Origin of the sequence: Zhongshania guokunii (genome assembly GCF_040892635.1) — a bacterium.
GTDB lineage: Bacteria > Pseudomonadota > Gammaproteobacteria > Pseudomonadales > Spongiibacteraceae > Spongiibacter > Spongiibacter guokunii.
The window spans coordinates 1-57186 of the sequence record NZ_JBFRYA010000022.1 but is presented as its reverse complement, the minus strand read 5'-3'; the positions used below and the strand labels follow the sequence as shown (position 1 = coordinate 57186).

The 57186-nt window shown below is 50.1% G+C and carries 64 protein-coding genes and 4 tRNA genes (1 of these 68 only partly in view); 23 read left to right on the top strand and 45 right to left on the bottom strand.

What is annotated here, in order from left to right:
- The 11 genes from rne to AB4876_RS17980 form a co-directional block, all read left to right on the top strand.
- A protein-coding gene (gene rne, locus AB4876_RS18030; RefSeq protein WP_368383116.1) for a ribonuclease E crosses the window boundary here: on the top strand, positions 1-624 show its 3' portion. It extends 2316 nt beyond the left edge of the window; 624 of the gene's 2940 nt are visible here — the last part of the coding sequence; its start codon lies off the left edge, out of view; it ends in the stop codon at positions 622-624.
- A 176-nt stretch (positions 625-800) separates the two neighbouring features.
- Positions 801-890 (top strand) — tRNA-Ser (locus AB4876_RS18025).
- 316 nt (positions 891-1206) lie between these two features.
- The gene (locus tag AB4876_RS18020) at positions 1207-2433 is read left to right on the top strand and encodes an EAL and HDOD domain-containing protein (RefSeq protein WP_368383115.1); all 1227 of its coding nucleotides are present in this window, start codon (positions 1207-1209) and stop codon (positions 2431-2433) included.
- Between the two features lie 98 nt (positions 2434-2531).
- Positions 2532-3203: a Bax inhibitor-1/YccA family protein gene (locus tag AB4876_RS18015; RefSeq protein WP_368383114.1), complete on the top strand. Its 672-nt coding sequence runs from the start codon at positions 2532-2534 to the stop codon at positions 3201-3203.
- Positions 3204-3245: 42 nt separating this feature from the next.
- Positions 3246-3653, top strand: a complete 408-nt coding sequence (gene tusD, locus AB4876_RS18010; RefSeq protein ID WP_368383113.1) for a sulfurtransferase complex subunit TusD — start codon at positions 3246-3248, stop codon at positions 3651-3653.
- On the top strand, positions 3650-4003 hold the full coding sequence (locus AB4876_RS18005; protein ID WP_301027420.1) for a DsrE family protein: 354 nt from the start codon (positions 3650-3652) through the stop codon (positions 4001-4003). Before tusD ends, AB4876_RS18005 begins: the two co-directional genes overlap by 4 nt.
- A complete protein-coding gene (tusB, locus tag AB4876_RS18000; protein ID WP_301027419.1) occupies positions 4004-4267 on the top strand; it encodes a sulfurtransferase complex subunit TusB in 264 nt (87 codons plus the stop codon).
- Positions 4267-4602 carry a TusE/DsrC/DsvC family sulfur relay protein gene (locus tag AB4876_RS17995; protein WP_368383112.1) on the top strand — a complete coding sequence of 112 codons (336 nt, stop codon included), beginning with the start codon at positions 4267-4269 and terminating at the stop codon, positions 4600-4602. Before tusB ends, AB4876_RS17995 begins: the two co-directional genes overlap by 1 nt.
- 19 nt (positions 4603-4621) lie before the next feature.
- Entirely contained in the window at positions 4622-5629 is a 1008-nt protein-coding gene (locus AB4876_RS17990; RefSeq protein WP_368383111.1) for a glycosyl transferase family protein, read from the top strand.
- The gene (gene trmA / locus AB4876_RS17985) at positions 5626-6720 is read left to right on the top strand and encodes a tRNA (uridine(54)-C5)-methyltransferase TrmA (protein ID WP_368383110.1); all 1095 of its coding nucleotides are present in this window, start codon (positions 5626-5628) and stop codon (positions 6718-6720) included. Before AB4876_RS17990 ends, trmA begins: the two co-directional genes overlap by 4 nt.
- A gap of 11 nt (positions 6721-6731) precedes the next feature.
- On the top strand, positions 6732-7019 hold the full coding sequence (locus tag AB4876_RS17980) for a 4a-hydroxytetrahydrobiopterin dehydratase (protein WP_368383109.1): 288 nt from the start codon (positions 6732-6734) through the stop codon (positions 7017-7019).
- Here the strand turns inward: AB4876_RS17980 and AB4876_RS17975 are convergent.
- The 4 genes from AB4876_RS17975 to AB4876_RS17960 all read right to left on the bottom strand — a co-directional run bounded on the left by AB4876_RS17975 (position 7016) and on the right by AB4876_RS17960 (position 9170).
- Positions 7016-7882 (bottom strand): hypothetical protein, encoded by an 867-nt coding sequence (locus AB4876_RS17975; RefSeq protein ID WP_368383108.1) that lies wholly within the window; start codon positions 7880-7882, stop codon positions 7016-7018. The genes AB4876_RS17980 and AB4876_RS17975 overlap by 4 nt on opposite strands.
- Before the next feature lie 11 nt (positions 7883-7893).
- A complete protein-coding gene (locus AB4876_RS17970) occupies positions 7894-8490 on the bottom strand; it encodes a dUTP diphosphatase (protein WP_368383122.1) in 597 nt (198 codons plus the stop codon).
- A 103-nt stretch (positions 8491-8593) separates the two neighbouring features.
- Positions 8594-8740 carry a hypothetical protein gene (locus AB4876_RS17965; protein ID WP_368383107.1) on the bottom strand — a complete coding sequence of 49 codons (147 nt, stop codon included), beginning with the start codon at positions 8738-8740 and terminating at the stop codon, positions 8594-8596.
- A gap of 103 nt (positions 8741-8843) precedes the next feature.
- Complete coding sequence (locus AB4876_RS17960) at positions 8844-9170, bottom strand: hypothetical protein (protein WP_368383106.1); 327 nt, start codon at positions 9168-9170, stop codon at positions 8844-8846.
- A gap of 195 nt (positions 9171-9365) precedes the next feature.
- Here AB4876_RS17960 and AB4876_RS17955 point away from each other — a divergent pair, with 195 nt between their 5' ends.
- Complete coding sequence (locus tag AB4876_RS17955; RefSeq protein WP_368383105.1) at positions 9366-9773, top strand: response regulator; 408 nt, start codon at positions 9366-9368, stop codon at positions 9771-9773.
- Positions 9774-9783: 10 nt separating this feature from the next.
- Here AB4876_RS17955 and queF read toward each other — a convergent pair whose 3' ends face one another.
- The 3 genes from queF to AB4876_RS17940 all read right to left on the bottom strand — a co-directional run bounded on the left by queF (position 9784) and on the right by AB4876_RS17940 (position 12406).
- A complete protein-coding gene (gene queF / locus AB4876_RS17950; protein ID WP_368383104.1) occupies positions 9784-10614 on the bottom strand; it encodes an NADPH-dependent 7-cyano-7-deazaguanine reductase QueF in 831 nt (276 codons plus the stop codon).
- A 34-nt stretch (positions 10615-10648) separates the two neighbouring features.
- On the bottom strand, positions 10649-11422 hold the full coding sequence (locus AB4876_RS17945; RefSeq protein ID WP_368383103.1) for an ABC transporter permease: 774 nt from the start codon (positions 11420-11422) through the stop codon (positions 10649-10651).
- A gap of 69 nt (positions 11423-11491) precedes the next feature.
- A complete protein-coding gene (locus AB4876_RS17940; protein ID WP_368383102.1) occupies positions 11492-12406 on the bottom strand; it encodes an ABC transporter ATP-binding protein in 915 nt (304 codons plus the stop codon).
- Between the two features lie 128 nt (positions 12407-12534).
- On the opposite strand from AB4876_RS17940, the gene AB4876_RS17935 reads away from it, so the two are divergent.
- Complete coding sequence (locus tag AB4876_RS17935) at positions 12535-12927, top strand: PA2817 family protein (protein ID WP_368383101.1); 393 nt, start codon at positions 12535-12537, stop codon at positions 12925-12927.
- A 126-nt stretch (positions 12928-13053) separates the two neighbouring features.
- Here AB4876_RS17935 and AB4876_RS17930 read toward each other — a convergent pair.
- The 4 genes from AB4876_RS17930 to msrB all read right to left on the bottom strand — a co-directional run bounded on the left by AB4876_RS17930 (position 13054) and on the right by msrB (position 14198).
- Positions 13054-13129, bottom strand: a tRNA-Gly gene (locus AB4876_RS17930).
- A 185-nt stretch (positions 13130-13314) separates the two neighbouring features.
- Positions 13315-13390, bottom strand: a tRNA-Glu gene (locus AB4876_RS17925).
- A gap of 174 nt (positions 13391-13564) precedes the next feature.
- Positions 13565-13640 (bottom strand) — tRNA-Glu (locus tag AB4876_RS17920).
- A gap of 156 nt (positions 13641-13796) precedes the next feature.
- The gene (msrB, locus tag AB4876_RS17915) at positions 13797-14198 is read right to left on the bottom strand and encodes a peptide-methionine (R)-S-oxide reductase MsrB (RefSeq protein ID WP_368383100.1); all 402 of its coding nucleotides are present in this window, start codon (positions 14196-14198) and stop codon (positions 13797-13799) included.
- Between the two features lie 198 nt (positions 14199-14396).
- Between msrB and AB4876_RS17910 the strand changes: the two genes are divergently transcribed.
- Positions 14397-15629 carry a pyridoxal phosphate-dependent aminotransferase gene (locus tag AB4876_RS17910; RefSeq protein WP_368383099.1) on the top strand — a complete coding sequence of 411 codons (1233 nt, stop codon included), beginning with the start codon at positions 14397-14399 and terminating at the stop codon, positions 15627-15629.
- 23 nt (positions 15630-15652) lie between these two features.
- Here AB4876_RS17910 and AB4876_RS17905 read toward each other — a convergent pair whose 3' ends face one another.
- Together AB4876_RS17905 and AB4876_RS17900 are read right to left on the bottom strand one after the other, a co-directional pair.
- Entirely contained in the window at positions 15653-16618 is a 966-nt protein-coding gene (locus tag AB4876_RS17905; RefSeq protein ID WP_368383098.1) for a class I SAM-dependent methyltransferase, read from the bottom strand.
- A complete protein-coding gene (locus AB4876_RS17900; protein ID WP_368383097.1) occupies positions 16611-17744 on the bottom strand; it encodes an ATP-NAD kinase family protein in 1134 nt (377 codons plus the stop codon). Before AB4876_RS17900 ends, AB4876_RS17905 begins: the two co-directional genes overlap by 8 nt.
- Before the next feature lie 178 nt (positions 17745-17922).
- On the opposite strand from AB4876_RS17900, the gene AB4876_RS17895 reads away from it, so the two are divergent.
- On the top strand, positions 17923-18108 hold the full coding sequence (locus tag AB4876_RS17895) for a PA1571 family protein (protein ID WP_368383096.1): 186 nt from the start codon (positions 17923-17925) through the stop codon (positions 18106-18108).
- Here AB4876_RS17895 and AB4876_RS17890 read toward each other — a convergent pair.
- The 3 genes from AB4876_RS17890 to AB4876_RS17880 all read right to left on the bottom strand — a co-directional run bounded on the left by AB4876_RS17890 (position 18074) and on the right by AB4876_RS17880 (position 20313).
- Positions 18074-19180 carry a 4-phosphoerythronate dehydrogenase gene (locus tag AB4876_RS17890; RefSeq protein ID WP_368383121.1) on the bottom strand — a complete coding sequence of 369 codons (1107 nt, stop codon included), beginning with the start codon at positions 19178-19180 and terminating at the stop codon, positions 18074-18076. The genes AB4876_RS17895 and AB4876_RS17890 overlap by 35 nt on opposite strands.
- Before the next feature lie 67 nt (positions 19181-19247).
- Positions 19248-19826, bottom strand: a complete 579-nt coding sequence (locus AB4876_RS17885) for an elongation factor P hydroxylase (RefSeq protein ID WP_368383095.1) — start codon at positions 19824-19826, stop codon at positions 19248-19250.
- Positions 19819-20313 carry a gamma-glutamylcyclotransferase family protein gene (locus AB4876_RS17880; protein WP_301027395.1) on the bottom strand — a complete coding sequence of 165 codons (495 nt, stop codon included), beginning with the start codon at positions 20311-20313 and terminating at the stop codon, positions 19819-19821. The genes AB4876_RS17885 and AB4876_RS17880 overlap by 8 nt, the downstream gene beginning before the upstream one ends.
- Before the next feature lie 166 nt (positions 20314-20479).
- On the opposite strand from AB4876_RS17880, the gene AB4876_RS17875 reads away from it, so the two are divergent.
- A complete protein-coding gene (locus AB4876_RS17875) occupies positions 20480-21160 on the top strand; it encodes a hypothetical protein (protein WP_368383094.1) in 681 nt (226 codons plus the stop codon).
- Positions 21161-21190: 30 nt separating this feature from the next.
- On the opposite strand, the gene tusA is transcribed toward AB4876_RS17875, so the two are convergent.
- The 4 genes from tusA to AB4876_RS17855 all read right to left on the bottom strand — a co-directional run bounded on the left by tusA (position 21191) and on the right by AB4876_RS17855 (position 22906).
- The gene (tusA, locus tag AB4876_RS17870) at positions 21191-21424 is read right to left on the bottom strand and encodes a sulfurtransferase TusA (RefSeq protein WP_368383093.1); all 234 of its coding nucleotides are present in this window, start codon (positions 21422-21424) and stop codon (positions 21191-21193) included.
- Between the two features lie 76 nt (positions 21425-21500).
- A complete protein-coding gene (locus AB4876_RS17865; protein ID WP_301027392.1) occupies positions 21501-21725 on the bottom strand; it encodes a YheU family protein in 225 nt (74 codons plus the stop codon).
- Entirely contained in the window at positions 21718-22569 is an 852-nt protein-coding gene (locus AB4876_RS17860; RefSeq protein WP_368383092.1) for a class I SAM-dependent methyltransferase, read from the bottom strand. The genes AB4876_RS17865 and AB4876_RS17860 overlap by 8 nt, the downstream gene beginning before the upstream one ends.
- A gap of 31 nt (positions 22570-22600) precedes the next feature.
- On the bottom strand, positions 22601-22906 hold the full coding sequence (locus AB4876_RS17855) for an MTH1187 family thiamine-binding protein (RefSeq protein ID WP_368383091.1): 306 nt from the start codon (positions 22904-22906) through the stop codon (positions 22601-22603).
- Positions 22907-22982: 76 nt separating this feature from the next.
- Here AB4876_RS17855 and AB4876_RS17850 point away from each other — a divergent pair, with 76 nt between their 5' ends.
- The gene (locus AB4876_RS17850; RefSeq protein WP_368383090.1) at positions 22983-23501 is read left to right on the top strand and encodes a glycine cleavage system transcriptional repressor; all 519 of its coding nucleotides are present in this window, start codon (positions 22983-22985) and stop codon (positions 23499-23501) included.
- Between the two features lie 9 nt (positions 23502-23510).
- Here the strand turns inward: AB4876_RS17850 and AB4876_RS17845 are convergent, their stop codons facing one another.
- From AB4876_RS17845 to prmB, 5 genes are all read right to left on the bottom strand, one after another.
- Complete coding sequence (locus AB4876_RS17845; protein ID WP_368383089.1) at positions 23511-23735, bottom strand: hypothetical protein; 225 nt, start codon at positions 23733-23735, stop codon at positions 23511-23513.
- 45 nt (positions 23736-23780) lie between these two features.
- Positions 23781-24212 carry a hypothetical protein gene (locus tag AB4876_RS17840; protein ID WP_368383088.1) on the bottom strand — a complete coding sequence of 144 codons (432 nt, stop codon included), beginning with the start codon at positions 24210-24212 and terminating at the stop codon, positions 23781-23783.
- Positions 24213-24275: 63 nt separating this feature from the next.
- Positions 24276-25436 carry an MFS transporter gene (locus AB4876_RS17835; protein WP_368383087.1) on the bottom strand — a complete coding sequence of 387 codons (1161 nt, stop codon included), beginning with the start codon at positions 25434-25436 and terminating at the stop codon, positions 24276-24278.
- 7 nt (positions 25437-25443) lie between these two features.
- Positions 25444-26544 (bottom strand): chorismate synthase, encoded by a 1101-nt coding sequence (aroC, locus tag AB4876_RS17830; RefSeq protein WP_368383086.1) that lies wholly within the window; start codon positions 26542-26544, stop codon positions 25444-25446.
- A 104-nt stretch (positions 26545-26648) separates the two neighbouring features.
- Positions 26649-27566 (bottom strand): 50S ribosomal protein L3 N(5)-glutamine methyltransferase, encoded by a 918-nt coding sequence (prmB, locus tag AB4876_RS17825; protein WP_368383085.1) that lies wholly within the window; start codon positions 27564-27566, stop codon positions 26649-26651.
- 147 nt (positions 27567-27713) lie between these two features.
- Here prmB and folE point away from each other — a divergent pair, with 147 nt between their 5' ends.
- Entirely contained in the window at positions 27714-28262 is a 549-nt protein-coding gene (gene folE, locus AB4876_RS17820; protein ID WP_368383084.1) for a GTP cyclohydrolase I FolE, read from the top strand.
- Positions 28263-28361: 99 nt separating this feature from the next.
- Here folE and AB4876_RS17815 read toward each other — a convergent pair whose 3' ends face one another.
- From AB4876_RS17815 to sdhC, 15 genes are all read right to left on the bottom strand, one after another.
- Positions 28362-29222, bottom strand: coding sequence for an alpha/beta fold hydrolase (locus AB4876_RS17815; protein ID WP_368383083.1), 861 nt, complete (start codon positions 29220-29222; stop codon positions 28362-28364).
- 32 nt (positions 29223-29254) lie between these two features.
- A complete protein-coding gene (locus AB4876_RS17810) occupies positions 29255-29734 on the bottom strand; it encodes a SixA phosphatase family protein (RefSeq protein ID WP_368383082.1) in 480 nt (159 codons plus the stop codon).
- 56 nt (positions 29735-29790) lie between these two features.
- Positions 29791-30807 (bottom strand): NAD(P)H-dependent glycerol-3-phosphate dehydrogenase, encoded by a 1017-nt coding sequence (locus AB4876_RS17805; protein ID WP_368383081.1) that lies wholly within the window; start codon positions 30805-30807, stop codon positions 29791-29793.
- Positions 30808-30896: 89 nt separating this feature from the next.
- A complete protein-coding gene (gene htpG, locus AB4876_RS17800; RefSeq protein WP_368383080.1) occupies positions 30897-32801 on the bottom strand; it encodes a molecular chaperone HtpG in 1905 nt (634 codons plus the stop codon).
- 102 nt (positions 32802-32903) lie between these two features.
- On the bottom strand, positions 32904-34583 hold the full coding sequence (locus AB4876_RS17795) for an acyl-CoA dehydrogenase family protein (protein ID WP_368383079.1): 1680 nt from the start codon (positions 34581-34583) through the stop codon (positions 32904-32906).
- 19 nt (positions 34584-34602) lie between these two features.
- On the bottom strand, positions 34603-35202 hold the full coding sequence (locus AB4876_RS17790; RefSeq protein ID WP_368383078.1) for a TetR/AcrR family transcriptional regulator: 600 nt from the start codon (positions 35200-35202) through the stop codon (positions 34603-34605).
- Positions 35203-35353: 151 nt separating this feature from the next.
- Positions 35354-36226: a succinate--CoA ligase subunit alpha gene (gene sucD, locus AB4876_RS17785; RefSeq protein WP_368383077.1), complete on the bottom strand. Its 873-nt coding sequence runs from the start codon at positions 36224-36226 to the stop codon at positions 35354-35356.
- Positions 36226-37392, bottom strand: coding sequence for an ADP-forming succinate--CoA ligase subunit beta (sucC, locus tag AB4876_RS17780; RefSeq protein WP_008249944.1), 1167 nt, complete (start codon positions 37390-37392; stop codon positions 36226-36228). Before sucC ends, sucD begins: the two co-directional genes overlap by 1 nt.
- A 140-nt stretch (positions 37393-37532) precedes the next feature.
- Positions 37533-38969, bottom strand: a complete 1437-nt coding sequence (gene lpdA / locus AB4876_RS17775) for a dihydrolipoyl dehydrogenase (protein WP_368383076.1) — start codon at positions 38967-38969, stop codon at positions 37533-37535.
- 157 nt (positions 38970-39126) lie between these two features.
- Positions 39127-40320: a 2-oxoglutarate dehydrogenase complex dihydrolipoyllysine-residue succinyltransferase gene (gene odhB, locus AB4876_RS17770; RefSeq protein WP_368383075.1), complete on the bottom strand. Its 1194-nt coding sequence runs from the start codon at positions 40318-40320 to the stop codon at positions 39127-39129.
- A gap of 57 nt (positions 40321-40377) precedes the next feature.
- Positions 40378-43212 (bottom strand): 2-oxoglutarate dehydrogenase E1 component, encoded by a 2835-nt coding sequence (locus AB4876_RS17765; protein WP_368383074.1) that lies wholly within the window; start codon positions 43210-43212, stop codon positions 40378-40380.
- Between the two features lie 269 nt (positions 43213-43481).
- Entirely contained in the window at positions 43482-44198 is a 717-nt protein-coding gene (locus AB4876_RS17760; protein WP_008249937.1) for a succinate dehydrogenase iron-sulfur subunit, read from the bottom strand.
- Between the two features lie 17 nt (positions 44199-44215).
- Complete coding sequence (gene sdhA, locus AB4876_RS17755; protein ID WP_368383073.1) at positions 44216-45988, bottom strand: succinate dehydrogenase flavoprotein subunit; 1773 nt, start codon at positions 45986-45988, stop codon at positions 44216-44218.
- Positions 45989-45991: 3 nt separating this feature from the next.
- Positions 45992-46360, bottom strand: a complete 369-nt coding sequence (gene sdhD, locus AB4876_RS17750) for a succinate dehydrogenase, hydrophobic membrane anchor protein (protein WP_008249933.1) — start codon at positions 46358-46360, stop codon at positions 45992-45994.
- Positions 46354-46728, bottom strand: a complete 375-nt coding sequence (gene sdhC / locus AB4876_RS17745; RefSeq protein WP_368383072.1) for a succinate dehydrogenase, cytochrome b556 subunit — start codon at positions 46726-46728, stop codon at positions 46354-46356. The genes sdhD and sdhC overlap by 7 nt, the downstream gene beginning before the upstream one ends.
- Before the next feature lie 519 nt (positions 46729-47247).
- On the opposite strand from sdhC, the gene gltA reads away from it, so the two are divergent.
- Positions 47248-48531 carry a citrate synthase gene (gltA, locus tag AB4876_RS17740; protein WP_368383071.1) on the top strand — a complete coding sequence of 428 codons (1284 nt, stop codon included), beginning with the start codon at positions 47248-47250 and terminating at the stop codon, positions 48529-48531.
- Positions 48532-48620: 89 nt separating this feature from the next.
- Here the strand turns inward: gltA and AB4876_RS17735 are convergent, their stop codons facing one another.
- Positions 48621-49028 (bottom strand): hypothetical protein, encoded by a 408-nt coding sequence (locus AB4876_RS17735; RefSeq protein ID WP_368383070.1) that lies wholly within the window; start codon positions 49026-49028, stop codon positions 48621-48623.
- A 232-nt stretch (positions 49029-49260) separates the two neighbouring features.
- Here AB4876_RS17735 and AB4876_RS17730 point away from each other — a divergent pair, with 232 nt between their 5' ends.
- The gene (locus AB4876_RS17730) at positions 49261-49494 is read left to right on the top strand and encodes a DUF2789 domain-containing protein (RefSeq protein WP_301027364.1); all 234 of its coding nucleotides are present in this window, start codon (positions 49261-49263) and stop codon (positions 49492-49494) included.
- Positions 49495-49528: 34 nt separating this feature from the next.
- Here AB4876_RS17730 and AB4876_RS17725 read toward each other — a convergent pair whose 3' ends face one another.
- Together AB4876_RS17725 and AB4876_RS17720 are read right to left on the bottom strand one after the other, a co-directional pair.
- On the bottom strand, positions 49529-49738 hold the full coding sequence (locus tag AB4876_RS17725; RefSeq protein ID WP_368383069.1) for a type II citrate synthase: 210 nt from the start codon (positions 49736-49738) through the stop codon (positions 49529-49531).
- A 20-nt stretch (positions 49739-49758) separates the two neighbouring features.
- Positions 49759-50154: a hypothetical protein gene (locus AB4876_RS17720; protein WP_368383068.1), complete on the bottom strand. Its 396-nt coding sequence runs from the start codon at positions 50152-50154 to the stop codon at positions 49759-49761.
- 142 nt (positions 50155-50296) lie between these two features.
- Between AB4876_RS17720 and AB4876_RS17715 the strand changes: the two genes are divergently transcribed.
- The 3 genes from AB4876_RS17715 (at position 50297) to AB4876_RS17705 (ending at position 54459) form a co-directional block, all read left to right on the top strand.
- On the top strand, positions 50297-51565 hold the full coding sequence (locus AB4876_RS17715) for a CinA family nicotinamide mononucleotide deamidase-related protein (RefSeq protein WP_368383067.1): 1269 nt from the start codon (positions 50297-50299) through the stop codon (positions 51563-51565).
- A gap of 201 nt (positions 51566-51766) precedes the next feature.
- Positions 51767-53689 carry a B12-binding domain-containing radical SAM protein gene (locus tag AB4876_RS17710; RefSeq protein WP_368383066.1) on the top strand — a complete coding sequence of 641 codons (1923 nt, stop codon included), beginning with the start codon at positions 51767-51769 and terminating at the stop codon, positions 53687-53689.
- A gap of 452 nt (positions 53690-54141) precedes the next feature.
- Positions 54142-54459, top strand: a complete 318-nt coding sequence (locus AB4876_RS17705) for a hypothetical protein (RefSeq protein ID WP_368383065.1) — start codon at positions 54142-54144, stop codon at positions 54457-54459.
- 169 nt (positions 54460-54628) lie between these two features.
- On the opposite strand, the gene AB4876_RS17700 is transcribed toward AB4876_RS17705, so the two are convergent.
- A complete protein-coding gene (locus AB4876_RS17700) occupies positions 54629-55528 on the bottom strand; it encodes an OmpA family protein (RefSeq protein ID WP_368383064.1) in 900 nt (299 codons plus the stop codon).
- Positions 55525-57186 (bottom strand): YadA family autotransporter adhesin (locus tag AB4876_RS17695; protein ID WP_368383063.1); only part of this gene is annotated, 1662 nt, incomplete at its 5' end. The genes AB4876_RS17695 and AB4876_RS17700, both read right to left, overlap by 4 nt.

Sequence of the window (57186 nt, the reverse complement as noted above, 5' to 3'; positions counted from 1 at the left end):
GAGACCACTCCTGCTACCCCAAATGCAAACAGCGCAGCAGAGATTGCAGCACCAGCTGAAGCACCAGCAGCCAATCCAGCGACCAGCACAAACACTGAGACAACAGCTGAGGGCCAAGCAGAAAGCTCTGCGACTACCAATACCAGCACAGCACCAGTAGACGCGCCAGCGAATATTGCCAGCGCCCCTGCACAAGCGGAAAGCAACAACGCTGCGAATGTTTCTGCTGAAGCTACCGCTAGCGAAGAGCCTAAGCCTGAACCGACGGTCGCTGGAAAAAATATCTCAACAGCCAGCGCAGCCGCAACTGAACGTCCTGCCGACAGCGACAAAGCAGCTACTGCCCCTGCTATCGACAGCCCTGCGCCAGTTAAAGCAAAAACTGGGGCCAAAGCACCACCAAAGCCTGCTGCCAAAGCCGCTGCCACAACAGCTCCCTCCGCCGTCAAGCCACGCCCAGTAGGGAGGGCTAGCAACGACCCAAGGATCGCGCCTAAGCCGGTACAAGAACTAAACATCATTACTGCACAGCCTAAGCCACCGGCGCTGGATACGAGCATTATTGCTCAGCCCAGCCCCGATCGCCCAAGCTTGCCACGCGCAGCAAATGATCCACGCAACTAAGCGTAAAACTAAGCTCGCAATGCCATAAGCGTGTACAAAAAAAGAGCCCAGCCCAGTGCTGGGCTTTTTATTGCTTAAATTTCATCCAATTTCAAACTCATCAAGCTGATTTATAAGTCTTTTTCTTAATACTGCTTGTTTCGCCTAACAAGCTATGTATAATTCGCAACTGCTGCGGAGGGGTGGCAGAGTGGTCGATTGCACCGGTCTTGAAAACCGGCGTTGGTTTATCCCAACCCAGGGTTCAAATCCCTGCCCCTCCGCCACTTTTACCCATACTCCACGGCGTTCAGCCTAGAATAGCAAAATACCCACCACCTATTTTGTACCGATCTAACATCGACTGATCCCTGACCTACCCTGTTTAGTCCGCCCCAATATAGCCTGCCTCTCAAAACCTAATACCATCTCTTTCCGCATCTAGATCCAATTAGCATCTTATTTATTTTAGGCCGATCCTCGCTAAGTCCCCCTTTAAAGCTAATATCTATTAAATAAAGCACGCTTGGCGCTTTGTAGCTAATGACATTCACAACTATTACGTCGCACCTAAAAGTGAAAACAGCTGTACGAGGATCATTAATGATCAATTCCAATACCCCACTGATGGCCCGCCAACCAATACTGAATAAAAATGGAAAAACCGTCGCCTACGAATTACTCTGCCGCACTGTAGACGTCGCCTCCTTAGAATCGCAAACCGACAATGGCAATATGGCCACTGGCGAGGTTCTCATCGGTGCCTTTCATGACTTAGGCATAGAAAATATAACCAACGGCCTGCCCGCTTTCGTAAACCTCACCGAGTCTTGGCTGCATACTCCACCTGCTGTTCAATCAAAAAAATTAGTAGCCGAAGTGCTTGAATACATTTCACCCACGGCCGCCAACATAGAAGCCGTTATAAATCTTCGCTCACTCGGCTTTAAAGTCGCACTTGACGACTACATAGGTGATGACGAGCAAACCAAATGGTTACCCTATATTGATATCGTTAAAGTTGATATCAGCGATATTTTACCCGGACATAGCAGCGCATCGCTTTACACCCAACACCAGCGTGACAACCTGATTTGGTTGGCCGAGAAAGTGGAGACGCTTGAAGAATTTGAGCGCTGCAAGGCAGAGGGCTACCAACTCTTCCAAGGGTTTTTCTTCAGCCAGCCCGCACCGCTCTTTGGCACGCGTCATAACGACAGCCAATTTGCGGTAATGCGACTGCTAAAAACATTAAATAATGAAGACAACACCATGGAGGATATAAGCAACGCTATTCAGAGCGACCCCCAACTAAGCTACCGCATACTGCAATTTATGAACTCGGCTAGTGTTGCCAAGGTTGCCGAGATTACTTCTGTGCATCACGCTACCACCATGGCCGGCGTAAACCGAATTAAAAGCTGGGCAAATATGCTGGCGCTAGGTCGCCTAGACCACAAACCCCGCGCCCTACTGGAGCAAGCGCTATCTCGCGCCTACTTATGCCAAATGATCGCCCTTCAACAAAATGGCGTAGATCAGCACACCGCCTATACCACAGGCATGTTCTCGTTACTCGATGCTTTTATTGACATCCCCCTCGCCGAGGTCTGCACAAAACTCGAGCTATCGCCCAGCATGACTGATGCCCTGCTGAATCATGAGGGCAAATACGGTCAAATCTTGCAACTTGCTGTCGCCATCAGCAAAGGCAGCTGGGCAGAAATTACCGCACTCCCAAAGGGAATCACCCTTGCCGACCTTGCCGACATCCAAACCCATGCCTTTGCTGAGGTTAGCGACCAATTAAGCCTATCGGGGTTAAGCTAATTAGGTTCTGCAAAGCCACCATCGCGCTTGCAGTCGCAATACCCACCAACGTATCATTAGCTTAGCTAGAACCTACCTTTTTCACTACGGAGTCATCCATGCAAGACAAATCGGTCTTTCAGACAGGCGCGCACGCCCAGCCCGTTCTCGAAACCAACAAGGTGCTGCGCAATACCTATATGTTGTTAGGCATGACCCTTGTCACTAGCGCCCTCTGCGCTGGATTGGCAATGGCACTCAACATCGGCCATGGCACTGGCCTAGTTTTGTCCATACTCGGCTTTGTCATGCTGTTTGTCGTCCATAAAACTGCAGATTCAAGTAAAGGTATTGTTGCCATATTTGTATTCACCGGTCTATTGGGTGCTGCCCTAGGACCAATGCTCAAAATGTACCTCGCCCTACCTAATGGCGGAGAATTGGTAATGCAGGCGCTCGGCGGCACCGCACTGGTGTTCTTTGGCCTTTCTGCCTACGTGCTTACTACCCGCAAAGATTTCTCCTTTCTGGGCGGATTCTTAATGATCGGCCTGTTGGTGATGGTCGTGGCCAGCATCGCGAATATGTTTTTTCAAGTACCCGCCGCATCGCTAGCAATCTCTGCAGCAGCGGTATTTATCATGTCTGGACTGATCCTGTTTGATACCAGCAGAATCATCCACGGCGGCGAAACCAACTATATTCGTGCCACCGTTGCGCTTTACCTCGATATTTACAATTTGTTTGTTCATCTGCTGCATTTGCTCGGCATTTTCGGCAGCGATGATTAATCACCCCCGTATTACTCGGCAAACCAATCTACTGAGGCTCAAATGAGCCTCAGTTTCGCTCTACTCGTCAGCGGCCAACCCTGTACCGACCAAGCCAGCTTAAGTGCCCTGCGTTTTTGTAAAGCAGCGCTAGACAGTGGTCATAGCGTTTATCGCGTGTTTTTCTTTAACGACGGCGTGCACTGCGCCAATCGTTTCATCACCCCACCCCAAGACGAAATTAGCGTGCCCAAGCAATGGCAGGCACTACAGCAAGAATTTGCCATAGACTTGGTGGTATGTGTATCTAGCGCCCTGCGTCGCGGCATCGTTGATGCTAAAGAAGCCGAACGCTACGAACTTGGCGGCCATAACATGGCCGACGGCTTTACTATAGGCGGCCTTGGTCAGTGGGTTGACGCCTGCATACAGGCAGACCGCGTAGTAAGATTTGGCAGTAACACCCAGTGAAATTCCTCTATATTTTTACACGTTCCGCCTATGGCAACAGCATTGCCCGGGAAGCTCTCGACATGGCCCTAGCTAGCGCCGCCTTCGATCAAGAAGTGAGCCTAGTGTTTGCGCAAGAGGCTATTTATCAATTAGTGATGCAACAAAATAGCGCGAACACTGAGAAAAAACCGCACCTCGGCGTAATTAATGCCCTGCCACTCTATGACATTGACGATATATATTATCTCGCCGAAGACAGCAGCACGTATAATCTCCCGCCAGCGGCACTGGTCCCGCAGGCAAAAGCCCTGTCAGCAGAGCAATTTTCCAGCTTAATGTCCTCAGCCGACCGCATTCAGAGTTTTTAGGTGAGCTTACATATATTAAATAGCACGAGTAGTTTAAGCCGCTGCCAATTCAGTTTGACGGATGGCGATGCCGTCATTTTAATCGAAGATGCGGTATTGCTAGCAGCCAGCAACATTGAGATAACGAGTGGCGATGCTTCAATCTACGCCCTCAGCGATGATATTGATCGCCGCGGCGTTAACCCCGTCGGCGCCGTAACACTGGTAGATTACAGTGGATTTGTCGAGCTCTGCGCGCAACACCGCCACTGTTTGAGTTGGTAATGAGTGCGCTAGTGGTTAATGGCGCGAGCATCGCCACCGATCCCGACGGTTTCCTTAAAGACCTCACTGATTGGTCGCCGGCTGTCGCTGAACAACTCGCCACCAGCTCCGGCATCACCCTGAGCGAAAGCCACTGGCAGCTAATTGAACTGGTGCAGCGTTATTACCAGCAGTTTGGCCTGTCCCCAGCGATGCGGCCCCTGATAAAATACGCCAAATTAGAACTTGGCGCCGACAAGGGCACCAGCCTGTATTTTCTGAAACACTTTCCCGATAGCCCAGCAAAGTCGCTCAGTAAAATTGCTGGTCTGCCCCGCCCAGACAACTGCCTATAAACCCACTCCGAGTGTATCTATGATAGCCGAACACCCTTTCGCACAATATGTTCGTATTCTTGGCAAGGGCAAAACTGGGTCGCGCTCACTTAACGCCGACGAAGCCTATGCCGCGATGGGCATGATTATGCGCAGCGAAGTAGAGGACGTGCAGCTCGGCGCCTTTCTTATGCTGCTGCGGGTCAAGGAAGAAAGCTTTGAAGAGCTTGCCGGCTTTGTTCGCGCGGTGCGTGAAACCCTCCGGGCACCAAGTATTGCCGTTGACCTAGACTGGGCGAGCTACGCCGGTAAGCGCCGGCAGCAGCCATGGTATCTACTTGCCGCCCTAGCGCTGGCAGACAGTGGTTTACGCGTGTTTATGCACGGTGCTGCCGGACACACCGCCGAACGTATCTACAGCGAGCACGTGCTGGCAGAACTCGGCGAAGCCACCGCCCGCGACTGGCAAGATGTCAGTAGTAAACTAGAGCAAGGTAATTTCGCATACCTGCCACTTGCGCAATTTTCACCGCCACTGCAGCGCATGATTGATCTACGCGCTCAATTTGGCCTGCGCTCGCCGGTACACACCCTGTCGCGGCTACTCAACCCACTTGCCGCAGACTATTCTATACAGAGTATTTTCCACCCTGCTTATGCCGACAATCATCAGCAGGCGGCCGCGTTATTGGGCCAAGCTCACGCCGTGGTATTTAAAGGTGAAGCAGGCGAAGCGGAACGCAAACCTGAAGCCGACTGTCGCGTTAAAAGCGTCCACAACGGCCACTTAAGCGAGGCCGAATGGCCCCGCATGCTCGACGGCAGGCAAGAAAAGCTTAGCGAACTACCCACCACCGAGTTACTCAACGCGTGGCGTGACGAACACATAAGTGAATACGGCCGACTCGCCATTCAAGGTACCATTGCGATTGCCCTACAGTTGCGAAGCCCCGAACTTAATCAAGAAGAATGCCTCGCTCAGGCCAGCGCAATCTGGAACCAGCGCAATCGCCAACGACTCAGCGCCACAGCTACGGAAAACCTATGAGTTTCAAACCCCTAAATACCGCAGAATACCCGCAACTTCTCGCTGAGAAAGTGAACACCGTTGTTGCGAGCTTCGCTGATCTCGCACTACCAACGGCCGAAATCTACCCCTCAGCACCAGAGCACTATCGCCTGCGCGCCGAGTTTCGTATTTGGCACGAAGATGGCAGCTTTTTCTACGCGATGTTCGATCCCAGAGACCCTAAAGCACCGATCAGGATTGATCATTTCCCTACCGCCTCAGAAACCATTTGCACATTAATGACGCCACTGCGGCTGGCGCTTGGCGAACACTCGGCGTTAAATAAGCGCTTATTTCAAATTGAGTTTTTGAGCACCCTCAGTGGCGACATGCTGGTCACGTTGATATACCACCGTCGGCTCGACGACGAGTGGCAGCTAGCCGCCCAAGCCATCGCCGAGCAATTCAATATTCAAATTATTGGCCGCAGTAAAAAACAAAAAATCGTACTCGATCGAGACTATGTGCTAGAGCAATTACCCGTAGACGGCAAGCACTACGCGTACCACCAGTATGAGGGTGGATTTACCCAGCCCAACGGCAAAGTAAATGCCAAAATGGTAAGCTGGGCCAAGGCGCGCTGTGGCCAGAATCCCGATACCGATTTGCTGGAGCTATATTGTGGTAACGGCAATTTCACCATACCACTGGCAACCCATTTTCGCCGTGTACTCGCCACCGAAATTTCGAAAACCTCGGTTAAAGCCGCCCACGAAAATTTTGCCATGAATACGGTCAGCAATGCACTGGTACTGCGGATGTCTAGCGAGGAACTGACCTCAGCGCTAAATAAAGAGCGCAGCTTCCGTCGCCTACACGGCGTCGACCTCGACAGCTACGCCATAAGCACGGTATTAGTAGACCCACCCAGAGCCGGCTTAGACGCCGCCAGCCGTGAGTTTATTGCAGGCTTTAATAATATTATTTACATTTCATGCAACCCAGAAACCCTGCGCCGCGATTTGGAAATATTAACAAAATCTCACCACGTCAATGACTTCGCCCTCTTCGACCAGTTCCCGTACACTCACCATATGGAGTGCGGCGTATTTTTGACAAAACAAGGCTAAAAGGAAATCTAATGACCGTAAAATTAACTGAGCAAGAAGTTAGCGATGCGCTGAAAAACTTGAAAGGCTGGGAGTTGCGTGAAGGTAAGCTGTGTACCAAGCTGGAGTTCGAAAACTTTATCAGCGCATTTGGATTTATGGCCCGCGTTGCGATGCGTGCTGAAAAAATAGACCATCATCCAGAGTGGAGCAATGTTTATAAAACGGTCAACATCGCCCTCACTACCCACGACTCGGGAGGCTTAACGGCCAAAGACTTAGCCTTGGCTGAAGCCATTAAGCAAGAACTGGAACACTAGTAAAAATCCACGCCAAGAGTTTGCAGATGCCGACTGAGGTAGTCATCTAAATTAGGCAAATCATCTGGATGAACATCAAGAACAGTAAAACCTAATTTCTTGCACAACTCAGCGCGCCGCATACGCGCTGAGATGGCGTCGGAGTGATCATCGCCTCCCCAGTACTCAATATAGACGCCAGCCTGAGGCAAATAAAAATCGCCAACTAAATTCTCCGCCACCGGTAAACTTCGGTAGACAGCATAGCGCAGGCCAGCTAAATACAGCCATTGAGCTATAGCCCAGTGGGCGTGATTTTTACAGACCACACCATCAAGACTACGCCATTCTCGATCTGGCGATTGACTGGCCGCAAATAAATCATCAACTTCAGGCTCTGGTTTTCGGCACTGCTGTAAAATTCGCTTTAACGCCGGCCGATGACGGACATCTTCCGGCCACAATACGTAGCTAAGACTGCTTTGCTGATTTTCAAAAAGCTGTCCGCCCTCAGCAATACCTAGCTCCGTTAGCTCCCAACCACGAGAGCTAGGACGCAACCAGGCGATTTCAACTAGCATGCGATTAATTTCCCGCCCGCTAAACCCTTCGATACGCCCCAATGCCGCCGCAGACAACAATTTATTGCTTTCTAACGCCTGAAAAAGCGGGTGCTCTAATAAGGAATTTGGCCACACAATATAGCGACCGTAGCGTTTGCTGGTGATATAGCTACCGCCTTCAAATTCGCCCTTGCCCGTCAGCGCCCAGCCGTCATCCGTTTTACGGATCCAACCGTAATCCTTCAGCACCGAAAACAGCTGCTGAACAGGAATTTCACCAAGTTTGGCCAGAGCCGAGGTAGAGACCTTATCCGAAGACATTAGCAACGCCCCTAGGCCGACGGATAACGAGCCACAAGGCTCTTGTAAACGTCATCGGCAAATTGTGGTGAGCGCATATCCGCGCTAGCGAGTATCTCGACAAGATGGACATTATCCTCGCTGCCCTGCCAAATCTTAATATAACTGCCGTCTTTATAACCGTGATCTTGACGGAAAAAATTGAGCACATTCTTGCCAACATACTGCTTATAAAGCTGGTCGAAACTAAGCCCCGACGCGGCCATCAGATCCCAAAACAAGCTCACCGAAAAGCTTTTCTCGGTCAGGCAGTGCCCCGCCAGTGCTTCCGTCGCTGCTAATACGCCCTTGCCCGAGGCCTGATAGCTTGCCAATTCGTTCACAATAGCATCAGCCAGCTTCTCGATATCCGCGCCGGGCGTAAACATCGCACTCAAACCGAAATGCCAGATATCGACCACTTCCAGCTGTACTTGCTCAATATCGGCTTGTTGCTTTTTCCACCACTTATAGCCGAAGTGGTCCATCAGCTCAGCGCATTCTATCCACGCAGCGCGATACCAAGCAAAACCCTGGCTCATCCAGTCTGGATGAACTTTGGCATTCATGCGGTTTTGCAAATCCAGCATCGTAACAAACGCGTGGCGATGATTTAATTCAGACACAATGACCCCTAAAATCGATATTCAAGAGGCCATGATAAACAAGCTTGCTAGCTAGCGCAGCGGAAATTTACGCTTTGGGGGATTTAGACAGTCGCTCAGCCAATTTTACAAAGTAATTCAAGGTATCGGCATCAGGAGATAGACGTTGATCTGATTGAATTCGGCCGTCAATGGTTTGCGGTATTTTTGCAGCAAAATTCGCTGCATAGCTCATCCGCTGTGTCGACGGGCACAAACTAATCGTAGATTGAGGACCGTGCATTGAATAATATTTAGCTTCAAGAGCGCTGGTCTTGCTCCTACGCCAATAACTCATATTAAGCACAACGCTGCTGATAGGGCTGAAATTGACAATCCAAACGCACAACTCTGCCGTAGGCAAAATCAACAATTTGTAGCGGCAAGCCAGCAAGGATATGATTCACCACCGCCGAAGGAATAGCGGGCAGACAGATAATGTTGCGGGGCTCTTCTGCATCGGCAAATTGCAAAACCAGATCAATGATCTCGGCACCTCTCGCCGACTCACGGGGATAGAGCGTGTACTCCATCGTCAGAGTTGATTCAGGTATAACATTGTCAACGGCTAAATGGCGGACGCTGCCATCTCCGTCGCAGCCTAGCAAGTAGCTTGCAATTAGCATATTAAACTCCCAAACCTCTCGTATATGGCAGCAATTATGCCGCTAGGCCGGAGTTCGGGATATCCGTTGATTTACTTACTGATGTTGATATCGGCGGCAATAACGCTAGCTTAATCAGAACAAATACCTACAGAACAACAGACCGCGACCCCCTACCCTAACATCTATTAAAACTACCGGATTATAAATGGCAAGATGACTGCAAGCAGAAGCCCGACATTTTGGATTGTCGATGACTCTATGGCTGACAGAATTATTTTTAAAGAAAGCCTCACCAGGCTGGGCGAAAAACCGCAACTTAAAGAGATTGAAGGCGGCGAGCTACTACTCGCAGAACTCGACGCTCAATACAGTAATGAACTTCCTGATATTATTTTTCTCGATATTAATATGCGGCGAATGGATGGCAAAACAGCACTTGAATTTATTCGCAAAAATAAACGCTACGATCATATTTATATTGTAATGCACACTGGAACGTACCGAGAACAAAGCGAATGCAAAGCGCTCGGCGCAGATGCATTTATCAGTAAGTCTACTGATTTTAATGCCTGCCTCGCCAAATTGGCGCAGACATTATCCACATGGCAAACAGCGGCCTAACAGTACTTTATCACTGTCGCGAACCGCGGCTGTTGTACGCTTTATCATTAACAACATTACTGCGCCAAGGATTAATATCTAGACCACCGCGCCGTAAATATCGAGCGTAAACCCGCAAGCTAGTCGGCTGGCAATAGCGATTAATATCACTAAAAATTTGCTCAACACACTGCTCGTGAAAATCGTCGTGCTCGCGAAATGAAATCAGGTACGCTAACAGCCCCTCCCGATCAATACGTGCACCGCTATAAGCAATTTCGATACTCGCCCAGTCGGGCTGAGAGGTCACTGGGCAGCGCGAACGCAATAAATGACTATACAGCTCTTCTGTTACCGACTCTCCCTCACTCGCTTTCAATAGCATGCTATTTGGCTGGTAGCTGTCGGGACTAATATCCAAGCTATCAAGACACTCGCCAGCAGGATTCTGAATAACGTAGTTCAGCCCCCAGTCATCAGGGCAAGCTATTTCTACCTGAACTGGCGCTCCCGCCGCCGCGCTCAAATCTTTAGTGAGTACAGCACTTAGCTCAGCAATACCGCCCAACCGAGTTTGATTAAAGGAATTAAGATAGAGCTTAAAGGATTTCGATTCGATAATATTTTCCGAGTCGGCGGGGACCCGAAACTCCGCACAAGCCACCATCGGTTTACCATTTAGATTTAGCCACGACAATTCATAGGCATTCCAAATATCGACCCCAACAAAAGGCAAGTCCGCCGCAATACCCAAAGCTGCGCGCCCTGCGGCGCGAGGTATTGGGTATAAACAACTCGCGTCGTACTGAGCCGGATAATCAACCTTCGCGCCTAAAGGGCCGTGACCGTGGTGCTCACTCATTTTAGATAACTCTCGCTCATTCCAAACCAAGCATTCACTGGCGCAGCCTGGTTCCACTGCGCAATAAATACATACAGTAGGCATAGGCTGCCAAGGTAAACACACCGACCATAATAAAGGCGGTTACCACATTGACGTCTGAGGTACCTAGCACCCCATAGCGAAACGCATTAACGATGTAGAGCATGGGGTTTAAGCGCGACACTCCAGCCCAAAACTCCGGCAATAAGTCGATTGAGTAAAAGACACCACCCAAATAGGTCAGCGGCGTTAGTACAAACACCGGCACAATCGAAACATCGTCAAAATTATTGGCAAATACCGCGTTGATAAACCCCGCCAGCGAGAACATTATCGAGGTCATCAGTACGATCGCTATGGTTATGCCGATGTGCTGAATATGCAGCGTGGTAAAAAACAGCGACAACATGGTTACGATTAAGCCAACCAATAAGCCACGCGCTACGCCGCCAATCACAAACCCCCACAACACCGTGTTATTCGACATTGGCGACACCAATATCTCCTCCACAAAGCGCTGAAACTTAGCACCAAAAAAAGACGACACCACATTAGAATAGGCGTTGGTGATTACCGACATCATAATCAAACCCGGCACCACAAACTCCATATAAGAAAAGCCACCCATCTGCCCTATCCGCGAGCCGATCAAGGCGCCAAAAATAACAAAATACAGCGACATGGTAATCGCCGGCGGCAATAAGGTTTGCATCCAGATCCGCATAAAGCGACGAATCTCTTTACGGACAATGGTGTAAAACGCAATCCACTGCTCTGCTGCTGTCATTAACAATTCCACCTTTTAAATCTAAGAACCAGGATTTCCCAATAACACCTGAATACACGAATATTCGCTTTATTTTGGGTTCAGTAGCGACACAAATAATTCTTCGAGGCGATTAGCCTTATTGCGCATACTGCTAACCACCAGTTCACTACTATTCAGCGCGGCAAACACCTCATTGAGAGAGGTGCCCTTTTTAAGCACCAACTCCAAGGTGTGTTCATCCACAAAGCGGGTGTCAAAACCTGGAATACTAATATCAGCACTCAAGCTGTCCCGTACATCGAGGATAAACACCTCTTTTTGCAACTGGCGCAGCAAGGCTTTCATACTGGTGTTTTCAACGATATTGCCCGCGTCGATAATCGCAATATTACGGCACAGGCTCTCTGCTTCTTCGAGGTAGTGAGTGGTGAGAATAATCGTTGTGCCACTGCGATTAATTTCAGTGAGAAACTCCCACATTGAGCGGCGCAGCTCGATATCCACACCAGCGGTAGGCTCATCTAAAATCAATAGGCGCGGTTCATGCACAAGCGCCCGAGCAATCATCAAGCGGCGCTTCATCCCCCCCGACAGCATCCGCGAGGCGCCGTGGCGCTTGTCCCACAAACCCAGCTTCTTCAGGTATTTCTCAGCTCGTTCAGCGGCAATCCCACGACTCAGGCCATAATAGCCCGCCTGATTCACTACAATATCCCAAACCGACTCAAAATTAGAAAAGTTGAACTCTTGGGGCACTAAGCCAATTTGACGCTTGGCCGCCGCGATATCACTGTCGAGGGAATGGCCAAAAATTCGCACCTCGCCAGCGGTTTTCTTCACTAGCGACGACACAATGCCAATGGTAGTGGATTTACCTGCACCATTCGGACCGAGCAAAGCGAAAAAATCACCCTGCTTAACCTCGAGATCGATGCCCTTCAGGGCCTCAAAACCATTGCCATAAACCTTGCGTAATCCCTTAATTTCTAGGGCAAGCGCCATAATAATTACCTAAATCGATTACATCATTTTGTAAGCCGCGTATTTTGCCACGCTAGCGCGATGGAATACACTAGAGCCAATTAGCCCCAGCTCAGAAACAATCTGCAAAAATGCGCAATGGAGAATACGTGACGACACGAATTGAATACTACCTACAACTCTGCACAGAGCTTCACACGCACTGCGCAGTGGTACTGCCACAGCACCCGGCACACAGCGAAGAGAGCAATGCCGAGTTATTAGCGATGCTTGCGCAACTAAAAGAAGAATTCGCTACCAATGAGGCTTACGTCGCACTTGGTCAGCGTATCATAACCCACATCATTGGCCATTACCCTGACATCACCCCACAGGTGCACCGCGACCTACTGTGGTTTTTTGGTGGCGACTGCATGCACTATCTTGGCGACGATGAAATGGAGCGCTACCAAAAAGTTGAAGAACAATACTACGAACAGTGCAACAGCAAACCTGACACCTGCTACAGAAATCTCCGCGCCCAAGTATTTGGTATGCACTAGCGTGAATTAAAACAATAGCGTCACCCCGCACTTGCGCAAGGTGGCGCGACTAACCAAGAAAAACATTTTTCGGATAAAAGTACAGGCAAAAAAAAAGCGAAGCAGTCGCTTCGCTTTTTTAGAATTTGGAGCGGGAAAGGAGGCTCGAACTCCCGACCTCAACCTTGGCAAGGTTGCGCTCTACCAACTGAGCTATTCCCGCAAATCACGACATTAGATTTAGAAGCCATTCTAAATCAATTTCACATATGCCGTACAGCCTTGATTAAACTGACTTTTTTGTTCACCAGCAATTAACGGTGCGCATACTAAGTCGTTTTCATCAATGTGTCAACAAACTGCCTAAGCAAGTTACTGACAAATTTACGTGCTGTGACGCAAATTAATTGGCGTCCCCTAGGGGACTCGAACCCCTGTTACTGCCGTGAAAGGGCAGTGTCCTAGGCCACTAGACGAAGGGGACGCCGCGAGCTCTTTCAGAACAAAGCTGCTGTCCTTGAAAGAGCGCGCATTCTAGAGCGCCAAACCCTGCCCGTCAAGGATATTTTCATGCCAATATTAAATTTTTTGCAAAAAAAAAGAGAAGCATTTCTGCTTCTCTTTTTCGCCCTGCCGACGCATCAGCACGACTGAATAATGGCGTCCCCTAGGGGACTCGAACCCCTGTTACTGCCGTGAAAGGGCAGTGTCCTAGGCCACTAGACGAAGGGGACGCCGCAAACCTTCCAGACTCCGAGTCACTTGTTGTCTGAAAGTGGCGCGAATTCTAGAAACCTTAGCGCCCGCCGTCAAGTCGCTTTTGCCATTAAAGTGAAATAAATCAAATTAAAGGGCAATACTGTTTGTTTAATAAACAATCTGGCTAGTAATTACTCATCACCATCGGTGTCGAGCTTAAGCGACAGCGAATTAATACAATAGCGCAAACCGGTCGGCGCAGGGCCGTCTGGAAAAACATGGCCTAAATGTGCCTCACAGCGAGCACATACCACCTCCTCCCTAACCATGCCATGACTCACATCTCTATTTATAGCAACAACCTCTTCTTCGCTGGGTTGATAAAAGCTCGGCCATCCCGAGCCGGAGTCATATTTTGTCTCCGAGCTAAACAAGGGCTGCCCACAGCAGCGGCAGCGGTAAATGCCATCGGCCTTTTCAGCGTTATACTCACCAGTAAATGCGCGCTCAGTCCCCTTTTGGCGACACACCTGAAACTCCTCTTCAGAGAGAAGTTCCCGCCATTCACTCTCAGATTTCACTATTTTTTCCACGAAAAGCTCTCCACCTTGGGGCCATCAACGCCGTATAATCACACCAAGTAATTCTTGGCGCAGGGCATACTAAGACAATAGCGATGCCGCTCACACAAATTTAGCACCCCGATTTACCCACTACCAGCGCAGCTGATCAGTCAGCCAAGCCACTACAGACTAACACTCTGAACTTACTACGGATTAAGAAGGCAGAACATGGGCCCCTATTACAAGTCAAAAAAACTGAGCAATGTTTGCTACGAAATCCGTGGCCCAGTGCTGCAGCGCGCCAATGAGCTTGAAGAAGAAGGCTACCGCATACTCAAGCTGAATATCGGCAACCCCGCCCCCTTCGGTTTTAACGCCCCTGATGAGATCATTCAAGATGTCATCCGCATGCTGCCCGACAGCGAAGGCTACAGCGACTCCAAAGGCCTATACAGCGCCCGCAAAGCGGTTATGCAAGAGTGCCAAAAAATCGGCATACCTGGCGTTGAAGTTGGCGACATCTATTTGGGCAATGGCGCCAGCGAATTAATTAGCATGGCCACTCAGGCCTTACTAAACCAAGGTGACGAGGTTCTTATACCTGCCCCCGACTACCCGCTATGGACCGCCGTGGTGTCTCTGTCTGGCGCCACGCCAGTACATTACCTATGCGAAGAAGATAATGGCTGGCAGCCGTCAATAGACGACATTATCAGCAAGATCACCGCCAATACCAAGGCGATTGTTATTATCAATCCCAACAACCCGACTGGCGCCGTATACAGCCGTGAAATGTTGGAGCAGTTGGTCGCGATTGCCGAAGAGCACAATCTTGTGGTGTTTGCCGACGAAATTTACAGCAAAATTCTTTATGACGATGCCGTGCACATTCCGATTGGCAGCTTAAAGGCCGACATTTTGTGCCTGACCTTTAACGGCCTGTCAAAAGCCTATCGTCTTGCTGGCTTCCGCAGCGGCTGGCTAATTGTGTCTGGCGCCAAAGACCGCGCTAGCGATTACATTGAAGGCCTAAATATATTGTCGTCGATGCGGCTATGCGCCAATGTGCCCGCTCAGCACGCCATCCAAACGGCACTTGGCGGCTATCAGAGCATCAATGAACTTATCCTGCCCGGCGGCCGCCTGCTCGAGCAGCGTGATTTAGCCCACAAGATGCTCAATGAAATACCTGGGGTGAGCTGCACCAAGCCGGCTGGGGCCATTTATATGTTCCCCAAACTGGATCCCGAGGTATACCCCGTTCTAGACGACGAGAAGCTGGTTTTAGACTTATTAAACCAAGAGCGCATTCTACTAGTGCAGGGCTCTGGCTTTAATTGGCCACAGCCCGACCATTTGCGGATTGTATTCCTGCCCAATAAGCTTGATTTGGCCGATGCCATTGAGCGCTTTGCCCACTTTCTCGCTGGCTACCGCAAGCAGCTCAAGGCCTTGAAATAGCCGATTTACCGGCTTATGCCCACTCAGATCAAGTCAGCTTCGCGCGGCTTGATCTGAAAATGCAAAACCTTCAGGGCCCGATCTGCACTCTGCTCCGGAAAATCTCGCCGACCCGCTAAGCGCTCGACAAACACCGCCTCAGCGCAGTGACGCTCAACGGTCTCACGCAAAAACTGCTCGTCTAAATACGGCGCATTTAAACAAGCCAACACGTCCCCACCTAAGGGCATTAGCTCACTAAAGCGCCTCGCCAATTTAGGATAATCCTTAACCGCATCAAAACTGCCTCTCTGCAGCGAGGGCGGATCACAAACAACCACGTCGTAGGGTCCTAATTTACGCAAACGCCCCCAGGACTTGAGAATATCGTGGCTCAAAAATTTAAGCTCCGCCGCCTCTCCGCTCGTTGTTAGCCGCGCGCCATTGCGGCGGTGATTTTCACGACCAACCTGCAGAGCGCCTTTACTCATATCCACGTTCACTAGGCGCGCTGCGCCGGCCAATTCTGCCGCCACCGAGAAGGCGCAGGTATATGCAAATAAATTTAAAATTCGCTTGCCCCCGGCCCGCTCAGCCAACCACTGCCGCGCCGGCTGCATGTCCATAAAATAGCCAATATTCTGCTTTGCGCCGAGATCAAGCAAGTATTCTGCCGCCCCTTCTTTGGCAGTAAAATTAATCGGTATACTTCCCCACAAACAATAAGTTGCAGGCGAATCTTGATACCGACTCTGAATAACAGCCGCGCCACTACTTCCCTCACAACAGAGCTTTAGCTCCGTGCAGAACTGCGCCCAAAATTCAGGCTCCGGCGCGCGGTATAAGACCAGCCACAAAACCGGCGCGAAGTAGTCAACCGTAAAATATTCAAATCCAGCAAAGCACTGACCACGACCATGGAAAAGGCGCTGGGCAGCAGAGCTACCCGCCATTTTTTCCGGCCAGGAGGCAAAATCACTTAACGCCACAAAGCGTGCAAAATCACTCACCAGACGCACTCACTCGATACATAATCGCATCCCGATACCCTGTTACCACTCGAATATACCCTTCCCACTCTTTATCCAAGACCAAATCATTACTGTCGACCAACAGGGGCCGCCCCGCCAACTCACGAATTTTTGTTTTAGTTGCAATCACAATAAAATTATCCCGGCCAATCCTGCGAATCAGCTCTGGGCCAAGTTGTTGATTACCCCTCCCCAATATATGCCCCTGCCCGCCAATCGCCGTTATCAACACCTTTACAGGGCCCTTATGACTCGCCACAGCATCAGCAATACCTTGGCCACTCTGGTCCCGCGCCACTAACTGCTGATCGCAGATCAGATCGAAACCCAATAGGGTATTTTCCAAGCCTAGCTGAATCATCACCGCTTGGGTCGTACTACCTGGACCAACAACGTAGAGGGTCTCGGCATCCATGTCAGCGATGAGTTCATCGGCAATATCGGCCAGCACCAGCTCTTCAACCTCACGCCCCCCAGACTTAACGTGCTGTAAAAAGCCGCCAATGCGGGGCACTAATAATTCACCGAAGTGTTGGGAGCGCACTTTTCCCTCCCGAAAAGCCACCTCGTCGATGTCGCGCACCTCGGCAAGCTCAACATCGACCAAGCCGCCATCCAATAGCGCCAACACAATATCTGCCGCACTCTCGGGGCTAACCGCATAGACCCCAGAGTGCATCTTCACCCCTGCGGGAACCCCCAACGCGGGCAGTGCTGCACCAATAGCGGCAAACACATCCCGCGCGGTGCCATCACCGCCTACAAACAGTAGTAAATCCACCCCTGCGCTTAGCAATGCCTGCGCAGCGGCTTGGGTATCTGCTGGCGTGGTTTGCTCGTCGCTCAGCGGCCGACCAACCGACACAAAGGGAAAACCTGCCAATTCGGCATCATTAACGTCATTGCCACTGTTGTGCGCCGACATCGCGCCGTTAAAGCCATAAACCGCTAAGCGTCCACTCGCGGCCTTGGCCAGATGCGCCAAACAGCGCAGGCCCCTCGCCTGCGACCGACCATCGCTGCTGCGTAAGTCATCACTGCCCTTCAGACCAAGTGGACCGCCAGCGCCAGCGATGGGGTTTACGATTAAGCCCAACTTAAACATGATATTCCTTTCAGGCTAAGGCTTAGGCCTGCCCACTAATAGAAGCTGTAATTTGTTCAAACCCAAACCAATCCCAGACTATTACGTAAATTACCTAGGTACATGCGCTGTAAATCGTGGCCAAATTAACCAAACAAGACTACAAGGCCATGCCAGCCAACACGCAATGGAGAATACGGTGAGCCAACACACCAGCGCAAAATTCCAGCGGAATACTGAACAAAACAATTATCTCGGCGCCATCATCGACCAAGATGGTCGCGAAATACCGATTAGTGACGCCATGATTGAAAATAGCCTGCAAGCCTTGCAAGGCACCTCAGCAGAGTTCATTTGCCGCCTTGCACAGCGCGCAGCAAACTAGCCATTTCAGGCTCAACTGCAACAAGATTGCTGTAAGCTAATTCGCGGCGCGGCGGGTAGTGTTTACGCAGTAAATCAAAGCGTTTTCCGCGCTCAGCATCTGCAATAATCGCCTTAAAACGCTGACTATCACCGGCCACGTCGTACACCGCCAGCACCGCCGCGGGAATTAAACTAAACGCGTCGCCCCCCGGGCAGTGAATTGCCAGCAACTCAGCAACAGCATTATCGTCGCCTACTTTTAAAGGTTTATCCAAAAAGTTCGCCAGTTCGGCGGCAATCATCTGTAATCCAGTTTTTTTGCCATCGACGCTATAACCGGCAATATGCGGGGTTGCAATCGCGCAGCGCTCAGCCAAGGCAGCGGGAAAGTCGGGCTCGCCCTCCCACACATCCAAGGCCAAGCGAATATCCGGCCGACTGTCCAGCAGAGCATGCAATTCCTCTGTCGCCACCACCTCGCCACGCCCAGCATTTAACAACAGGGCATTTTCCGGCAAGCTCTGCAGTTGCACTGCATTCAGCATATGAAAACTTGGAAAAGGCCCTGCCACGGTCAAGGGCGCATGCAAACTCAGCACCGCACTGTTGATGACCTCGGCTAGCGAACGCAAATTGGGATGGTCTGCGGGGTTCAGCAAGGGGTCGTAGGCAATCCAATCGATACCAATAGTAGTTAAACGCTGCCCCAAGCGCTTGCCGACATTACCGTAGCCGACAATTCCGACCCGATCACCAGTCAGTAAACTCGCCAGCGCCCCATCAACTCGGCAAAGCACACTGAGCACATAATCCACCACCGACTCGGCATTGGAGCCCGGCGCGGTGCAAAATTGAATTCCCTGCCCACGCAAATAATCAATATCGAGATGATCACTGCCAATTGTGGTCGAGCCAACAAACCGCACACTCGAGCCCGCCAACAAAGCGGGATTGACCTTAGTGACAGAGCGTACAATTAAGGCATCCGCGCCCTGCACATCTGCCGCGCAAATCTCCCGACCACTGCGCAGAACTACCTCACCAAATTGAGCGAGACACTGCTTAGCACCGGGAATATTTTCATCCACCACTATTTTCAATGCGTTCTAATCCTGTTTTTAATTCGAGATATATAGTCTATCTATTTGATATTAAACATTAATCTACAACATAATTTAAGGGAATATTGATAGACTCAAGGGCGACGCTCGTGCCAAACTCCTGCGCCAGTGCTTGCCGAAACAGCTCGCCTCGCGGCGGTAGGCCGTTGCGAAGATAACGCTGACACTGCTGCCAAACCGCTAATTGAAAAGGAAATGGATCAATCTCCACACCGCCGAGATTATCAATGCTAACCCGAAAACGACGGCCCACTGCATAACTAAACAAACACTCTAGGGCTTGAGGGCAGATTTCTACTGATTCAAAGACGCTTTGGCGTGCCGCGTCGCGACCGTCAGGTTCATACCAATAACCGTAATCTGGCAGCTGACGACGGGCTTCGCCTGCTATACACCAATGGGCCGCCTCATGAAGGGCACTGGCCGCGTAATCTGCCCGAAACACAATTTGATGGTAGTCATCGGACACAATCGCGGGCTGATAAAAAGGTTCGTCTCCGCCCGCGACCAACAGGCTGCGGTGGCTTTGTGCAAAACAGCGGGCAAACACCTCGCAAATCAACTCGCTGCTAGCAAGTTGACCAAGGGATTTTGCAACAGTCCGCGCCTCACGCATTGTGGAGCAGACCATTTAAACCTTGAATTTGGGCAGACGGACGGCACTCTTGCGCTCGCAACATCGCCATATACTCAGCCGACAGAAATTCTGCACCCGCCAATAAATGCGCTAGATAACCACTTTCGGGTAACAAACCAGCCTCAACATAGGCCGGATTCGCGAGGTAAATCCAAGCATTCTTTACGCCAACAGCGGTTTGCACAGCCAAGCATTCGCGGCTGTAGCGTACCGGTGTGCCCTCAAAGCGGTCCATAATGTTTAGGGCACTGGGGTCGGCTAAGGTATACAACACGCCTTCTACCGCACACTGACTGCTATGCACTACGTTCGCATAAGCAACGCCAACCGTGCAGTGTGAACGCTTATTAAACACGAGCCGATAGCCGCACAAACGGGCGCTTTCCGCACGGGTGAAAGCCAACCCTCTCGCTTCCATCCGCGCCGAATTCATATTAGAACCATAAGAAAAATAACAAAAACTCATCAACAAGCACTTGGCAAAATCAGAAACAGGGAGTAATTTTAACAGAAAGGGACTTTCGCGCACCGACTTTGCAATTGAGCATGGTAGCAATGGGTGGATTTAAGCCCCAAGCCACATGCCTCAGCTCGGCAGCGAAATGTACCGCCCGCTACGTGAGGAATGTATTATGGCTCCACGTAACCTCGGCAAATCTTCCACGGCGAAGATTATCCCATTTCCTCAGCGCCCCCGTGCGGCTGAGCAAAATAGAATTCTCCGCATATCCCCCGAGTATGAGGGACTATGCCTGCTTTACGCTCATCACGCACTCAGTCGCGACAAACTCTATGCGGTAAAAATACTCGCTTGGGCACAGCTAGCCAGCGGTAAATACGTCGCACTGCTGCCATGGCTAACCGGCATCGCCCGCTGCATCGACTTGGACAACGCTAATACAGGGCAATCGCAGGGCTACTACGACCCCGCCCGCGAGCGGCGCTTTAGTGAAATACCTGAACATCACCTTGCCGCACTTAGTGCCATGCGTAACTATCCCGCCCTCGGCGAAGGCCGTTTTATTCAGGAGTTTCCCGATTTAATTGGCAGTCATGCCGCCCTGCTTGGCGACAGCATGGAGTTCGAACTACAACCAGTAATTAGCTGGCGACTAGATTCCAACGGCGACATGCTAGCGATGGTTGCTGACATGAGCCAAGCCACCCACTTCCCTATCTTAGCCGGTGACCCCTGCCTGTTTGTGGTGCAGAGAAATCCGACGTTTCGCTATTTTTTCCAGTACCACATTGCAAATCAAATTAAGGCGGGGGGCGAGATCGCCACAAGGGCGTTAACTCAGCTATTGCAGTAGCGATACACAATCACGATAGTGAGATACAAATCAGGCTTTTTGCACAAAATAGCGGTATACCTTGTCACCCTCTTCTTGGCCCAGCAAGCTGTGGCCAAGAAACTGACAGAACTTAGGAATGTCTCTGGTAGTAGCCGGATCAGTAGCAATCACCTCCAAAATGTCACCCGAGGCAATATCGCGAATTTTATTGTGCAACATCATCACTGGCTCTGGGCAGTATAAACCGCAGGTATCCAAGGTGTGATCTACCGCTATTGTCATTCGTCTATCCAATTTTAGGGCTATTAAGGCCGTCTATTGTCGATGTCAGCGCCGCAATTGCAAGTATTCAACGCCCTTAGGTTTTCGATATTACCGTCCAACTTTCGCTGTCGGGACAAAAGGCGATGGCCGCGCGCTTTTGCGCTAAGGCATTGCGCAATTGGCTTATTTTAGTCTCGGTGCTCAACTCCTGCTCACCGTAGTCAGTGCCGTCACGACTCACTAACTCTTCAAGCATGCCCTGCAAAGCCTCTGGACTGAGTTTTTGCCACGGGATTTCAACATAATCAGTATCATTCATGTACAGGTTTACCAAATTTAAGCGTCATTCGATCACTTTCACCAATCGCCAAATATTTTTCCCGCTCGCGATCACCAAGCCGCAAGCTCGGCGGCAAGGTCCACACGCCCTTGGGATGATGGTGGTCATCTTTGGCATTAGCATTTATCTCGCTACTATCGAGCAGTAAAAAACCCGCCGCTTCGGCCAGTGCAATCACCGTTTGCTCACTCACATAGCCGCTCTCCACCATCTCTGCCATGGTCGCATCGGCATCTGCGCGGTGTTCAACCACACCGAAAATGCCGCCGGGCTTAAGGGCCTTAAATGCAGCCGCAAACACCTGATCGGCCACACCCGCTTTTAGCCAATTGTGAACATTGCGAAAAGTTAGCAGCTTATCGGCACTCGCCGCTGGCGCAATGTCGAGAAAATCGGGGGCATGCAAAGTCGTTACTGCAACTTTATCGTAAACGGCGGGGCTAGCCGCCAATTTCTGCTCGTAGGCAAGCCGCGCATTCTTGTAGAAAGACACATCGCTATCGGCAGCAAATTGCGCAGCATACAGTTTGCCACAGTCACGCACCAATGGCGCCAGCACTTCGCTATACCAACCACCAGCCCCCGGCCAAAGCTCTACCACTGTGTCGCAGGGCTGAATTCCAAAAAACAGCAAGGTCTCTACGGGGTGACGAAATTTATCTCGGGCTTTGTTCTCGTCGCTGCGATGGCTGGCATCAACAACACCCGACCAATTCGGCGCAGCACTCGGCACATCTGCTTTTACCCCACTAATTAAAAACAAACTAAGCACACCAAACAGTAAGGAGCTGTGCAAAGCCCGTGGCAATATTTTAACTCTCATAAACTGTTCCTTATTGAGTTTGCTTGCGCTTTTAAGACTGCGCTAAATAGTCCCGCACATGTGAGACTTTATCAGCCATACTTTGTTCGCGATCACTGCGCGTGCCAATCTTAAGCTGGGTGGATATTCGCGGTGCGCCCATTTCATGTACTCGCATATGGCAGCGTTTAACCGCGTCCATCACCACCTCCCACTCACCCTCAATATTGGTGCCGTAGGCATGCAATTGATGAGACAAACCCAAGCTGACGATAATTTTTTGGCATTCGGCAATATACGGTGTCAGTGAAGTCTCTGCTCCTAAAGGCGTTAAACAAAAATCGACAATCACCTTCATGCCTCTACTCCCTTACACTCTATTTCAGCCCAGACTATACTCTACCACTACCATCATTACCGAATAAGGGTACGCCGTGAACAGCTCTTTGGTTTTTACTTTTCTTGGTCAAGATCGCCCTGGTCTTGTAGAACGTCTTGCCGACATTGTTGCCGACCACCAAGGTAACTGGCTAGAGAGCCGCATGACTCAGCTTGCCGGCCAATTTGCCGGCATTGTTAGGGTCGCCGTTGCCGAGGCCGAGCTCGATGAACTTAGCAATGCCTTGTCTAGCCTCAACATCGAAGGTTTAACTATTCACATTCAGCCTGGCGCCAGCGCTCCCGCGGCGAGCGGAAGCGGCAAGTTATGTAAACTACATATTTTGGGCAATGACCGACCAGGCATTGTTCGTGAAGTAAGCCGCGCGCTTAAACAACAGCAAATTAATGTGGTTGAAATGAGTTCGAACATCACCAGTGCCGCCATGAGTGGCGACGCGCTATTCGAAGCCAATGTAAGCGCCGAAATGCCCGCAGGCTGCGATTTTGATGAACTAGAAGACAGCCTCGACGCTATTGCAGAACAACTCGATGTCGACATTGTTATAAGCTAAGTTGCGGGACTAGCCCCGCAAGCGCTTTAAGGCAAAAACCAGCGCTGCCGAGAGCAGCGCAACCACACCAACACCGACCACACAGAGTAAGAAATAGCTGGCAATATCCTGCCAAGGCACATCAAAGGTCCACACTGCGGAGGACACTAGCATCAACGTTGCCAACACCGCCAACACTGGCGTGCGGTAACGCTTAAAGGTTTTTACATAATCTTGAATGACAGTGTTATCCACGCTAAACCTTTTGCTAAATGAAAAATTCTGGGTGCCAGCGCCCGTTTAACCCAATGTATCTTCGCGCACCCACTCGCAGCGCAACTTACCAGCGCCTTGGCCCGGCGCATGGAAATCGCCTTCCGCCTGCCAAACAAAGGTATGACTCCCATTGTAAGCCGTTTGTAAATGCACGGTCGCGCTAACCCAGTACATTTTATGCAGCATTTTTTCGAACTGCCGCAACCACTCATCCCACTCATGTTCTATGGCTTTGTACGAACTACCAAAATGAATCACGTCGGTCTGGCAGTCGCCAAATTCAAATGCTGACCGCGGCGCCGAAAACATCTCACGACATAAGAGCGGCCAATCTTCGGCAGCCGGCAATAATGCCGTCACCAACTGATTATTATCGCGTCGGTCGGCAACATCGGCGATATTTCCAGCAAACAACATATCGGTAATACAACCGTAAACAACTGATTCCTGAGCCATACAACTACCTATGTAAAACACTTACGGCGAGTCTACAAAAGCGCAGCCCACGGAGCCAGCAGATTATGTGTCGGGCTCGGCTTCAGTTTTTAGATCAAACCAGACCCAAGCCACAAAAAACGCAATTGCCGCCGCAACCCCCGCCGCGGTAAAACACAGCTGGGCACTCAGATCCCACGCCCAGCCACTTAACACCGCACCACAGGCGCCGCCCAAACCAAAGCTTAAACCGCTGTACATAGCCATGCCCTGACCGTGATGGCCGGTAAACCAATGGCGAATTATCTCAATTCCCGCCGCATGATAGCTGCCAAAACTGGCCGCATGTAAACATTGAGCAAACACCAACACAGCGGGATTCTGCACAAAATAGGCAATTAGCAGCCAACGCAGGCAAGACAGCCCCAAGCTCCACAGCACAATACCCCGCAAACTGTAGCGAGCCAGCAGCCGATGCATAAACAAAAACAGCAACACTTCGGCAATCACGCCTAGAGACCACAAGCCCCCAATCGCGGTTTTTGAATAAGCCTGGGCGTCAAGATAGATGCTAAAAAAAGTGTAATACGGTCCGTGGGACAATTGCAGAAAAAAACTCGCCGCAAAAAAAGCGATCACTGCTGGGCGGCGCAAGATACCTTTTAAGGATTGCCGCTGGGCATCGCGGCGCAGACCATTCGGTTTTTCAGTTACAAGCAAACTCGCCAGCCAAATACCGCTTAGTAATAAGGTGATGAGATACAATAAATGCACTATCGGGTGGTGATCCAGCCACCAGCCAACCGCAAAAACCGCGCAGATAAAGCCAATTGATCCCCACACCCGAATCAGACTATAACGCCCATACTGGCCACTGAGATGCGATAGCGTTAACACATCGAATTGCGCGAGCACTGCGTTCCAGAAAAAACTGTAACTGACAATAACCCCCGCCAGCCACCAAAAATCCGAGCGCACATACACACCGGCAAAGGCCAAGGTCGCCATAAAGGCACCCAGCCGGATAATCCGGCTGCGATAGCCAATATTATCGGCAAGCCAGCCCCATAAGCTGGGCGCCACTATTTTGGTGACCATCACGAGGGACGACAGAATGCCGATTTCTTCCGAGCTAAAACCTAGGGATTTCAGATATAGCGACCAGTAAGGCACCCATGTGCCTAACAGCGCAAAATAAAAGAAATAAAAACCAGACAAACGCCAATACGGCAGCGCTGCGCTCATGCCGGTCTTACGAGGCGAATGCTGGAATCACTGGAGTGCCAGACTGTACGCCACCATTTTGACCGCGATTGCGCAAAAAATGGTCCATTAACATGATGGCCACCATAGCTTCAGCAATCGGCACCGCCCGAATTCCGACACAGGGGTCGTGGCGACCAGTCGTAATTACTTCCACTGCATTGCCGTCAACATCAACACTTCGGCCAGGCACTAAAATACTGGAGGTTGGCTTTAAGGCTAAATGAGCCACTAAATCTTGGCCACTGGAAATACCACCTAATATGCCGCCGGCATTATTCGAGGTAAACCCTTGAGGCGTCAGTTCGTCGCGGTGTTCACTACCTAGTGCGTCCACGCAGTCAAAGCCAGCGCCAATCTCAACCCCTTTCACCGCGTTTATACCCATTAGCGCATGCGCGATATCAGCGTCTAATCTATCGAATACTGGCTCGCCCAAACCCACTGGCATACCACTCGCCACCACGGTGAGTTTTGCGCCCACCGAATCGCCAGCCTTGCGGAGTTTCTGCATATACTCTTCCATCTGCGGAATTTTATCGGCATCAGGACAAAAGAAAGGATTGGTTTCAACCACACTCCAATCCACGCTATCAATTGCGATTGGACCAAGTTGCGACAGATAGCCGCGCACTTCTATACCACAATTGCTGGCCAAATATTTTTTGGCAATCGCACCAGCCGCCACCCGCATTGCAGTTTCACGTGCCGACGAGCGACCGCCACCGCGGTAATCACGGCTACCGTATTTTTGCTGATAGGTGTAGTCGGCGTGCATTGGCCGGAAACGGTCTTTGATTTTGCCGTAATCTTTGGAGCGCTGATCGGTATTTTCAATTAAAAGACCAATCGAGGTGCCGGTGGTTTTACCTTCAAACACCCCAGATAGAATTTTAACCACATCGTCTTCACGACGCTGAGTTGTGTAACGTGAGGTGCCCGGCTTACGACGATCAAGGTCAAGCTGCAAATCGGCTTCACTGAGCTCCAGCCCTGGAGGGCAGCCATCAATTATGGCGCCCAGCGCCAAGCCGTGGCTCTCACCAAAGGTGGTGACAGAGAATAATTTACCGATGCTATTACCAGACATTGATTATCCCAAAATTGTTTATTTGCGGCCTACCCTGCAACTTTCGCGGGGGCCAAATTCATTAATAAGGAATTATACGGTAAAGCGCTGACAAGGTCAGAGCCTCACGCAAAACTCGCCGCATTTTCAAGTAATTGTTTGCGACTCATCACGAACACGCCATGACCGCCGTGTTCAAACTCCAGCCACATAAACGGCACCATAGGAAACGCCGCATCTAAAGCAAGACAGCTATTGCCTACTTCAACAACCAACACCCCGTCGTCGCTTAGATAGTCGGCAGCCTCACGCAGAATTCGGCGAGTAATATCTAAGCCGTCGGGGCCGGAGGCCAAGCCTAGGGCTGGCTCGCGCCGATACTCCGCCGGCATGGCCGCAAGGTCTCCTGCATCTACGTACGGCGGGTTGCTCACAATCAAATCGTATTTCTGGCCATGCAGGGCTCCAAATACATCTGACTTAACTGTGCGCACGCGATCACTCAACTCGTGGCGCGCAATATTAATATCGGCAACATCCAAGGCGTCGCGGGAAATATCCACCAAATCTACGCTGGCATCTTCATATTGATAAGCACAGGCAATCCCGATGCAACCGCTACCAGCGCATAAATCAAGGATACGCTGCGGATACTCGCCCCCCAGCCACGGCTCAAAATCTTGAGCGATGAGCTCAGCTATCGGCGAGCGCGGCACTAACACCCGCTCATCCACATAAAATGATAAGCCAGCAAACCATGCTTCATGAGTGAGATATGCAGCCGGCAGACGCTCCTCTACTCGGCGCTTGATGAGCGCCACCACCCCCTCTCGCTCTATCATGGTTAAGCGGGCATCGAGTAAGCTTGCATCAATATCAAGGGGCAAATTTAGTCCGTGCAAGACCAGCACCCGCGCCTCATCGAACGCATTATCAGTGCCATGACCAAAAAACAGCCCCGCCCGACCAAACTCACTGATGCCCCAGCGCAAATAATCGCGAAGAGTATGGAGCTCACTACTGATCTCACTACTGTTGCTCACGGAGCCCTTCCTGTATACAAAAAGGCGATTTTACACTGCCTCGCGGGAATAATCCTGCCCTTCGGCTAATACGCGGCATAACAGTGTTTGGCAGCTGATGGTCTGTTTGTTACTATTCGCCCCCCGACAACGCGCTAAGGAAGTCCTGTGGAAAAAGCGTTTGCAGATATCATAAAAAAGATTGGTGAAGATCCCACTCGAGACGGCTTGCTCGACACTCCCGCTCGAGCAGCCAAAGCCTTTGAATTTTTGACCGAAGGCTATCGCCGCAACGTAAAAGACGTTGTGAACGACGCCCTATTCGACTCTGATTGTAACGAAATGGTAGTCGTATCCGACATCGAGCTGTACTCGCTGTGCGAACACCATTTACTGCCCTTTATTGGCAAATGCCACGTAGCTTATATTCCCAGCGGCAAAGTACTTGGTCTTTCGAAAGTAGCGCGCATTGTGGATTTATATGCCCGCCGCCTGCAGATTCAGGAAGGCCTCACCACCCAGATCGCAAAAACGATCATGGAAGTGACCGGTTCCGAAGGCGTTGGCGTTATTATCGAAGCCCGCCATATGTGCATGATGATGCGCGGCGTGGAAAAGCAAAATTCTGTTATGCGCACCAGCGCGATGCTCGGCGTGTTTAAAGAGAATAACGCGACTCGCACGGAATTTTTGGCGCTGATTAACCGCCCGAGTTAATTATTAGTGAGCCAGATACAAAAAAGCCCCTATATTTAGGGGCTTTTTTGTATCTGGCCGGTCAATAACATTAGGCTACGAGTTCAAGATAGCGAAGTATCAAAGCCTCTCCACACCACTCCGGTTTATAAATTCGCGTATCCACCTCGCCATATCCAGCGCCTGCGCATCCATATGGCAGTGGTGCTCGCCGGCAATGCTATGAATTTCAAACTTAGCCATTAGCCCTTCAGGCAATTTAGCCTGCCAGCGGCCAAAACCTTGATCTGCAACAATGAGTAAACTGGGCGCGGTAATGGCGGCCATAGTCGCCTGCACCTGCAACAAACTCAATTTAACTGGCGATGCCAGCTTAACGCGGCGATCGCTGCGCCAAAACACGCGACCCGCTGCATCGCGATAACTGCCACGCGCAACAATAAGGCGGGCCGCTGCATCAGACATCGGTGTTGCCCCGTGGCGCGCAGCTAGCGCTTCAGCAAAACTCGCATAGCCTGTGTCGCCGCGACTAGGCTGCGCAAAGTCATGCAAATATTTACCGAGCTGAGCCGGAAAATCAGTAGGGTCTTGAGGTTCTGGTAATAGGCCATCGATGCAAATCAAATGCGATATTCGCGCTGGCGCAGCCCCAGCTAGCAAGCTAGCCATTATTGCTCCACGCGAATGACCAAGTAGCACAAATTGCGGCCACCCCATTTGGTCCGCAACCGCCAAAACAAAGCGCAAGTCATCCCATATGGCGTAGTTTCCGGACGCAGGCTTATGATCACTTAAACCGTGACCAGGCATGTCTAAGGCGAGTAAATGCAATTCCGGCAGCGCGCTCGCTAGGGCGTCAAAGCTGGCAGCATTATCAAGCCAACCGTGCAGTGCAATCGCTGGAATACCCGCACTGCGCCACTGCTTGCCGCAGATATTTAGCCCGTCAACTAAAAACCGGCGTTCCTGACATTCAGACATTGATTACGCCCCCGAGCCAAGCAACCGTAAACTTAGCAGCCATTGTGGTTGTAATTTGGGTAATGACGCAACCACTGCAACGTAGCGCAACCTTGCGAAAAAACCTCCGCCGTCAACAAAGCCATACTGGCGGTTTGCATCCCCCAATAACTCTGGGCCTCACTGCCATGCCAATGATTAATAGCATTACTTAGCAAGGGGTTATGCCCAACTAGGAGCAAACGTTCACCGCGAAAAGTACTTAGCATTGTTTCAAGCTCAGATAGCGGAGTATCTGGACTCAGCGATGATTTTATGCGCAGGCGCAGCTGCCAGCTGCGGTTTAAAATTGCCGCAGTTTCGCCGGCACGCTTATAGGGGCTCACCCATATTTCGTCCGGCGCCCAATCTGTAGTCGCCAACCACTCTGCAGCGGCACTCACCTCAGTCTCACCCACTTCGGTTAGGGTCCGCTCAATGTCAGTTTTGGTATCCCACGACGCGGCACCGTGACGAACGAGCAAAATCTCCATAAACCCCTATTTAGCCTTGCCTATTTCCGCACTATTTTTAATTACTACTTACCCTGCTATTGCAGCGTAAACTCAACATCGCGGTTTTGTTCCGCACACATCATGGTACCAATGACCTCGCTGACCTTGCGACCATTGTAAATAATATCGTAGAGACCATGTACCAAGGGCATATATATATCAAGAAGCTCAGACTGCTCCTTCATCAAGCGGAGGGTATTCACCCCTTCTGCAACCTGGCCTAAGCTTTCCACCACCTCATTGAGATCGCGGCCCTGCCCCAGCTCATAGCCCACTCGATAATTGCGACTCAGCGGTGAGGTACAAGTAACAAATAAATCGCCTACCCCTGCCAAGCCCAAAAAAGTCAGCGGGTCTGCACCCTTTATCACCGCATAGCGACTCATCTCCGCCAGACTGCGGGTGACCAGCATGCTGATAGTATTGTGGCCGCAACCAAGTGCCGCCGCCATACCGGCAGTAATTGCGTAGACATTTTTCAATGCACCCGCCAATTCCACACCGTACATATCGCTGCCCGCGTACACCCGAAAATACGAGCACTGTAATAGCTCTTGAATCGTCGTCGTGACACCTTCGTCTTCACTGGCAATAACAGTGCCGGTAATCATCCGCGCCGCCAACTCCTTAGCGAGATTGGGACCACTCATTACACCAAGACGCACCTGCGGCAACTCTTCTTTTAAGACTTCGCTCATCAATTTATTGGTTTCGAACTCGATACCTTTAGTGGTACTTACCAAAATAGTACCTGGCGCAATGCAGTCGGCAAGCTGCCTTGCAACTTCACGACTGGATTTACTGGGAATAGAGAAAAACACTGCGTTACAGCCGGCTACGGTTTCCCGTAAATCAGTGCTGGCGCGCAGGGCTGGATTTAATTGAATACCAGGAAGATAAACTTCATTGCTGTGCTTGGTATTTACCTCATCCACTCGCTCAGCGGTTCTCATCCACTGGCAGGTATCATGACCATTATCAGCCATGATATTTGCTATTGCAGTACCAAAACTACCGCCGCCAATAATGGCAACCTTATGCTTATTACCCATAGTTCACACCCATTCTTTATTTGCTATGAGTTTATCACTGCTGCTAGAGACTAAAACAAAAAAGGCGGCTTTCGCCGCCTTTTTATTGATTATGCACTCAACTCTAAAAGTAATTTATTCAGTTTATGCACATAGCTCGCCGGATCGTCTAGCTGCGCGCCCTCGGCTAAGTGGGCTTGATCAAAGAGAATACCAACTAGATCAGCAAAGCGATCTTCATCAGCTTCCTTATCGAGCTTAAGCACCAAGGGATGCTCGGGATTTAACTCAAAAACGGGCTTGCTTGGTGGCAGAGCTTGGCCTGCGGCCTCTAGCATTCTGCGCATTTGCGCGCCCATATCGTCTTCAGTAACCACCAAACAAGCGGGCGATTCGGTCAAACGACTGGTCACCCGCACAGTTTCAACCTTGTCAGTCAAAACCGCATTTACGCGCTCTACCAAGTCTTTATGGGACTCAGCCAACTCTTCGTGGGCCTTTTTCTCTTCTTCGTTCTCAAGATCGCCCAGATCTAAGTCGCCACGACCAACATCCAAGAAAGCTTTGCCGTCAAACTCTGCAAGGTGATTCATCAGCCAGTCATCGACACGTTCAGACAGCAATAAAACTTCAATTCCCTTTTTGCGGAAAACTTCAAGATGAGGGCTACTAGTAGCAGTTTTGTGACTTTCGCCAACCACATAGTAAATTTTGGTCTGACCTTCTTTCATCCGCGCAACATAGTCTTCCAACGAATGGGTCTGCTCAGCTTTATTGTCGTGAGTTGTGGCAAAGCGCAGCAGCTTCGCGATTTTTTCTTTGTTGCTGAAATCTTCAGCTGGGCCTTCTTTCATCACCTGACCGAAGGCTTTCCAGAACTGCTGATATTTCTCGACATCACTCTTAGCGAGTTTACTTAGCATATCCAGCACACGCTTGGTTAAAGCGCTTTTCATTGCATCAACTGCTGGGTCTTGCTGCAGTATTTCGCGGGATACGTTCAAAGACAGGTCATTCGAGTCGATAACCCCTTTCACGAAACGCAGGTATAAGGGCAGGAATTGCTCAGCGTCGTCCATGATAAAGGTGCGCTGCACATAGAGTTTCAAACCCCGCGCCGCGTCGCGATTCCACAGATCCATCGGTGCTTGACCGGGAAGATACAGCAGGCTGGTGTATTCCAACTTACCTTCTACCTTGTTGTGACTCCAGTGAAGGGCTGGGCTGAAATCGTGACTCACATGCTTGTAAAAGGCTTGGTATTCTTCGTCAGTAACCTCGCTACGCGAACGCGTCCACAAGGCAGTGGCACTGTTTACCGCTTCAAACTCGGCCACTTTCTGCTCTTCGCCTTCTTTAGCGGCAGGGACATTTTCTAGCATTTGCACGGGAATACTGATGTGGTCTGAATATTTCTTGATAATTGAGCGCACCCGCCAATCATCGGTGAATTCAGTATCTTCTTTGCGCAAATGCAGAATTACGGTGGTTCCGCGCTCGGCTTTTTCACACGATTCAATAGAGAAATCAGCTTCACCGGTAGATTCCCAGCGCACTGCGTCTGCAGCAGTTAAACCGGCGCGGCGAGTTAGCACTTCAACCCGCTCCGCAACGATAAAGGCCGAGTAGAAGCCAACACCGAACTGGCCAATCAACTGAGAATCCTTCTTGCCATCACCGCTGAGATTTTTCAGAAACTCGGCAGTACCGGACCGGGCGATGGTGCCCAAATTATTAATCACTTCCTCGCGGGACATACCAATACCGTTGTCGCTCAGGGTCAGGGTATTGGCGTCTTTATCGAGGGTGATACGGATACGTAAATCGGGGTCGTTTTCGTAGAGCGCGCCATCGGCAAGCGCTTCGTAACGTAGCTTGTCTGCGGCATCGGACGCATTAGAAATCAGCTCGCGAAGAAAAATTTCTTTATTGCTATACATTGAGTGAATCATTAACTGAAGCATTTGCTTGGCTTCAGTTTGAAAACCCAGAGTTTCTTTTTCTGCTGTTGACATTATTTCCACCTTTTAATACTAAATTAAGTATGTCCGCCGCTTAAGACGGACAGTATTTGAAAGATGGGGACTTTTAGATGGTTTTCAAGAGTTCAGTACCACTTAATATTGCTCCGGCAGCACCCGTTCGAGTATCACTCCTAGATCAAGGCCATCGGGAAGACAGCCGTAAATGGCCTGCCGCCCCGCCAACCGCGAACGTATAAAGGCTTCTGCAACGGCAGACGGCGCGTAGCGCACTAATAGCGATGCTTGCATGGTCAACGCAAGTTGCTCGACTAATTGCCGCGCCTGACAGGCTGGATCTCGCAACTTTTTAAACGCGTCCTGCAACGCCTCTACGGCACGATCCAAGTCTGGGAAAAAGCCTGCCGAGCTGGCCAGCTCCGCAAACCACTGCTCAAGCACCGCGGGCGTTTTCGCAATGGCCCGCAGTACGTCAAGTGCCTGAATATTACCCGAACCTTCCCAAATGGCATTGATCGGCGCCTCGCGGTACAGCCGCGGCATAATGCAGTTTTCAATGACGCCATTGCCACCCAAGCATTCCATCGCCTCGTAAGCGTGCCCTGGCGTACGTTTACAAATCCAAAACTTGCCAACTGCGGTGCCTAAGCGCATTAATAGCTGCTCAGCGGGATCATCAGCATTGTCTAAGGCCCTTGCCATGCGCATGGTCAGCGCCAAGGAACCCTCTACTTCTAACTGCAAATCGGCCAATACATTCTTCATTAACGGCTGATCAATCAATCGCGCGCCAAACGCTTGGCGATTGCGCGCGTGGTGTACGGCCTGCACCACCGCTTGGCGTTGACCAGCGCTAGAGCCAACCATGCAATCGAAGCGAGTCAGTGCAACCATCTCAATAATAGCCGGAACTCCACGCCCTTCGTCGCCAACCATCCAGCCGTGAGCTTGACGCAATTCGACCTCAGATGAGGCATTCGAGACATTCCCCATTTTGTTCTTGAGTCGCTGCAAATACAGGCCATTTTTCTGCCCGTCTTCACGCCAGCGCGGCACTAGAAAACAGCTCAAGCCCCTCTCTGTTTTAGCCAACATCAGAAAGGCATCGCACATTGGCGCCGACAAAAACCACTTATGACCATTTAGCACATACAAAGCCCCGCTACCACGACCGCTGAGCGGAGTTGCACTCGTGGTATTCGCCTGAACATCAGAACCGCCCTGCTTCTCGGTCATGCCCATGCCAATGGTTACGGCGCGCTTTTCAAAATAGGGAATATTGTCAGACTGGTAGTCGTTTTCTAGAATTTTAGGCAGCCATGTATCGGCGAGACTCGGCGTCAATTTTAGCGTCGGCACCGAAGCGAAGGTCATGGTTAAGGGGCAGCCGTGACCGGCATCTGTTTGCGATTGCATATAACTTAGCGCCGCGCGCTGAACGTGAGCATGTTTGGCGCCCTTCCGCCAAGGTCCAGAGTGAATTCCTGCACTTAGCGCCATATTCATTAACTGATGATACGCCGGGTGAAACCGAACTAAATCGACGCGATGCCCGAACCGATCGTGAGTATCAAGCTGGGGTTTATTGTCGTTGGCCTCAAAGCCCCACTGAATAACATCAGCGCGACCACAGCGCTCGCCGTAAGCGCTAAGCGCAGCTTCATCTACGCCACCATTCGCCTTAAGGGCTTGCTGTAAAGCGAGATCGCTACTGAAAAGATTGTAATTTTCTAAGGCCAGCGACTGATTAAATACCTCATGGGTATCTGCGAGATTTAGGGTATCGGCATCTACACCTGAGTTAATCACTGGCATTATGTATTCCTCTATAAAATCAACATCGCGCACCAACGGCACGCAGACAAAATAATCGTAGCGCGGCAATCGTATCCGCATCGCATGCTGGGCTATCAAGAGGCCCTAGTAAGCTTTCTGCCATTGCGCCAACCAAGGCCGCGGCCGAAAGCGCCGCACTCTGTGGAGCAAACTCGCCACTTACTATTCCACTCTGAACCACTGTTTCGAACAGCGCGGTATAGGTTTTTCGGTACTGTAATCTAGCTATATCTACCGCCGGGTCGACCGGTTCAGCTATGAGCGCCCACGCTAGTTTCGGTGCAGCAAACGCGCGCACCGCAAACACCTCTGCCGCCGCAGCCAAACAGGCAGCGGGACCGCCACTACCATTCAACGCCTCACGAACGGCACTGACTTCGCGACTTGTCGCGCGCTTAAACACTTCGGTCGCAAGCTCGTCCTTACCACTGAAATAGCGGTAAACCGTGCCTACACCAACTCCGGCGCCTTCGGCTACAGCTTGAATAGTGAGGGCCCCAAAGCCACCCTCCCGCACCAAAGCTTCTGCGGTGTGCAATAAACCGGATTTTTGCGCTACTTTGCGCTGCCTGACTAAATCTGTCTCCCGATATGCCATGCTATTTTCCAACCTTCAACACCAACAAGTGAATCATGATTCACACCTTCAAGCAAGAAGCATTTCTCCGCACAAGAAACATCTCCAAAAGTGAATCAACAGAACGCAAAAAGGCGGCCGAAGCCGCCTTTTCTAACAAAGCATGTCGATCTTACCAGCCGGTAATTTCTTTCAGTGCTTTGCCGATGTCCGCCAATGAGCGAACTGTTTTAACGCCTGCGTCTTGCAGGGCAGCAAATTTCTCATCAGCAGTACCTTTACCGCCAGAGATGATTGCGCCAGCATGACCCATACGCTTACCAGCAGGTGCAGTTACACCAGCAATGTAAGATACAACAGGCTTAGTTACGTTTGCTTTGATATAAGCAGCCGCTTCCTCTTCAGCAGAACCGCCGATCTCACCGATCATAACAATCGCTTCGGTCGCTGGATCTTTCTCGAACAAAGCGAGAATGTCGATGAAGTTAGAGCCTGGGATCGGATCACCACCGATACCAACACAGGTAGACTGACCAAAACCGTAGTCAGTAGTCTGTTTAACCGCTTCGTAGGTCAGGGTACCTGAACGTGACACGATGCCGACTTTACCTGGCAAATGAATGTGACCAGGCATAATGCCGATCTTGCATTCGCCTGGGGTAATAACACCTGGGCAGTTAGGTCCGATTAGGCGAACGCCCATCTCGTCACACTTAACTTTACACTCAAGCATATCCATTACTGGGATGTGCTCAGTGATACATACGATCAGCTTAATACCAGAAGTAGCTGCTTCAAGGATAGAATCCTTACAGAACGCTGCCGGTACATAAATAACTGATGCGTCTGCGCCAGTTGCGTCAACAGCTTCTTTAACAGTATTAAATACTGGAAGACCAAGGTGCTCAGTGCCGCCTTTACCTGGCGTTACACCGCCAACCATCTGCGTACCATAAGCAATTGCTTGCTCAGAGTGGAAGGTACCCTGACCGCCGGTAAAACCTTGACAGATTACCTTGGTGTTTTTGTCGATAAGAATAGACATTATTTGCCCCCTGCTGCTTTAACAGCTTGCTCAGCCGCGTCAGTTAGACTGGTTGCCGCGATGATATCGAGGCCAGAATCAGACAGCAGTTTAGAACCTAGCTCTGCATTATTACCTTCTAAGCGAACCACAACCGGTACGGTAACGCCGACTTCTTTAACTGCACCGATAATACCTTCGGCAATCAGGTCACAGCGTACGATACCACCGAAGATGTTAACCAATACCGCTTTAACATTGGTGTCTTCGAGGATGATTTTGAAGGCTTCAGTAACACGCTCTTTAGTTGCACCACCACCAACGTCAAGGAAGTTAGCAGGGAAACCACCGTGTAGAGAAACGATATCCATAGTACCCATGGCCAGACCTGCGCCGTTTACCATGCAACCGATGTTACCGGTTAGAGCAACGTAGTTAAGATCCCATTCTGCCGCGCGCGCTTCGCGCTCGTCTTCCTGTGAAGGATCATGCATTGCCTTCAGTTCAGGGTGACGGTACATCGCGTTAGCATCAACAACCAATTTGGCATCCAAGCAGTGCAGATTGCCTTCGCTAGTAATAACCAGCGGGTTGATTTCCATCAAGGCCAAATCTTTGTCTTGGAACAATTGTGCCAAGCCCAAGAAAATCTTAACAAACTGCTTAACCTGAGTTGGGTTTAAACCCAACTGGAAAGCCAGCTCGCGGCCCTGGTATGGCTGTGCGCCAGTCATTGGGTCGATGATTGCTTTAAGAATCTTCTCTGGAGTCTCTTCTGCAACTTTCTCGATTTCAACACCACCTTCGGTAGATGCCATGAAAACGATACGACGTGATGAACGGTCTACAACTGCACCCAAGTACAATTCTTGATCGATATCGGTGCAAGATTCAACCAGGATTTTAGACACTGGCTGACCGTGCTCATCGGTCTGGTAAGTTACCAGGTTTTTACCCAGCCACTTTTCAGCAAATGCCGCGATCTCTTCTTTGCTGCTAACCAGCTTAACGCCGCCAGCTTTGCCACGGCCACCGGCGTGAACCTGGGCTTTAACAACCCATTTATCACCGCCAATTTTATCAGCTGCTGCTGCAGCTTCTTCCGGGGTATCACAGGCATAACCTGTAGAAACAGGTAGCCCGTATTCGGCAAACAACTGTTTGCCCTGGTACTCGTGAAGGTTCATGTTGGAATTACCATCTCGGTCTGTGGAAGTGTTAAGCGAGTTAGATCCTGTCAGTGACTTGGCCCGCTCCCTCTGCACATTGCAGTAACAACGCGAATTCGGGATGCGTATTTTCCCGAATTTCGCGCACTACCGCAAATCTATTTACGCTTCTTGCGATTTGGCATGTGTATAGCCTGACCATTTACTGCCAAAGCAGCTTCATGAACAGCCTCAGAAAGAGTTGGATGACCAAATACGGTCAGGCCAATATCTTCTGCTGACGAGCCAAATTCCATAGCGATAACAATCTGTTGCACCAAATCAGCGGCGCTGGCACCAATGATATGGCAACCCAAAATACGGTCGGTTTCTTCATGAGCAATCATTTTCACCATGCCGGTTGCATCATCCGCGGCAACGGCACGACCAATAGCTGCAAACGGGAAAGTGCCCACTTTATAGGGAATACCGTCGGCTTTAAGCTGTTCCTCGGTCTTACCAACACCCGCAATTTCAGGGTGAGTGTAAATAACGGAAGGAATACAGTCGTAATTCATCGCAATTTTGTGCCCAGCAATACGCTCGGCTACCATCACGCCTTCCTCGGAACCTTTATGAGCTAGCATTGGGCCGCGAACTATATCGCCCACTGCGTAAATACCTGCCGCATCGGTTTCGCAATAATCATTAACGAAGATGAAACCGCGCTCATCGAGGTTGACTCCGCAATCAGCCGCTAACAAGCCACTGCTTAAAGGCTTGCGGCCGACGCAAACAATCAACTTATCAAAGGTTTCTGATTTCTCTTCGTCTTTGTAAGTGTAATTAACCTCTACCTTACCTTTACTGGTTTTAGTGCCGGTAACCCGCGCACCCAAACGAATATCAAGGCCCTGCTTCTTAAATACTTTAGCGGCTTCTTTTGCAATCTGACCATCGACCGCAGGTAGGAAGGTATCTAAGGCCTCGAGAACGACTACTTCACTACCTAAGCGCGACCAAACACTACCTAATTCTAGGCCGATAACACCAGCGCCAATCACGCCAAGCTTGCCCGGCACACTCTGGAATTCAAGCGCACCGGTGGAATCAACAATGATATCCTGATCAACAGGCGCAGGTGGAATCGCCACCGGCACCGAACCAGCGGCAATAATGATATTAGCGGCTTCAAGCACCGAAACACTACCATCGGCAGCAGTAACTTCAACCTTTTTACCAGCAAGAACCTTGCCCGTGCCCTCTATCGCGGTTACACCGTTGGCTTGAAACAGGCCGCCGATACCGCCAATCATTTGCGCTACGACCGCGTCTTTACGCTTGATCATCGCCGGCACGTCAATGCTTACGTCACCAGTAGCAATACCGTGAACTGCAAAATTATCTTTTGCTTCATGGTATTTATAGCTGCTGTCCAACAGCGCCTTGGAGGGAATACAACCTACATTTAAGCAGGTACCACCCAATGCCAACTTATCGGATTTATTGCGAGCTTTTTCTACGCAGGCCGTTGTCAAACCTAGCTGGGCCGCTCGAATAGCCGCTACGTAACCCGCTGGGCCGGAACCAATTACTACTACATCAAACTTTGACATTGTCACTTCCTGTTCTTTAGCCGGTACTTAAGGATTGCAAACAAGCTTTAAGGACTTCAAGAGATACGAGGCAGACGAGCTACTCAGGTAGCTAATCCGCCTTAGCTGGCACATACATCTCTATTCTCAAGACATACACCACGACTTACTAAGCTTTTTAAATTTCGAGTAAAATCCGCGCCGGATCTTCGATCAGATCTTTAATCGCCACCAAGAACTTCACTGCGTCTTTACCATCTACCAAGCGGTGATCATAGGAAAGCGCCAAGTACATCATTGGCAAAATAACGACTTCGCCATTTACCGCCATCGGGCGATCTTGGATTTTGTGCATACCTAAAATAGCAGTTTGCGGCGGGTTCAAAATGGGTGTAGACAATAGCGAACCAAACACGCCACCGTTGGTGATCGTAAAGGTACCGCCAGTCATGTCTTCCATGCTGAGTTTGCCGTCTTTGGCGCGTAAACCGTATTCACGGATTTTCTCTTCGATTCTCGCCATGCTCATGTTTTCGGCGTCGCGCAACACTGGAACTACTAAGCCTTTCTCGGTAGACACAGCGACACCAACGTCTTGATAGCCATGGTAAACAACGTCATCACCATCAATCGATGCGTTGACCTCTGGGAAGCGTTTCAACGCCTCGCAGGCCGCTTTAACAAAGAAGCCCATAAAGCCGAGGCGCGTACCGTTATGGGATTTTTCGAACAAGTCCTTGTACTGACTGCGCAAATCCATAACTGGCTTCATATTAACCTCGTTAAAGGTCGTCAGCATGGCGGTAGTGTGAGTCGCTTCCAATAGGCGCTCGGCAATACGCTTACGCAAACGCGTCATCGGTACGCGTTTTTCAATACGTTCGCCAGCAGGCACATCAACGACAGCTGCTGCGGCAGGCTTAGCTACAGGAGCTGCGGCGGGCGCGGCGGGTTTAAAGTTGGCAACGTCTTCTTTGGTGATTACGCCACCTTTCCCAGTGCCAGTCACTGCACTTGCGTCAATGCCTTTTTCTTCGAGCATTTTACGCGCCGCGGGGCTAACTTTAAGATCCTGGCTAGCAGCTGCCGGCTCAGCTTCAGCTTTGGCCGGTGCAGCACTGGGCTCAGCAGCAGCGCCCTCTTCAAAAACCGCCACCACTTCATCGCTTAATACGATATCGCCTTCGGGCTTTATAATTTCTTTTAATACGCCGTCAGCGGGTGCGACAACTTCAAGCACTACTTTGTCGGTTTCGATGTCTACCAGCGGCTCGTCGCGCTTGACCGCCTCGCCCACTTGCTTGTGCCATGTTGCGATAGAACCATCGGCGACGGATTCTGGAAAGGTCGGCGCTTTTATTTCAATGCTCATCATTATTCCTGTCAATTAATATCGCTGTACGAGACAGTCTGTATAAGGTTACAGCCCTTAAAGCTTAAGGGCCTGCGTGATAAATTTCTCTTGCTGTGCCAAGTGTAACGCCATATAACCCGCGGCTGGCGATGCAGAAGGTTCACGACCCACATAACCCAACAGCAGATTTTTCTCAGGCTTAAAGCTACGAATAACCCGCGCCATACGGTGCCGGCTGTTATACCAGGCCCCCTGATTGCGAGGCTCTTCCTGACACCAAACCACTTTCTTAAGATTGGGGTACTGGGCAATCGCATTGCGTAAATCATCGTACGGGAAGGGATAAACCTGCTCTAAACGTACAATAGCAATCGAGTCTTTACCGTGCTCACGACGAGCAGCGCGCAGATCGTAATAGACCTTACCGCTGCACAGGATCATGCGCGTGACCTTAGACTTATCAATGTCATCGGTTTCATCAATCACATTTTGGAAATGACCGGTGGTCAATTCCTCAAGTGTCGATACCGCCTCTTTATGACGGAGCAAACTCTTCGGCGACATCACCACCAACGGACGTCGCAGCGGGCGAATCGCCTGCCGGCGCAACATATGGAAAACCTGCGCAGGCGTCGATGGTATACATACTTGAATATTGTGTTCTGCACACAACTGCAGGAAACGCTCCAAACGCGCCGACGAATGCTCTGGGCCCTGGCCTTCATAGCCATGTGGCAGCAGCATCGTCAAACCGCACAAACGGCCCCACTTCAGCTCGCCACTACTAATAAACTGGTCAACCACAACTTGAGCACCGTTGGCGAAGTCACCAAACTGCGCTTCCCAAATAACCAGGGAATCAGGCTGCGTTGTGGAATAACCGTACTCAAAGGCAAGTACCGCTTCTTCTGACAATAAGGAGTCAAAAATATCAAAGCTTGGCTGATCTTCACTCATGTTCTGTAAAGGAACATAACGACGGCCATCGCTCTGACTGTGCAGTACCGCATGACGGTGAGAGAAAGTGCCACGACCAACATCCTGACCGGTCAAGCGCACCTTATGGCCCTGCTTCAGCAGCGAGCCATAGGCCATTATTTCGGCAAAACCCCAGTTTATCGGCATCGCGCCCGCAGCCATTTTACGACGGTCTTCGTATATCTTGGCCACTTGGCGCTGAACAACAACACCTTCGGGAACAGAGTTAACCGCCTCGGAAACCTCTTTTAAAACCTTGCCATCAATTGTGGTGTCGCCAGCGACATCCCAAGCGTGACCAAGGTAAGGAGTCCAATCAACAAACAGCTCCGAGTTAGGCTGCAACACCAAGCTCTTAGCAACGTGTTCACCGTTGTCTAGCGCCTGGCGGTAATCATCAGCCATTTTATCTGCAAGAGCCTGATCGATAGCGCCCTCTTCAAGCAATTTATTCACGTACAGTTCGCGCGTGGTTTTCTGCTTGTTAATTTTGCTGTACATCAAGGGCTGCGTGCCGGATGGCTCATCCGCTTCGTTATGACCACGACGGCGATAGCAAATCAGATCGACAACAACATCTTTCTTAAACTCTTGACGATAGTCAGCAGCCATTTGACTAACAAACAACACCGCTTCAGGATCATCGGCGTTCACATGGAAGATTGGCGCCTGCACCATTTTTGCCACATCAGTGCAGTATTCCGTAGAACGCGCATCTTCTTGCAGACTGGTGGTAAAACCAACCTGGTTATTAATAACAATGTGTACCGTGCCGCCAGTTTTATAAGCACGGGTTTGCGACATCTGAAAGGTTTCCATCACCACACCCTGACCGGCAAAAGCCGCATCACCGTGCAATACAATGGGCACCACTTTATCGCCGATAGGATCTTTACGGCGGTCTTGACGCGCTCGCACCGACCCCTCTACCACTGGCGAGACAATTTCCAAGTGGGATGGGTTAAAGGCTAGCGCCAAATGCACCTCACCACCTGGGGTCATCACATTCGACGAAAAGCCTTGGTGGTATTTAACGTCGGCAGAGCCCTGGTATTTAACCTTGCCTTCAAATTCGTCAAATAGTTCTGCAGGGTTTTTACCTAAGATATTTACTAAGAGGTTAAGGCGGCCACGATGGGCCATACCAATAACCATCTCTTTAGCGCCATAGGCGCCGGCGCGCTGAATCATCGCGTCCATCATAGGAATCAAGCTTTCGCCGCCTTCCAAACCAAAGCGCTTAGTGCCTGGGTATTTAGAGCCCAGCGACTTTTCCAAGCCCTCCGCAGCGGTTAAACGCTCGAGTAGATGAGTGCGAGTTTCCAAACCATATTGGGGCTGCGAGCGGACGCTTTCCATGCGCTGCTGAATCCACGTGCGCTCGCGCGTGTCTACAATATGCATGAACTCTGGACCAACAGAACGGCAATAGGTGGCCCGCAAGGCGTCATATATTTCGCGCAAAGTCGCTTGGTCTTTACCTATGTAAAGACTACCGGTTTGAAACACGGTATCAAAATCGGCTTCGCTTAATTGGTGATATTGCAATTCAAGATCTGGCACGCGACTGCGCTGCCATAAGCCCAGCGGGTCTAATTGCGCTTCCTGATGACCGCGCTGACGGTAGGCGCTAACCAGCTGGATGACTCTGACCTGCTTGCGCTCGTGATCACTGACTTCGGTATTGGCCGCACTATTGACGCGAACAGGGGATTTTGCGAGTTGCGCAAAATGTTCGCGGATTGGCGAGTGGGGAATATCGTGAGTTGTGTTTTCACTAACGCGGGGTAATTGTTGAAAATAGCTGCGCCATTCGTCAGAAACGGCGTTTGGATCAGTGAGGAAGGCCTCATACAACTCTTCTACGTAAGTCGCATTTCCGCCTGATATATGGGAGCTTTTCCACAGTAGCTCCATCGAATTTTTCTGCATTCCTGTCCACCTAGTAACAAGGGAAGTGGCAGTCCGAATGATGAATTGCCCGATAAGGCCTTTCTCATCCTGTGTAGCCCAGCGGCATTCAGTGTACGCCGCAGAACCGACTCGCACCACAGGGAACGTCTCTTCCCTCTTAATACGCTTTTTAGCTCGTAAAGTGCCGGTAAGCACCGAGTTGTATTTTTTCTGGCGCTGTTCGTAAACAGCGCCCGAGGACTAACTTTCCGCAGAGTTTTATAGCCCAGCCGAAGCTGGGGGAATACTTAGGTTGCTCTGCTTAGCAACATATTCCGAATATGACCGATTGCCTTTGTTGGGTTCAAGCCCTTAGGACAGACGTTCACACAGTTCTGAATACCATGGCAACGGAACACACTAAATGGATCATCTAGATCACTTAAGCGCTCTTCTGTTGCGGTATCACGGCTGTCCGCCAAAAAGCGGTAAGCCTGCAGCAAGCCGCTTGGGCCAATAAAGCGATCCGGATTCCACCAAAAAGATGGGCAAGCTGTTGAGCAGCACGCGCACAGGATGCACTCGTACAGGCCGTCTAGCTTAGCGCGTTCTTCAGGTGACTGCAGACGCTCAATGGCTGGCGCTGGCGTATCATTCAGCAAGAAAGGTTTAATCTTTTCATATTGCTTGTAGAAAAGACTCATGTCGATAACGAGGTCGCGAATAACAGGCAGGCCCGGCAGCGGACGCAAAACCAGCTTATTGCCGCCTTTGCCGTTTTTCAGAGCTTCGGAAATTGGCGTAACGCAGGCCAAACCGTTTTTGCCGTTGATATTCATACCATCGGAACCACACACACCTTCACGGCACGAGCGGCGGTAAGCCAGCGACGGATCACTGCCTTTTAACAGTTCAAGAACATCCAATACCATGAGGTCTTTGCCACCGGTATCCAGTTCCACTTCTTGCATGTACGGTTCCTGATCAACTTCAGGATTGTAACGATAGAGACTGACTTTCAACATGTTCGTTTTCCCCTGAATCAGTACGTACGAATTTTTGGTGCAAACGCTTCACGAGTTTTCGGCGTGAAGTTAACCGCCCGCTTACCTACCCGTTTTTCATTGGGGAAGTAGACAGAGTGGCACAACCAGTTTTCGTCATCGCGATCAGTGAAGTCTTCACGAGCGTGAGCGCCGCGGCTCTCAGTACGCGCTTCAGCAGCAATCGCCGTAGCCTCTGCCACTTCAAACAAATTATGAAGTTCAAGGGCTTCAATACGCGCTGTATTGTAGGCATTGCTCTTATCTTCCAAGTGCGCGTTATCGATACGAACCCGCAGCTCGGCCAACTTTTTGATACCTTCTTGCATAAAGTCACCGCGACGGAAAACGCCGAAATGATTCTGCATGATCGTCTGCAATTCTGTACGCAGTGCCGAAACACTTTCGCCACCGGTAGTGTTGTTGATTTTGTTCAAACGGCTCATTGCGCGGTCGATATCGGCCTCTGAAGCATCGCGCATTTCAACGCCTTCACGCAGGCTCTTCTCGATATACAAGCCGGCAGAGCGGCCAAACACCACGAGATCCAGCAGTGAGTTACCACCCAAGCGGTTAGCACCGTGAACCGATACACAAGCCACTTCACCACAGGCAAACAAACCAGGAATAACGGTGTCGTTGCCATCTGCATCAACAGTCAATGCCTGACCGTTAACATTGGTGGGAATACCACCCATCATGTAGTGGCAAGTAGGGACAACTGGCACTGGCTCTTTTACTGGATCGGCGTGAGCGAATGTACGTGACAACTCGCAAATACCGGGCAAACGGCTCTCAAGAACCTCTTCACCAAGGTGATCTAACTTCAGGTAAACGTGATCGCCATTGGGACCGCAACCGCGACCCTCAAGAATTTCTAAGGTCATAGAGCGGGCAACAACGTCGCGACCAGCCAAATCTTTGGCGTTTGGTGCGTAACGCTCCATGAAACGTTCGCCGTCTTTATTGACGAGGTAACCACCCTCACCGCGACAGCCTTCAGTAACAAGTACACCCGCGCCGGCAATACCGGTGGGGTGGAACTGCCACATTTCGATGTCTTGCACTGGGAAACCAGCGCGCAACGCCATGCCAACGCCGTCGCCAGTGTTGATGTGGGCATTGGTAGTAGAGGCGTAAATACGGCCAGCACCGCCGGTAGCAAATACGGTAGCCTTAGACTTAACGTAAACTACTTCACCAGTTTCAATACAAATAGCGATAACGCCGACAACTTCGCCGTCTTCGTTCTTCACCAAGTCAGTGGCGTACCACTCATTGAAAAACACAGTATTGTTTTTCAGATTGCCCTGATAAAGGGTGTGCAACAGCGCGTGACCAGTACGGTCGGCAGCAGCACAGGTACGAGCAGCCTGACCGCCCTCACCAAAATTCTTAGACTGACCACCAAAAGGACGCTGATAAATACGGCCTTCTTCGGTGCGAGAGAAAGGCATACCCATGTGATCCAGTTCGTAAACCGCTTCTGGACCAACCTGACACATATATTCAATCGCTTCTTGATCACCAATGTAATCAGAACCTTTAACTGTGTCATACATATGCCACTGCCACTGATCCTGTGGATCCGAGCTGGCAATTGCACAAGTAATACCACCCTGAGCAGACACCGTGTGTGAACGCGTGGGGAATACTTTAGAGATTACTGCTGTCTTATAGCCTGACTGCGCCAACTGCAGTGCCGCGCGCATACCCGCACCGCCACCACCAACAATCACACCATCAAAAGAAATTGTACGAATATTAGCCATTGCTTAACTCCAAAGAATCTGGATGCCCCAAACGAGGTAGGTGAACAACACAACAGCCGAAGCTGCCTGAAATGCCAAGCGTAAAACCGTCGCTCGGCCACCCATTAGTCGCTCTGTTAAATAGTCGGTCGATACCGACCACAAACCAATCCATGCATGAGACACAATGGACAAAACTGCTGCGGTACTAAACACACGCATAAAAGTGCTATCGAAATAGCCACTCCACTGCTCGTAGCTTAAATCTGAACCACTACAAAGCAGATAAAAACCAACTACTAACATATAAGCCAGCAGCACAACACCACTGACACGTTGCACCAGCCAATCTGCTAAGCCGTTGCGACCCAAATTCGTTACTGAATTTACCATATCCACAACCCCGCAAGTACAACCAACACCGCTGTGACAGCCAGCACTAATTTCGCGCCAGTTTCACCGCCTTCCATAGACTCACCGATACCGGCGTCCATTACCAAGTGCTTTACACCGGCAGCAGAGTGATAGCTCAAACCGATTAACACGGCCCATAGACTCAACTTACCCCAGAATGAAGCCAAGCATGCCTTAGCCTGCTCAAAGCCCTCTGGACCATCAAGACTGGTACCAAGCAACCAAAATAGCAGGGCGACGCCAGCTACAAGAAACACACCACTTACGCGGTGCAAAATAGAGGTATATGCGGTAATCGGCAGCGCGATTGTCCCGATATCCAGATTTACAGGTCGTTTATCGTTCACGGTTTGCCACACTTTTAATTTCTGGCTCGAAACTCGAGCGGTTTAAAGGGAGTGGATCAATCAATCTCCGGACTTATTCGTCCGACTGTGCCTCTGTAGGTTGGGCCTTTACAAACCCGACAAGAAACGCCGCGCATTATAGGGCCAAGGCCGCGCAATTACAAACCCTAGCAAACAGCCTTGCCGGCCCGCAAAAAACTCCAATATCAAAGGCTTAAGCCACCATTTCGCACCATTATGGCGCCATATAAACGCTGCTCACATAACGCGAACACACAAAATTAATACAATTATTCGCTAATATTAGAAAAACCCCTCCAGATCGGACATTTAGAATTCCCTCCACTGCAATTGCACGATAAAATGTTCTCACCGTTGACAAAACATTTCATCTCTCTATATTTGTCACTCCCGCGCAAGCGGACCTTCTAGTGTTACATTCCCGCAATACCGTGCAGAATGCTAGACACTGGGAGTTAACGCCACAAGCTAAGTTAAAAGTTACAGGAGCCCGTCACAATGAGCGATAAGAAAGCAAGCCTGAGTATCGATGGAAAAACGCTGGACCTAAAAGTCCACTCCGGCACTATCGGCCCCGACGTCATCGAAGTCAGCGCCCTGACGGGAAATGGTTACTTTACCTATGACCCAGGATTCGTTTCTACCGCAGCCTGCGAGTCAAAAATCACTTATATAGACGGTGATAAAGGCATTCTTCTTCACGGCGGCTACCCTATTGAGCAACTCGCCGAGCAATCTGACTACCTAGAAACCTGCTTCCTGTTACTTTACGGCGAACTCCCAAATGCCGATCAGAAAGAAGCGTTCTTCAATAAAGTCCGCATGCACACCATGGTCAACGACCAGATGAGCACCTTTTTCAAAGGCTTCCGTCGCGACGCCCACCCCATGGCGATCATGTGTGGTGTCGTTGGCGCACTATCTGCGTTCTACCACGATTCACTAGACATCACTGACGAGAAGCACCGCGAAATCTCTGCGATTCGCTTGATTGCAAAAATGCCAACTTTGGCGGCCATGACCTACAAATACACCATCGGCCAGCCCTTCATGTACCCGCAGAACCACCTGAGCTACTCAGAAAATTTCCTGCACATGATGTTCGGCAACCCTTGTGAGCCAAGCAATGTAAATCCTGTACTGGCCAAAGCAATGGATAAAATCTTCCTATTGCACGCCGACCACGAGCAAAACGCATCTACTTCTACTGTGCGCCTCGCTGGCTCAACTGGCGCCAACCCTTTCGCCTGTATTTCTGCCGGTATTGCTGCACTGTGGGGACCCTCTCACGGCGGCGCCAATGAAGCAGTATTGGATATGCTTAACGAAATTGGCGATGCATCTCGCATCGACGAGTTCGTCGCAAGAGCTAAAGATAAAGACGACCCATTCCGCCTAATGGGCTTTGGTCACCGCGTTTACAAAAACTTTGACCCGCGCGCCAAAGTAATGAAACTAGCTGCTGATGAAGTTTTAGCTGAACTCGGCCTAGAAAACGACCCGTTACTGAAAATTGCTAAGCGCCTAGAGCAAATCGCACTAGAAGATGAATACTTTATCGACCGCAAACTCTATCCAAACGTCGATTTCTATTCAGGCATTATTCTGAAAGCGATTGGCATTCCAACTAGCATGTTTACCGTTATCTTCGCCCTAGGCCGCACCCCAGGCTGGATCGCACACTGGAATGAAATGATCAGCGGTAGCTACCGTATCGGTCGTCCGCGCCAGCTGTACACCGGCCCAGTACAACGCGACTTTGTCAGCTTAGACAAGCGCTAAATGAAGACGTGGAGCCTAGGCTCCGCAATAAAAAAGGCCGCTATTGCGGCCTTTTTTATTGTCGAAATTTAACTGAAACGAAAACGATTTCAGCGCGTTTTATATTCAAAACCCACCTCGGCACCAGCTACGCTATCAGCATAGCTACTCACCGTCTTTTCCGTCATCGCATTTTCTTTAAGCAGTAATTTCGACTTTAACTTTAAGCGTGACGCCTCGCGGCCCTGATCAGAGCCAAACCAATCCTTAACCCCATAACGATCGCGACCACCATCATTCCATACCTCTGCCGTTATCACGACTGCGTCTTGCGGCAGCCGCAAATCCAATTTAGCTTGTTTGGGCGCACTCACCGGCTCCGACACTGAAACCACAGACTCAGCAAGGTTAGCAGGTTTAGTGGTCGCAGCCCCGGCTACTTTACTGGCCTGCGGCTCCCGAGATTGACAAGCTATTAAGGCAATTGCAAAAACCAATATCAGCCCAAACTTCCCCATTTAACCCTCACACACATTCAACGACCAACTGAAAGATCCCGCCAAACTAGCCAATTCCGGCACACAATAAAGCCACAGCTGGGCTTAGATGATAAATAAGCAAAAATACTCACCTGAAAGTACGCTTTATTAGCACACGCCCACCAGCAGTGATTTACACAAAAACTGGAAAGGCAGCACGGGGTCTTCTATATTGGACACTAGCTACGGCTATTCACCTACGGAGGACACAATGGAAACCGAATTACACACAATGAATACGCTTTTTCAGCAGCTCGGCTTACCCGCCAGCGACGAAGAAGTTGAACGATTCATTGTTCGCCACCGCCCCCTACCCAGAGGGCTATTGATTCACGAGGCCAGCTTTTGGAAGCCAGCACAGGCGAAGCTACTAAAAGAATCTATCGATTTAGATGCCGAGTGGGCTGAATTAGTCGACGAACTCGACGCACGATTGCGTTACTAACACCGCATCGCAGCTCCCGCCACGAAGCAAAACTTTAATCGCCGTGCTCATCTATACCAACATAGCGAATTTTGGGATAAGACACCCATTTAAAATTTTGCTCGTGGCTACAAATCATACACCGATGAGGCACCAAGCCAGTAGACGCATCCATGCCACCACTGTGCTTCATCATGCCATGATTGCATTTATCACAGACATAATTCACTTCAATTGCTTTAACCGGACGGGTAATTTCAGGCATAAAAACCCCATTAAAAGAACTTACAATACACCGGCACCAGTATTATCGGGTGCAGCGTTTGATGGTTGCTGAGCGGGCGCGGAGCCGGGATCCTGCTTTTGCCCCTGTTTATCAAAACCCTCCTTAGCGCGCTGCAATTCCTTCTCTACGGTATCTAGCATCGCCGACCAACCATTGATCAATGCGTCATTGGCATTTTCAATCAAACCGCCTAACGAAGACTCTTCCATTTTTTTTAATTCCTGGCGGGCGAGCTGCACGCGCTCGTCGATACCGTCAACCCGCACAGACAACTGCAATAGCTGCTCATTCATCGTTTCACGATACGCTTTTGCGTCAAAGTACTGCCATACCTCAAAAATCATCAATACCAAGACAATCACGCCGGCTAAAACAACACCAGATGACAGTTTCATAACGTTCTCCCGACGCAAAAACGACAAATATTAGAGCTTAGCCAGCAAAGATATTACTATGTAAATCATGACTCAGCTGCTTGCGCCGTTCAATATACAACTTAGCGACAGCCCTCAACAACGCCAAAAATGGATAAACTGAATGAAGCTACACCTACTCCTCACCGGCAATGAACTTATGGCTGGCGATATAATTGACTCTAACTCCGCCATGATTGCCGAGCAAATCAAAGATTACGGCTGGCGAATCAATAAAAAGGTTACCGTTGGCGATGAGCTAGACCGCCTTTGTAGCGAAATTAACCAACTCTGTGATGACGCTGATGTACTAATCATCAACGGCGGCCTCGGGCCAACTGTTGATGATCTCACCGCAGTAGCACTCGCGCGCGTTAGCGGCACTGAAATTTGCGAGCACCCACAAGCCCTCGCCCACCTTACGCAATGGTGCAAAACACGAGGCTTTTCACTCAATGCATCTAACTATAAACAAGCGATGCTACCCAAAGGCTGCGACATTATCGCAAATGAACGCGGCAGCGCCGTCGGCATCAAACTAAAACACAAAAACTGCCTTATTTTTGCAAGCCCAGGGGTGCCCAGTGAATTGCGGCCCATGCTGAGCAACGAAATTATTCCGACCTTGGATAATTTATTCCCCTCCGACCATATCCAAACACTGCGGCTGGGCGTTTTTGGACTTGGTGAATCAGGCATCCAGGAGATGGTAAATAGCCATTTGAGCGACTGGCCAGACGATATTGAACTGGGCTTTCGCGCCTCTATGCCAGTACTGGAAGTAAAGCTCACCACTCGCGGCAGTAATCCCGAGGCCAGGCTACGGCAATGGACGCCAAGGGTCACAGAGCTATTGGCCGACCATCTACTAGGGGAGCTGCCCATAAGCCTACCTTCAGCAACAATAAATGCGCTTAAGGCTAATAACTTGCAATTATGCACGGCCGAATCATGCACCGGCGGCCTTATTGCATCTCAGCTAACCAGCGTAGCGGGCGCCTCCCAAGTATATCCGGGCGGTATCGTTAGTTACTCTAACCAAGTCAAAGCGCAGCTGCTTAATGTTTCTGAAGAAAGCTTGGCCAGTGATGGCGCAGTGAGTGAACACGTCGTTCGCCAAATGGCACTAGGGGCTATCAAGGCAACAGGCGCTGATATCGCGATCGCCGTTACCGGCATTGCCGGCCCCGATGGCGGCAGCGCAGACAAGCCAGTCGGCACCGTTTGGATCGCCTGGGGTACGGCGCAAGAGCTTAAGGCCATAAAACTTCAACTGCCTTTCGATCGCACGGCATTTCAAAGCTGGGTAGCCGCACTAAGCCTCGACTTAGTTCGCAGGCAAATTCTGGATTTACCGGAGCTACCCCAACTAATGAAACGCTTCCAGCGTTAGTTAGCCCAAGCAACAGCATCATCGCAGTAGCCAAAGTAAAGTAAAACTGCTGCGATGTCGCTATTAACACCCTGCCCAAATGACATTTCAGCGATAGGCTCACAACCTAAACACTGCTACTCTTTTAATAAATAAACGCTCAAAACTTTGTGTATTTAGCCGCCCGTTTTCAGCTAATCCACCTATCGGAAGCCAATAATAATGAGTCAATCACCGCCACCCTGCCCCGTTTTTTTATTTAGCATGGACTCAGATCAATTTTGGGCCGCGCCGACCACGACTGGCGGCCTAAAAGCCTATTATCAACGCTATGGTTGCAACACCGAACACTACCACATTGAATTGCTGCATTTTCGCGACAGCGAGGCCGTGACCGAATGGAGAAACACCGCTCAAGCGTCCGTTTTAACCCAGATACACGCAGCATTAAACGCCGGCCAGAGACCGATCATTGGCTTTAGCATGTACACGTGGAATGCCGCCGAATTTTTAAGTTTAATCCATGCAATCAAATCAGGCTGCCCAGACGTATTATGTATTGCTGGAGGGCCCCATGTTCAACAGGCTGAAGACTACCTTTTTGACGATCCAATAGACCTCATTATTTTGGGCGAAGGTGAATCAAGCTTCCAAGAAATCCTCGACGCACCGCTGAACAACAGCTGGGCAAGCATCAAAGGTCTAGCATTCTTACGGAACGACGAACTCATTAAAACAGGTGGGCGCGAGCGCCGCACCCAGCTTGACGAACTGCCATCGGCGCTAGATGTTATCGACTTGAGCGACGCCGAAGGCAACCCCCTATACGACTCAGTATCATACGAAACCAGCCGCGGCTGTCCATTTAAATGTGCATTTTGCGAATGGGGTACCGGTGCAATTGGCACCAAGATGCATCAATTCTCAATGGCGCGAGTACGCAGTGACTGGCGACGAATCGTCGACGCGGGGATTAAAGATATCTGGCTTGCCGATTCAAATTTTGGCGCATTAAAGGAAGACTTAGAAAAAGCCCAACTAATTTGCGAACTCAAAGCCGAGACTGGTCTTCCAAATAGCTTTGCCACCTCTTGGTCTAAAAAACACAGTCCTAGGGTGCAAGAAATTGTACTGCTATTACACCGCAATGGCTTGCTTCCACACTACCAACTTGCACTCCAAACACTCACGCCTCTGGCGCTGGAGTTAAGCAATCGCAAAAATATGGGCGCGAACAAATATGAACCCATTGCCAAGCAAATGGCCAGTGCCGGCGTACCCATCGCCGCCGAGCTTATCTGGGGCCTGCCGGGCGACAATTTACCTGAATTTGAAAAAAACCTCGATCAGTTGCTGCGCACTTTTCCAAACTTAAATATATTCGCCTACACACTACTGCCCGGCACCGAGTTTTACGAAAAGCGCGAAGAATACCAAATCGAAACTATTCCAGTAGCAGGTTACGGCAAAGCCAAAGGAGAATACGTGGTCGCCTGCCACACCTTTGGGCGTGACCAAGGGATCGAAGGCTACTTCTTAATTACCGCGCACATCCTATTTGCCCACGGCCACCTCCTCCCACTATCGATCCGCTACTTAGCCTTGCAAGGCAATATTACTACTGCGCCTCTGCTGCGCAATTTACTGCGCGCAGTGTGTCTTGAATACCAAAGTGAATTAAGTGATATCGACTTAAGCGATCGCATGGTCGTTTATGAAAATAGAGCGCGCTTATACACCGCCATGTTACAAAACCCCGACCGGCTGTATGACTTATTAAAACAGCTAGTGCTCTCTTACCTCTCAGCCGAACACTGTTCGGAGCTACAAGCAAACATCACCAATATATTAGAACTTGATGCAGCACTTAGCCCGCGCGTTGGCGAGCCAAGCGAGACCGAGTACCACTTCAACTTCGATGCCGTAAGCAGCAAAACAGCCCTCGACTGCCTCAGCCTACCCTGTACAGAGGACTTTTTACATAATAGTCAAACTTTAAAAATCAAAAGTCCTGGTGGCATCGGCGTCATTTTAAAAGACCCAGACGGTGGCGGATGGTTACGCGGCGAAATAGCCAATGCCTGCACGGAAATCCAAGCCGTGCGAATTATGCATCCCAACGTCAAACCACAGATTAATGCATAAATCGTTTATAGCGTAACCATCACAACCGGCGCAGTCTACACCAAGGCTGCGGCCGGTTAATATCATGCGATTATAAAGGTGGCTACTACAAGACGATCGATGCACGCCACCACACTCACTTAAATCGTAATTTCACTTACCACTTTCAAAAATGTTTTTGCATTTTGCGAAGTATTATTGAAATAGGTGTCCCGTTAAACCAACGATTCGCAATTTGCGAACAAATCCTAATTTTATTTTTATTCTGAGGTGCGTAATGCTACGTATCGCAATAAAGAGTTATATTGGCTACCGTATAATCTAACGAGTGCTTTTTGTTGCGATATCTCGTTAGATTATCAATCAGCGTTGGTTAATAAGGATATTCCACTGCGATTCAATAAATGTTTATAAAGGCCCTGCTGGCATTGGCCTTTAAATGTTATAAACGCCTATGTAGAGGAATGAAAACAATGAGAAACACCAAGCGTAAATCAAAGCAAGGTGGTTTTGTACTTGCCGCAGAATTAACACTCATGAGCACGATGATGGTCGCAGGTGTAACCGTAGGCATGGCAACCATGCGCGACTCAATGCTAGCTGAAATGGAAGATGTTTCAGAGTCTATTGGCTCGTTAAACCAAAGCTTTTCTTATGCGGGCGTGCGCAGTGGCCATGGCACGGCGGCTATTGCCGGTTCAGGCTTTCGCGACTCAGTAGACACCAATGCAGGTGATGGCGTGAGCTTTGTATTTGTCGACACCACCTACTCAGAAGGCAGCGCTCAATAGCTATTCGGGTATTCCTACGTTCTATATTTGTTAATATCTCGCTTCAAAGGGGCACTAAGCACCCCTTTGAATCAAACAACCCAAAAGAAACCTACTGAACGAAGTACGTCAAACGCTCTGCCAGACAACATCTCCACAGATCTTCTCTAAAACAAAACCCGCTAAACAACTACTCTGAAAATGATATTATCTTTATTTCGACCCTTCGGTTTTTAGCTCTATCTTCCACACTATCATTACTAGCAACTGGCTGCTCTTCACCATAACCGTGGGCACGGACTTTCGCCGAATCGAAACCGAGCTCCACCATATAATTTAAAACCACCTCTGCTCGCCTTTGCGACAAACTGTGATTGTAATCTGAACTCATAACCGAGTCGGTATGACCACCAATCTCAATCATTTCTATGCTGCATAGTTTTAAATACGCTACAGCACTCTCAATAGTTTCTTGCGCTAGCTCGCTAAGAACCGCCTTATCTACGTCAAATTTAATATTATCGAAAGGCAAATTTGTACTCGGCTCAAGCTTACATGTAGCGGCAGACTTTGCATCTACAATTTGTTCCGACACAGCCCCCCTTAACTGCGAGTATGCGCCACCGCCCTGAGACGCCACAGAAGGAGCAGCCCTACCCGTATGGTTTAGCTCACGCGGATCAGGACTATAACGTGTAGCATTCGCGTCACCCCTATGTAGGCTAACCTCGCTTCCTTCCGAATTTAACCCCAGGTTAGATATGCCATTTTCTCCCACCAATTTTGCACTAGCGGTGCCGGTATTGAACGCGCCAACATTATCCGACGAATCACCCCTCACACCGGATTCAGTCGCACGGCGATCATCAGTAGGTGATGAATATTGCTTACTTTGCAAAGACATTTCGTCGTAGCGATTTCCAAAACGCGCACTACCTTCACTATTTCCCGTCTCAAACGCACCACGATTACCCTTAGGTTTAGTCACTGACGACACAGCCAGATCTGGACGCAGCACTTCATTATTCGAATTGTTTCGGGCGTTACTATCGAAGCTACTCTGCTCCGTATCTATTTCTCTATTCGTCAAACGACATCGCGCTCACTTACCGATATATCGTTATTTTCCTGTGAAGTTGTCTTACTGACAGGCCGGTCCGCTGGCGATACGGAATTTTCGCTGCTAGCCGCAGTATTGGCACCATTCTTTAACCCATTATTAGTTATTGGATTATTCAATTGCGCACTGCTATTACCCTGCTGACTCGCGTCGGTATTTACATTGGTATTACTAGAACCACTTTCTGCAGGTACGTCTGCACTATCATTGCCGTTAGAAGCGACAGGGGCTGAATTCTGCGGAGAATTATCTACGCTGTCATTTTTACCCTCTACATTGCTTCCACTCTGACCATTGCCTGCCGCACCATCACCATTAGCTGGCTTCGCAGAGTTTCCATTACCGGAGTTAGCGGATGGCGAGGCGCCATTGGCATTGCTGCTATCTCCAGTTTCGCCACTAGCTGCCGGCGTATTTTCGCGACTGCTATCGCTGCCGGCTGGCTTGTTTCCATTCTGGCTATTATCTGCGGCCGCGTTTCCATTGCCAGAATTGACAGATGACGAGGCACCATCAGCATTACGATTACCCGCGCCGTCACCACTTTGGCTACTTACTGCGGCGTTCGTACCGCCATTATTTCCGCTGGAAGATGTAGTATTCTGACTACTACTTCCACCAGTATCAGCTTGAGCACTACTGCTATTACCCTGCTGACTCGCGTCGGTATTTACATTGGTATTACTAGAACCACTTTCTGCAGGTATGTCTGCACTATCATTGCCGTTAGAAGCGACAGGGGCTGAATTCTGCGGAGAATTATCTACGCTGTCATTTTTACCCTCTACATTGCTTCCACTCTGACTATTATCTGCCGCAGCATCACCGCCAGTTGGCTTCGCAGAGTTTCCATTACCGGAGTTAGCGGATGGCGACGCGCCATTGGCATTGCTGCTATCTCCAGTTTCGCCACTACCTACCGGCGCATTTTCGCGGCTGCTATCGTTGCCCGCTGGCTTGTTTCCACTCTGACTATTATCTGCCGCAGCATCACCGCTAGTTGGCTTCGCTGAGTTTCCATTGCCGGAGTTAGCCGATGGCGACGCGCCATTGGCATTGCGGTTATCCGGACTTTCACCCACACTGGCTTGTGCATTATCGCTGCCGCTGTTATTTCCCTCAGGCTTACTTTCATTCTGACTACTACTTCCACCAGTATCAGCTTGAGCACTACTGCTATTACCCTGCTGACTCGCGTCGGTATTTACATTGGTATTACTAGAACCACTTTCTGCAGGTACGTCTGCACTATCATTGCCGTTAGAAGCGACAGGGGCTGAATTCTGCGGAGAATTATCTACGCTGTCATTTTCACCCTCTACATTGCTTCCACTCTGACTATTATCTGCCGCAGCATCACCGCTCGCTGGCTTCGCAGAGTTTCCTTTACCGGAGTTAGCCGATGGCGACGCACCATTGGTATTGCTGCTATCTCCAGTTTCGCCACTAGCTGCCGGCGTATTTTCACTGCCAGCTGGCTTGTTTCCACTCTGACTATTATCTGCGGCGTTCGTACCGCCATTATTTCCGCTGGAAGATGTAGTATTCTGACTACTACTTCCACCAGTATCAGCTTGAGCACTACTGCTATTACCCTGCTGACTCGCGTCGGTATTTACATTGGTATT

Coding starts and splice junctions, on each gene's coding strand:
- AB4876_RS18020 (WP_368383115.1), top strand. CDS start 1,207: ATGATCAATTCCAATACCCCACTGATGGCCCGCCAACCAATACTGAAT.
- AB4876_RS18015 (WP_368383114.1), top strand. CDS start 2,532: ATGCAAGACAAATCGGTCTTTCAGACAGGCGCGCACGCCCAGCCCGTT.
- tusD (WP_368383113.1), top strand. CDS start 3,246: ATGAGCCTCAGTTTCGCTCTACTCGTCAGCGGCCAACCCTGTACCGAC.
- AB4876_RS17995 (WP_368383112.1), top strand. CDS start 4,267: ATGAGTGCGCTAGTGGTTAATGGCGCGAGCATCGCCACCGATCCCGAC.
- AB4876_RS17990 (WP_368383111.1), top strand. CDS start 4,622: ATGATAGCCGAACACCCTTTCGCACAATATGTTCGTATTCTTGGCAAG.
- trmA (WP_368383110.1), top strand. CDS start 5,626: ATGAGTTTCAAACCCCTAAATACCGCAGAATACCCGCAACTTCTCGCT.
- AB4876_RS17980 (WP_368383109.1), top strand. CDS start 6,732: ATGACCGTAAAATTAACTGAGCAAGAAGTTAGCGATGCGCTGAAAAAC.
- AB4876_RS17975 (WP_368383108.1), bottom strand. CDS start 7,882: ATGTCTTCGGATAAGGTCTCTACCTCGGCTCTGGCCAAACTTGGTGAA.
- AB4876_RS17970 (WP_368383122.1), bottom strand. CDS start 8,490: ATGCTGGATTTGCAAAACCGCATGAATGCCAAAGTTCATCCAGACTGG.
- AB4876_RS17965 (WP_368383107.1), bottom strand. CDS start 8,740: ATGAGCTATGCAGCGAATTTTGCTGCAAAAATACCGCAAACCATTGAC.
- AB4876_RS17960 (WP_368383106.1), bottom strand. CDS start 9,170: ATGCTAATTGCAAGCTACTTGCTAGGCTGCGACGGAGATGGCAGCGTC.
- AB4876_RS17955 (WP_368383105.1), top strand. CDS start 9,366: ATGACTGCAAGCAGAAGCCCGACATTTTGGATTGTCGATGACTCTATG.
- queF (WP_368383104.1), bottom strand. CDS start 10,614: ATGAGTGAGCACCACGGTCACGGCCCTTTAGGCGCGAAGGTTGATTAT.
- AB4876_RS17945 (WP_368383103.1), bottom strand. CDS start 11,422: ATGACAGCAGCAGAGCAGTGGATTGCGTTTTACACCATTGTCCGTAAA.
- AB4876_RS17940 (WP_368383102.1), bottom strand. CDS start 12,406: ATGGCGCTTGCCCTAGAAATTAAGGGATTACGCAAGGTTTATGGCAAT.
- AB4876_RS17910 (WP_368383099.1), top strand. CDS start 14,397: ATGGGCCCCTATTACAAGTCAAAAAAACTGAGCAATGTTTGCTACGAA.
- AB4876_RS17900 (WP_368383097.1), bottom strand. CDS start 17,744: ATGTTTAAGTTGGGCTTAATCGTAAACCCCATCGCTGGCGCTGGCGGT.
- AB4876_RS17885 (WP_368383095.1), bottom strand. CDS start 19,826: ATGCGTGAGGCGCGGACTGTTGCAAAATCCCTTGGTCAACTTGCTAGC.
- AB4876_RS17880 (WP_301027395.1), bottom strand. CDS start 20,313: ATGAGTTTTTGTTATTTTTCTTATGGTTCTAATATGAATTCGGCGCGG.
- AB4876_RS17875 (WP_368383094.1), top strand. CDS start 20,480: ATGGCTCCACGTAACCTCGGCAAATCTTCCACGGCGAAGATTATCCCA.
- tusA (WP_368383093.1), bottom strand. CDS start 21,424: ATGACAATAGCGGTAGATCACACCTTGGATACCTGCGGTTTATACTGC.
- AB4876_RS17865 (WP_301027392.1), bottom strand. CDS start 21,725: ATGAATGATACTGATTATGTTGAAATCCCGTGGCAAAAACTCAGTCCA.
- AB4876_RS17860 (WP_368383092.1), bottom strand. CDS start 22,569: ATGAGAGTTAAAATATTGCCACGGGCTTTGCACAGCTCCTTACTGTTT.
- AB4876_RS17855 (WP_368383091.1), bottom strand. CDS start 22,906: ATGAAGGTGATTGTCGATTTTTGTTTAACGCCTTTAGGAGCAGAGACT.
- AB4876_RS17840 (WP_368383088.1), bottom strand. CDS start 24,212: ATGGCTCAGGAATCAGTTGTTTACGGTTGTATTACCGATATGTTGTTT.
- AB4876_RS17835 (WP_368383087.1), bottom strand. CDS start 25,436: ATGAGCGCAGCGCTGCCGTATTGGCGTTTGTCTGGTTTTTATTTCTTT.
- aroC (WP_368383086.1), bottom strand. CDS start 26,544: ATGTCTGGTAATAGCATCGGTAAATTATTCTCTGTCACCACCTTTGGT.
- AB4876_RS17815 (WP_368383083.1), bottom strand. CDS start 29,222: ATGTCTGAATGTCAGGAACGCCGGTTTTTAGTTGACGGGCTAAATATC.
- AB4876_RS17810 (WP_368383082.1), bottom strand. CDS start 29,734: ATGGAGATTTTGCTCGTTCGTCACGGTGCCGCGTCGTGGGATACCAAA.
- AB4876_RS17805 (WP_368383081.1), bottom strand. CDS start 30,807: ATGGGTAATAAGCATAAGGTTGCCATTATTGGCGGCGGTAGTTTTGGT.
- htpG (WP_368383080.1), bottom strand. CDS start 32,801: ATGTCAACAGCAGAAAAAGAAACTCTGGGTTTTCAAACTGAAGCCAAG.
- AB4876_RS17795 (WP_368383079.1), bottom strand. CDS start 34,583: ATGCCAGTGATTAACTCAGGTGTAGATGCCGATACCCTAAATCTCGCA.
- AB4876_RS17790 (WP_368383078.1), bottom strand. CDS start 35,202: ATGGCATATCGGGAGACAGATTTAGTCAGGCAGCGCAAAGTAGCGCAA.
- sucD (WP_368383077.1), bottom strand. CDS start 36,226: ATGTCTATTCTTATCGACAAAAACACCAAGGTAATCTGTCAAGGTTTT.
- sucC (WP_008249944.1), bottom strand. CDS start 37,392: ATGAACCTTCACGAGTACCAGGGCAAACAGTTGTTTGCCGAATACGGG.
- lpdA (WP_368383076.1), bottom strand. CDS start 38,969: ATGTCAAAGTTTGATGTAGTAGTAATTGGTTCCGGCCCAGCGGGTTAC.
- odhB (WP_368383075.1), bottom strand. CDS start 40,320: ATGAGCATTGAAATAAAAGCGCCGACCTTTCCAGAATCCGTCGCCGAT.
- AB4876_RS17765 (WP_368383074.1), bottom strand. CDS start 43,212: ATGCAGAAAAATTCGATGGAGCTACTGTGGAAAAGCTCCCATATATCA.
- AB4876_RS17760 (WP_008249937.1), bottom strand. CDS start 44,198: ATGTTGAAAGTCAGTCTCTATCGTTACAATCCTGAAGTTGATCAGGAA.
- sdhA (WP_368383073.1), bottom strand. CDS start 45,988: ATGGCTAATATTCGTACAATTTCTTTTGATGGTGTGATTGTTGGTGGT.
- sdhD (WP_008249933.1), bottom strand. CDS start 46,360: ATGGTAAATTCAGTAACGAATTTGGGTCGCAACGGCTTAGCAGATTGG.
- gltA (WP_368383071.1), top strand. CDS start 47,248: ATGAGCGATAAGAAAGCAAGCCTGAGTATCGATGGAAAAACGCTGGAC.
- AB4876_RS17735 (WP_368383070.1), bottom strand. CDS start 49,028: ATGGGGAAGTTTGGGCTGATATTGGTTTTTGCAATTGCCTTAATAGCT.
- AB4876_RS17730 (WP_301027364.1), top strand. CDS start 49,261: ATGGAAACCGAATTACACACAATGAATACGCTTTTTCAGCAGCTCGGC.
- AB4876_RS17725 (WP_368383069.1), bottom strand. CDS start 49,738: ATGCCTGAAATTACCCGTCCGGTTAAAGCAATTGAAGTGAATTATGTC.
- AB4876_RS17720 (WP_368383068.1), bottom strand. CDS start 50,154: ATGAAACTGTCATCTGGTGTTGTTTTAGCCGGCGTGATTGTCTTGGTA.
- AB4876_RS17715 (WP_368383067.1), top strand. CDS start 50,297: ATGAAGCTACACCTACTCCTCACCGGCAATGAACTTATGGCTGGCGAT.
- AB4876_RS17710 (WP_368383066.1), top strand. CDS start 51,767: ATGAGTCAATCACCGCCACCCTGCCCCGTTTTTTTATTTAGCATGGAC.
- AB4876_RS17705 (WP_368383065.1), top strand. CDS start 54,142: ATGAGAAACACCAAGCGTAAATCAAAGCAAGGTGGTTTTGTACTTGCC.